Genomic DNA, 53,647 nt, shown 5'->3' on the forward strand with positions numbered 1-53,647 from the left:
GCCCCCGACGTGCGGGGGCGGGAGATGATCCTGCGCATCCACGCGCGCAAGAAGCCGCTGGACCCCACCGTGAACCTCGGGGTGATCGCGCGGCGCACAGCGGGGATGGTGGGGGCGGACCTGGAGAACCTGCTGAACGAGGCCGCGCTGGGCGCGGCCCGCTCGGGGCGCAACCGCATCGTGATGCGGGACGTGGAGGAGGCCAGAGACCGGGTGCTGATGGGACCCGAACGAAGAAGCCTGGTGGTGCGGGAGGCCGACCGCAAGGTCACCGCCTACCACGAGGTCGGCCATGCGCTGGCCGCTCAACTCCTCCCCCATGCCGACAAGGCGCACAAGCTGACCATCGTGCCGCGCGGGCGCTCGCTGGGGTCGGCGCTGTACACGCCTGAAGACCGGATGCACCACACGCGGGCCGCGCTGCTCGACCGCATCTGCGTGGCGCTGGCCGGGCACGCCGCCGAGGAGGTGGCCTACGGCGAGGTCACAACGGGCGCGGCGAACGACTTTCAGCAGGCGACGGGCCTCGCCCGGCGGATGGTCACCGAATGGGGCATGAGCGACGTGGGGCAGCTTGCGCTGGCGCAGGAGAGCGCGGGGTACCTGGGCTACGGGCCGCAGCAGGGCAGCTACAGCGACCACACCGCTGAGCGCATCGACGCCGAACTCGCCCGCATCCTCAACGGGCAGTACGAGCGGGCAGTGGCGCTGCTGGGTGAGCACGCCCACGTCCTGCACCGCCTGACCGACGCGCTGATGGTCCGCGAGTCGCTCAGCGGTGAGGACGTGCAGACCGTGCTGGCGGGCGGCACCCTGGAAGACCCCGCGCCTCCCCCGCGCGACGACGAGGGTCCCAGCGCCCAGCCGGGCCTGACGCCCACGCCCGCGTAGGGCTTGCCTGAACCCTTGCCCAGGTCGCGGCCCATCTTGCGGGCCGCCGCGCCGCCTACCGTGGAGACCATGACGCGCCCGTCCAGATGGCTCACTGTCAGCCTGCTCGCCGCTGCCCTGCTTCCTGCGGGCGCGGCGGCCCAGGACACCCTCTCGCCGTCCCCCACAGCCCCCCCGCTGCCGCCCACCACCCAGGCGGCCCCCGCTGCCGCGCCGGGCGTGCGGGTCTGGACCCAGGTCAGCTCGGGCCTGCTGGCGGGCCGGTCGGCGGGGGGAGTGCGGGTCTGGCAGGGCGTGCCCTACGCCGCCGCGCCGGTGGGCGAGCGCCGCTGGAAGGCGCCGCAGCCCGCGCCCCTGTGGGTCGGGGAGCGCGACGCCGCGCAGCCGGGCAACGTCTGCGTGCAGCCGCGCCCCGGCGGCGGCCTGCGCGGCCATGAGGACTGCCTCTTTCTGAACGTCTACGCGCCGGACGGCGCCACCCGCGCGCCCGTGATGGTCTGGATCCACGGCGGGTCTTTCCGCAGCGGGGCGGGCAGCGACTACGACGGCCGCCTGCTGGCCCGCGAGCGCGGGGTGGTCGTGGTCACGCTGAACTACCGCCTGGGGCCGCTGGGTTTCCTGGCCGCGCCGGGGTTGCTGGAAGGCCGCACGGTGGGCAACTACGGGTTGCTGGATCAGCAGGCGGCGCTGCGCTGGGTGCGGGCCAACGCCGCCGCCTTCGGGGGCGACCCCGCCAACGTCACCGTGTTCGGCGAGTCGGCGGGCGGCATGAGCGTGTGCGCGCAGCTCGCCTCGCCGGGGGCGGCGGGCCTTTTCGACAAGGCGATCCTCCAGAGCGGTCCCTGCACCCCCGAGATCAACACGGTTCCGGTGGCCGACGCGCTGAATACGGGGCGCGAGTACGCCCGCGTGCTGGGCTGCCCCGAGGGAGACGCCGCCTGCCTGCGCGCCGTGCCCGCCGAGCGCCTGCTCGCCACGCCCGTGCCTGGCCGCCGCGCCCCCGGCGCCGTGGCCCTGCCCCCGGTCTACGGCGACGCCGTGGTGCCGCGCGCCCCCGCCGAGGCCTTTCGCAGCGGCGAGGTCCACCGGGTGCCTCTGCTGATCGGCAGCAACCTGGACGAGGGCACGCTGTTCGCGGCGCCGCTGGGCGCGGGCGGACGCGACCTGCCGCTGTGGCAGTACTGGGGTCTGGTGGCGGTGCTGGAACGCTGGAACGCGCCCCGGGTGCTGGCCGCCTACCCCGCGCGCGAGTACCCCACCGTGGGCCTGGCCGCCGCCGCGCTGGTCACCGACGGGCTGTTCGCCTGCCCGGTGAACGACCTTTCGCGCGACCTCGCCCGGGTGACGCCCGTGTACGCCTACGAGTTCCGTGACCGCGAGGCGCCCCTGGAGCTGAACCCCTCGGGAACCATTCCCCGTTACGGCGCCACCCACGCCGCCGAGATCATCAGCGTGTTCGGCACCCGGCTGGAGAAGTTCGCCGACCCCGCCCGCTTCACGCCCGCCCAGGCCGAGCTGGCCCGCACCATGCGCGCCTACTGGACCAACTTCGCCCGGAGCGGGAACCCCAACGCGGCGGGCCTGCCGGGGTGGCGTCCCCTCGACCCCGCGCGCGGCAACGTGCTGGCGCTGGAACCGGGCCGGGTCGCGGAGTTCATCTCCTTCCGGCAGGAGCACCGCTGCGACCTGTGGAGCCGCTGAGTGACGCTGGCCGCCCGGCTGACGCTGCTGGCGCTGGGGGCCGCCCTGCTGGGGTTCACCTGGTGGCAACGGCGCGACCCGCTCGACCTGGGGGTGGTCGCGGCGGGTCTGCTGGGACTGGCCCTGCTGATGCCCCCGGTTCTGCGGGGAGACGCGCGCGGCGGTCTGGCCCCGCGCGTCCTCGTCGCGCTGCTGGGCGGCGCGGCCGTGTTCGGCGTGCGCGATCCGGGGTCGGCGCTGGGCTTCGCGGCGGTGCTGCTGGGCACGCAACTGCTGTTGCGGCGGCTCGTGGGGCCGCGCTGAGTCCCGGCGGGACGCTGCTCAGCCGCGCGTGGAGGCCGTTTCCTGCTGCGGTACCGCGCACTCGTCGCCCTCGCAGCCCTCAGCGGGTGTCCCGCTGCCCAGCAGGGTCAGCGGCGCCGGGTGGGTTTCCTGCCACAGCTGCGCCAGCGCCCCGCGCAGCACCTCGGGCGACTGGGCGCCGCTCACGCCGTACTTGCCGCCCAGCACGAAGAAGGGCACACCGCTGATCCCGAGCGCCTGGGCCTGCGCCTCGTCCTGCCGCACGGCCTGGGCATACTCGCCACTGGCCAGCGCCGTCCGCACCTCCCCGGCGTCCAGCCCGACCTCTGAGGCCAGCCGCACCAGCGTCTCCGGGTCGCCTAGGAACTCGCCCTCCACGAAAAAGGCGCGCAGCAGCCGTTCTTTCAGCTGGTCCTGAAGGCCCCGCCCGGCCGCGAGGTGGATCACCTGATGGGCCTGAAAGGTGTTGGTGGGCTGGAGGCGCTCGAAGTGGTAGTCCAGCCCCTCGCCCGCCGCCGTCACGGTCATCGAGTCGAGCATCTGCTGCGCCCCGGCCTCACCGCCGCCGTACTTGCGCGCCAGGATGCTGCGCATGGACCCTCCCGGCTGCGCGGGGGCCGACGGGTCCAGTTCGAAGGAATGCCAGACGACCTCGACCTGATCGCGCTGGGGAAAGCCCGCCAGCGCCGCCTCGAAACGCCGTTTGCCCACATAGCACCAGGGGCAGGCGATGTCCGACCAGATGTCCACACGCAGCTTTTCGGGAGAGGAGGGAGGAAAAAGGGTCATGCAACCATTCTGATGCACTTTAAAAAACAAAGCAAGGAACTGGCGCACGATCTGGCCTGACCGCCGCCTCCATCCGGGACCGGACGCGCGGGAAGGCAGAGGCGAGAGGGAGACGATAGAGGCGGGCACGCCGAGCCGCATGTCGCCACGCAGCGCCTGAGAAACCGCTCCTATTCCTGGCGCCCGGCCCGCGTCTACACTCCCCCCATGACCTCCAACCCTGTTCCAGCTCCCTTCGTGAAGCCCAGCGACGACGAACTGCGCCAGCGGCTCACGCCCGGGCAGTATCGGGTGACCCAGCAGGAGGGCACCGAGCGCGCCTTTACCGGCGAGTACTGGGACCACACCGAACCGGGCATCTATGTGGACGTGGTGTCGGGCGAACCCCTCTTCAGCTCGCTCGACAAGTACGACGCGGGCTGCGGCTGGCCCAGCTTCACCCGCCCGATTCCCAGCGCCGTCCTTACCGAGAACACCGACTACAAGATCGGATACGCCCGCACCGAGGTGCGCTCGGGGCTGGCCGACTCGCACCTCGGGCACGTCTTCCCGGACGGCCCGCAGGAGCACGGCGGCCTGCGCTACTGCATCAACTCGGCGGCGCTGCGCTTCGTGCCCCTGAGCGAGCTGGAGGCCCAGGGGTACGCGGAATACTCGCGCCTGTTCCAGAAATAGGCCGAACAGGAGAGCGGGCCGCGTGGATACCCTTCACGCGGCCCGCTCCCTGGAGGGGCGGCGCTCAGCTTTCGGTGATCCCGGAGCGCGGCCCTCCGTCCTCGGCCCCGGTGGTGTCCATGCCCGCCTCGCTGTTGCCAGGCGTGCCGGTGCTGCCCGCGCCGCCCGCGCTGGTCTTGCCCGTCTCCTTTTCGTGCTCCTGGCGCTGGGCGTAGGCGTCCTGCATCCGCTCGGCCTCGTTCCTGTCGTCGGTCATGGCCTGAGGGTAGGGGAGACGGAGCCAGCGCGGGTGTGCCGCCTCTCAAGCGTGCCTTGACCGAGGGAGCGCCCGCTGGACCCGGCGGCGGGAGGCCCGCGAAAATAAACTCCTCACAAAGAAATGTCGATCTGGATGAACGGCAGTTCACATGCTGGGTGCCTACGCTGGCCGGGAAGCACAAAGGCACCACCGCTGGGATTTCCAGACCATCGCCGCACCACGGGATGCACGACTGCACTGCACGACTGGGGAGGGTACACATGAGGATTCTTGGACGCCGGACCGTATTGACCGCCGCTTTGCTGCTGGGCCTGGGCATGGCCGCTGCCCAAACGCAGCCGCCCGCTGCACCGCCCGCGACCCCTGCGCCTGCACCCGCTCCCGCCCCGGCGCCCACACCCGCGCCTGCGCCCGCGCAGCCTGCGACGCCCGCTCCTGCCACGCCGGCCCCGGCGACCCCGGCTCCCGCGACGGAACAGGCTCCGAGCGCCTCCGAGGAAACGACCCTGACCATCGCCTCGGTCGCGGTGACGCTGCCCGCGCTTCCCGACGCCACGCTGGTCCGCAGCTTCAACACGGTTCTGGGCGCCGGAGCGGTCTACCGCGGCTCGGTGACCGGCGCCGCCGATCAGATCGCCCAGGCTTTCGTGGAAGCCGGATTCACGGCGGTGGACGCTCCTAGCACGGCCACCGAGGAAGCCGCCGCAGGCACGACCGACACGGCGGCCGCGACCACGACGACCGACGCGGCGGCGGCTCCGGCCGCAGGGACGGCGACGACCGACACGGCCGCCACCGGGACAGCGGCCACCGGGACGGCGACCACAGACACGGCGGCCACACCTGCCGCCGGAACGGCCACGACCGACACGGCCGCGACCACGGGCACCCCTGCGGCGGCGGGCACCGGCACGGCTGCGACCGGCGGCGGACTGGCCGACCTGCCCGAAGGCGTGGTCCGGACCTTCGAGCGCGGCGGCCAACGCTTCGAGCTGCGGGTTTACGAGCGCGGCGGCTTCACGGTGGTCGTGGTGTCGCAGATCGGCGGCACGGCGGCCCCTGCGGCTCCCGCCAACTGAGCTTCAGAACAGGGAGGGGCGGACGCCACGTGCGGTCCGCCCCTCGCCTTTGTTGTTTGTCCAACCCATCCCGCCCAATCCCACCATCTGGAGCTGCGGCATGTGCCCAGGCATGAGCTTGAGCAGGTGCCCACCTGGTGTCGCCCCCCTCCTTTACTTCTGGGAGTGTTAGCCTTTCTCTAGGAGGTAATCGTGGCGGCACAAATGCACATCGGCCTCGCCGAGCTGTTGCGGCAGCACGACATCAGCCAGAAGCAACTGGCCGAGGCTGCCGGAATGCGCCCTGCGACGGTCAACGCCATCTTTCACGGGCGCGTCGAACGGGTGGAGATCGGCACGCTCGTGGACCTCGTGACGGGCTTGCGGCGCCTAGGTGTCAAGGCCGATGTGGGCGACATTTTGCAGGTTGTGGACAGGCCGAACGAAGCGGAGCAGGCCGCCCGCGAACGCGCCCTGCGACTCCTAGAGGGCGAACCCTGGGGCCTGAAACCGAAGGGCGTGGCCGAGCCTGTTCCCGTGAGCGGTCCTCCCATCGAGGACCTGTTACCTGACCTCCTGGGACCCTCGCATTGAGCCTGCTCTATCTGGACACCCTGCGGGCCTACGACGCCGTTCACCTTGCCGCCGCTCAGGCCGTCTCCCCGCTCGGCGTGCAGTTCATGACCTTCGACCTGAAGTTGCGAGCCGTCGCCGAACAGGTCATGCCTGGGCAGGTGTGGCAGCCGTAGCTGTTCTCCCATCCCACCCCATTGTCCGTCGCTGCGGCTCGCGCTGAGGCGAGAAGGAACAGGAGAGGGAGGAACGCGCCCCCGGAATCAGGCTTCCGGCAACTCCTCCAGATCGGACAAGTCTTTGTGCCTCCCCGCTGCCCGCTTGTTCGCGCGCAGGTCGGCCAGAGAAATCAGCGGCACGTCCAGCCCTTCCAGCCGCCACGTCACCCGGTTCCGCCACGCCTGCTCGAAAGTCACGCCGCTGATCTCGTTCATCAGCTCCAGCATCATCGGCTTGACGCCCATGCGGATGATCACGTTCGGTGTGTTCAGTTCGGACGCTTCGACTGGAAGGGCAAACTCCGTCAGGGCCGCCGCGAGCCGCCCCGTGTTCTCTTCGCCCAGCCCATAGAAGATGTCGAGGTCGCCCGTGTATCGGGGGAAGCCGTGGGCGCCCACCGCGTACCCGCCCACCAGCAGGTACTCAACCCCGTGGGCGCTGAGCAATCTCAAAAATTCGCTGAAATCTGGGGGCAACTCCACCGGGATACCTCTGGGCACGCAGAAATTCCACCTCGGCCAGCCGCTCCTGCGGGGTCTTGGCCCAGTTCGCTTCCCGGTCGGCGCGTTCGGCCTCCTCGCGGGTCGTGGTTTGGATGGTGCGAACGAACTTCACAGCCTTATTCTCCCATATCCCCACCCCGCCCAATCCCACCGTCTGGAGCTGCGGCCTGTGCTGGGGCGAAAGTAATATGATGCTCATTCCTACTCGCTCTGAAGTCCTTCTTAATTTGATGCGCCTGTTTGAGTTTGGGAGATATTCTTGATTTGGAGGAGGAATGTAAAAAACTTGTTTCGTTGTCATGGCGATTGGAGATCAGAATTATGGGGAGCAGGTTGTGACGGCAGCCGAATTGAAATCGAAATATGATGACCTCATCAGAGAAGCTGTTCTGAAAGCTTACCCAGATGTTGACATAACTCGTGCTGACGAAATTGCAATGCCAGGCTCGATTAGCTCTGATATCGTTGCTAGAATTATCCATTCCGACTTTGTTATTGCTGATGTGACCTACCCAAATCCTAATGTGTTTTACGAGCTTGGATTGCGACATGCCTCCCGTGTCGGGACCATTATCATCAAAGACAGAAGCGGCCCCAGGGTTCCCTTTGACATAGCTCATCTTAGGTATATTGAATATGACAACACTCCAACAGGACTTAAGGAGCTGTCCTCAAGGCTCCGTGATTTTATAACTTATTCTACTAACAATCCTGACAAGCCAGATAATCATTTTCTTGAGTTTGCTAAATACACAAAACATAAGTTTTACGATTTTTCCGATCAAGACCAGACAGATGAACAAGGCGAATTAATGCTTGCCATCTTCAGATCGCCTGACTTAATGAACCTCGTGATGCGTGCCAGTAAAGGCGAAGAGATACCTCAAGAAGAATTCTTTAGGGCCATAGCTTCTGATCCTGAGGCCGCCGGTCCTCTAATAAAGGCTATTGCGAAGGGTGCATTCAATGCACCGCAGAATCAGGCGCAACCTAATAGACAAGCAAGACGCAAAAAGAATTAGTGTTATGTGCTCACCCACTCCTGCAAGCTCCTAACCCCCAACTCCCTCCCCTGCGCCGCTGCTATCGCCCTGGCCGAGTAGGGGCAGGCGCTGTCACCAAGTAAACCAAACCACGAACCTGACCGGATGGCCGTTCGCCTCGTGGGCTTGAGCGAAAGCTTGCCACGCCTGCAAGGTGTCGCTCTCCCCATACCCGTCGTGTGCCGAAGCAGGAAAACGGTCTAACTCGTCGTCGCTTAACCAATTCGCAGCAGGCAGGAGCTGTGAAAGTTCGTCCGTGCCCAACCAAGTTTCGTCGAATGGGCCTTCTTCTGGGTACAGCCTGAAAGACTCCTTGAGCCTCTCGTATACGTCTAGCACGCTTTCGGACAGGTCTTCTGGAAGCCCGCGAGAACCCAACTCCACTTTCGTCACTGCATCCCGAAACCGGCGAGCTGAGCCGATTTCAAAGGTGGCGACGGGCCACCACGAATCGCCTCCCTCATAGCGATATTCGCAGTAGATGTAGGCGACCAGGCTCATCTCAGGTGCTCACCCACTCCTGAAGGCTCTTCACGTTAAGTTCTTTACCCTTCGCCGCCGCTACCGCCCTGGCCGTCCACTCGGCGCCTTCGCGGGTGCTGACGATGGGCTTGCCGCGTTCCAGGGCGGTGCGGAGGAGCGGCGAGGCGGTCACGTCGATGAGGAGGTCGGGCAGTGCGTCGCCTTCCTGCTCGCGGATGACCCGCAGCCCCGCGCCCTCCAGCATGGCGGCCACCTCGTCCAGACCGTCTCCGAGCAGGAGCGCCGTGCCCGACAGCGGCAGGTTGCTCTTGGCCCCGAGCTGGGCGCGGTAGAAGGCGAGGTACGGGTCCGTGTCGATGCCCATGCTCTCGCCCGTGCTCTTCATCTCCGGGCCGAGGACGGGGGGCACGCCCGCGAACTTCAGGAAGGGCAGGTGGACTTCCTTCACCGAGTACATGCCCGGCGTGGGCGTCCCCGTGAAGCCGATCTGCTCCAGCGTCTGCCCCACGGCGATCCGCGCGGCACTCTTGGCGAGCGGGTGGTTCACGGCCTTGGAGACGAAGGGCACGGTGCGGCTGGCCCGCGGGTTGGCCTCCAGGATGTACGCGGTGCCGTCCTTCACCGCCCACTGCACGTTCATCAGTCCCCGCACGCCCAACTCCAGGGCAAGGCGTTCCGTGTCGGCCTTCACGCGCGCGGTCAGTTCGGGCGAGAGGTTCACCGGGGGCAGCACGCACGCGGAGTCGCCCGAGTGGACCCCGGCGGCCTCGACGTGCTCCATGATTCCGGCCACAACTGCCCGCTCGCCGTCGCAGAGGGTGTCCACGTCGAGTTCAAGTGCACCCTCCAGAAACTGGTCGAGCAGGATGCTGGGCTGCCCCTCGACGGCGGCGTACACCTCGTCCAGGTAGGTCGTCAGTTCCTCCATACTCCGCACCGTCCGCATCGCGCGGCCCCCCAGCACGTAGGAGGGCCGGGCCATCAGCGGGAAGCCGAGCTCGGCGGCGAGGCTCACGGCCTCTTGTGGCGTCTCGGCCACCTTGCCCCTGGGCTGCGGCAATCCCAGCCGCTCGCACAGGGCGTTGAAGGAGGCGCGGTCCTCCGCCTCGTGGATCGTCGCCGGGGGGGTGCCAATGATGGGGGCGCCCGCGTCCGCCAGCCGTCTCGCCAGCTTGAGGGGCGTCTGCCCGCCGAGCTGCACGATCACGCCGACGGGCTTCTCGTGCTCGACAATGTTCATCACGTCCTCGAAGGTCAGCGGCTCGAAGTACAGGCGGTCGGCGGTGTCGTAGTCGGTGCTGACCGTCTCCGGGTTGGAGTTGACCATGATCGTCTCGTAACCCGCCTCCTGAAGCGCCCAGACCGCGTGGACGGTCGCGTAGTCGAACTCCACCCCCTGTCCGATGCGGTTGGGGCCGCTCCCCAGGATCACCACCTTGGGCTTGTCGGTCGGCGTCACCTCGTCCTCCCACTCGTAGGTCGAGTAGTGGTAGGGCGTGTACGCCTCGAACTCGGCGGCGCAGGTGTCTACCGTCTTGTAGACCGGCGTGGCTTTGGCGGCCTTGCGAAGCCCGCGCACCTCCAGTTCGCTTAGGCCCACGAGTTCGCCCAGCCGCGCGTCGGAGAAGCCCAGCCGCTTGACCTCGCGCCAGATTTCGTACTTCCAGCCCTGGATGGGGCCGAGGTCCGCGATCTCCTTCTCGGCGTCCACGATTTCCTGAAGCTGCCCCAGGAACCAGCGGTCGATCTTCGTCGCGTCGTGGAGGGCCGCCACCCCTTCGCCCCGCCGCAGCAGTTCCAGCACGGCCTCCAGACGGCGCGGGTTGCCGTACAGCAGGCCGCGCAACTCGTCGTCGGACATGGCGGCAAACGTTCCGCGCACGTCGGCCTCGATGCTCCGCAGCGCCTTCTGCACGCTCTCCTTGAAGGTGCGGCCAATCGCCATGACCTCGCCCACCGAGCGCATCTGGGTGCCCAGCGCGTCGGGGGTGCCGGGGAACTTCTCGAAGGCGAAGCGCGGAATCTTCGTCACCACGTAGTCGATGCTCGGTTCAAACGAGGCAGGCGTGGAGCGGGTGATGTCGTTCGGCAGCTCGTCGAGGTGGTAGCCCACCGCGAGCAGGGCGGCGATCTTGGCGATGGGAAAGCCGGTCGCCTTGCTCGCCAGCGCCGAGGAGCGGCTGACGCGCGGGTTCATCTCGATCACGATGACGCGCCCGTTGCTGGGATCGACCGCGAACTGGATGTTGCTGCCGCCCGTATCCACCCCGATCTCGCGGATGATGGCAAGGGACTGGTCCCGCAGCCGCTGGTACTCCACGTCGCTGAGGGTCTGCGCCGGGGCCACCGTGATCGAGTCCCCGGTGTGCACGCCCATCGGGTCGAAGTTCTCGATGGAGGTGATAATCACCACCGTGTCGGCGTGGTCGCGCATGACCTCCAGCTCGTACTCCTTCCAGCCCAGGATGGATTCCTCGAGGAGGACCGAATGAACGGGCGAGTCGCGCAGGCCGCCCTCGGTGATCTTCAGGAAGTCCTCGTAGGTGTGCGCGATGCCGCCGCCCGTGCCGCCCAGCGTGAAGGAGGGCCGGATGACGATGGGGAGGCCGATCTCCTTCTGGTACTCCACGGCCTCTTCCATGCTGTGAACCATCTTCCCGCGTGCCGTCTCCACGCCGATCTTCTTCATCGCGGCCTGGAACGCCTCACGGTCCTCGCCCTTGTGGATGGCCTCGGCATTCGCGCCGATGAGTTCCACCCCGAACTCGGCGAGGGTGCCGTTGGCGTTGAGGTCCATCGCCAGGTTCAGGGCCGTCTGCCCACCCAGGGTGGGGAGCAGGGCGTCGGGGCGCTCCTTCTCGATGACCTTGCGCACGAACTCGGGCGTCAGCGGCTCCAGGTAGGTCGCGTCGGCGAGATCGGGGTCGGTCATGATCGTCGCCGGGTTGGAGTTCACCAGGACGAGTCGATAGCCTTCTTTTTTCAGCGCCTTCAGCGCCTGCGTGCCCGAATAGTCGAACTCGGCGGCCTGCCCGATCTGGATGGGGCCGCTGCCGAGAATCAGGATGGTCTGGAGGTCAGTGCGCTTGGGCATTCCAGAAAGGGAGTATGGCACGGGGAGGGGAGAGGGGGGGTGAGCGGTGTGTATGAGTATGCAGCCCTGCTCTAGCATCTGCGGAGATGCGTTATCAACCGATCCTCGGCACCCTCGGCTATGTCCTCTCACCCGACCGCCGGGACGTGCTGCTGCTGCACCGTAATACCCGTTCCGGGGACCACCATTTGGGGAAGTATGTCGGTCTGGGCGGCAAGCTGGAGCGTGATGAGGGGGTCACGGACGGGATGCGGCGGGAAATCATGGAGGAAGCGGGCCTCACCGTCACCCGTATGTCCTTGCGCGGCACGATCAACTGGCCTGGCTTCGGGCAGGGTGGGGAAGACTGGCTGGGGTTTATCTTCCTCGTCGAGGCGTTCGAGGGAATCCCGCCTGCCGACAATGCCGAGGGCACCCTGTCCTGGCAGCCCGTCACCAGTCTTCTGAACGGCGAGCTGCCTATCTGGGAGGGAGATAAGCTCTTCCTGCCACTGGTTTTTGACGACGATCCTCGTGCCTTTCACGGGGTCATGCCCTACCAAGACGGACGCCCCGCAGGGTGGGAATACGAGCGGCTTTGAAGGGTATTCGCGCGGCTGGAGCGGATAACCCCTCCCAGTGCAGCGGGCGCCCCTGCCTTCGCGGGATGCGGGCGGGTTCGGGTAAGCGACGTGCTGGAGGGGCTGGGGGCGAGTTAAACTCCACCCATGACCCTCCTCGACCGCATCACGGTGAATCCCTTGCAGTGCGGCGGACGCCCCTGTATCCGGGGGATGCGGATTCGGGTGAGCGACGTGCTGGATCTCCTCGGTACAGGGGTCGGGGTGGATGAAATCTTGAGCGACTACCCGGACCTGGAACGTGAAGACATTTATGCCGCGCTGGTCTGGGCTGCCCGGTACGTTGACCACCCCCGGCTGAGCGCCTGAGCGTGGTTGCTCGGCCCCTCGTCTACTGGATTGACGCGCAGTTGCCTCCCGCCCTGGCACCCTGGTTAACAGCGACATTCGGCGTGGAGGTCTATAGCGTGGCGTACCTCGGCTACCGGGAGGCGGAGGACGAGGTGATCTTTCAGGCGGCGCGGGCGTAGTGGTCGTTTCCAAAGACGCAGATTTTCTTGAACGTTTGGTCCGGCTCGGGCCTCCGCCACAACCCCTCTACGTGACTTGTGGGAACACCAGCAAAGCGCGACTGGTGGAGATTTTCGGTCGAACCTTTGCGGAGGCCCATCGCTTGCTGTCTTCCGGTGAGCCTGTGGTGGAGATCACCGGGTAGGACGGCAGCGTTCAGCGCCTCCCCAGCCCCAGCACCAGCCCCACCGCGATACTCCACATCACCCCCCCGATCAGCACATCCAGCACCCGCCACGCCCGCGCCGAGCGCATCAAAGGGGCGAGGCGGCCCGCGAGCAGGGCCAGCGCGAAAAACCACAGCCACGAGGCAGCGACCGCGCCCCCCAGAAAGGCCAGCCGCGCCCGCTCATCCAGCCCCGCGCTGGCCCCACCGATCAGCACGACGGTGTCCAGCAGCGCGTGGGGATTGAGCAGGCTGAAGGCGGCGGCAGTGGCAATCACAGTGCCCGTGGTCTGCGCGACCTGCCCCTCGGTCTGGAGGGGACCCGGCTGCCGGGCCGCCTGAAAGGAGCGCCAGCCGTACCACAGCAAAAAAGCCGCGCCCATCAGCGTGCCGAGAGTGACGAGCACCGGCGACCGCGCCAGCAGCGCTCCCACCCCCAGCACCCCCAGCGCTGTGAGTCCGGTGTCGCACAGCGAGCAGGCCAGCGCCGCGAGCAGCGCGTGCCGCCGGGTCAGCCCCTGCCGCAGCACAAAGGCGTTTTGCGGGCCGATAGCGACGATCAGGGAGAGGCCCAGTGTCAGGCCGCGCAGAAAGGGAGGCACGGGGGCAGCATGGCAGAGGGCGCGGGGAGCATAAACAAAACCCCAAAGTGGAGGCCGGGGCGGGTCTGTCCGGGCAGGCCCGTGCCGCGTACCATCGGGGCATGAAGAAGACGCTTCTCGGACTGCTGGCGCTGGGCGCCGTCTCCTCGGCGGGGGCCGACTCCTTCGGCGGGCACATCGGCACCACGGCGGGCGTGCACTACCAGACCGACCTGGCGGCGAATTCGGCGGTGCGCTACGGCCTGAACCTCAGCGCCACGCGGCTGTTCCGCGGCGAGTTCGGCATCGGCGGCGAGGTCGCGTACCTGCGCGACGCCACCGGCCAGAACCTCGGCGGCCTGACGCCCTACTACGGCTTCGGCCTGGGCGTGGGCGCGGCGGTGGGGTCGCGCATCGGTGTCTCGGCGTATCCGCACGTGCTGGGCGGCCTGAACTATGCCGTCGCGGGTGGGCCATTCAGCGTGTTCGTGGAGGGCAATGTCGGCCCCACCATCGCGGTGGCGACTTCCGGCACCGGCATCGGCTTTGGCGGCGGCGTGCGCCTGGGCCTGAACTACGAGTTGCGCTGACCCCCTGGCGACCTCGCTGCCCCCGGTCCTCCCTGGCCGGGGGTTTTGCCATCCGGGACGCTCGCCTTGACCCCTTTCCCCCGGCCTGCTAGGCTGCTGCATAGCTATACGATCTTATCGTATATCCATACAGATATGCCCACCCTGACCCCCCGACGCTGACGCCCCGACCTTTTCTCCACGGAAAGAGGCCGGGCGTGTCACGCCGGGGAGTTCCGTGTCGCCCCCACAGGAGAGCACCATGACCCAGACCGACCGCCCCAAGATTGTCCTCGCCTACTCCGGCGGGCTGGATACCTCCATCATCCTCAAGTGGCTGCAAACCGAGCGCGGGTACGACGTGGTGGCCTTTACCGCCGACCTCGGGCAGGGGGACGAGGTCGAAGAAGCGCGGGTCAAGGCGCTGAACACGGGCGCGGTGGCCGCCTACGCCCTCGACCTGCGCGAGGAGTTCGTGCGCGACTACGTATTCCCGATGTTCCGCTCCTCGGCGCTGTACGAGGGGTACTACCTGCTAGGCACGTCCATCGCGCGGCCCCTGATCGCCAAGAAGATGGTGGAAATTGCCGAGCAGGAGGGCGCGGTCGCCGTCTCGCACGGGGCGACGGGCAAGGGCAACGATCAGGTGCGCTTCGAGATGACGGCCTACGCGCTGAAGCCCGACATCGTGACGGTGGCTCCCTGGCGCGACTGGGACTTCCAGGGCCGCGCCGACCTCGAAGCCTTCGCCCGCGAGCACGGCATCCCGGTGCCCACCACCCAGAAGGACCCCTGGAGCATGGACGCCAACCTGCTGCACATCTCCTTCGAGGGCGGGATTCTGGAAGACCCCTGGAACGAGCCGCCCGCGCACATGTTCAAGCTGACCGTCAGCCCCGAGGACGCGCCCGATCAGCCCGAATACGTGGAGGTCGAGTTCGAGAACGGAGACGCGGTGGCGATTAATGGCGAACGCCTCAGCCCCGCCGCTCTGCTGGCGAAGGCGAACGAGATCGGCGGACGGAACGGGGTGGGCCGCATCGACCTCGTGGAAAACCGCTTCGTGGGCATGAAGTCGCGCGGCGTGTACGAGACACCCGGCGGCACCCTGCTCTACCACGCCCGCCGCGCGGTGGAGAGCCTGACCCTCGACCGCGAGGTGCTGCATCAGCGCGACGCATTGGCGCCCAAGTACGCCGAACTCGTCTACAACGGCTTCTGGTTCGCCCCCGAGCGCGAGGCCCTCCAGGTCTACATTGACCACGTGGCCCGCAGCGTGACGGGTACGGCCCGCCTCAAGCTCTACAAGGGCAACTGCACCGTGGTGGGCCGCAAGGCGCCTGGGAGCCTGTACGACAAGGACCTCGTGTCCTTCGAGGCGGGCGGCGACTACAACCAGCACGACGCGGGGGCCTTTATCAAGCTCAATGCCCTGCGGATGCGCGTGCAGGCGCGGGTGGGGGCGAAAGCTGGGCAAAAGGAAGTCGAGCGGGTCTGAGGTGACGGTGTTCCAGGGTGCCCAGCTACCGGGCTACGCGCTGCACCCCGCGACCCCCGCCGACGCCACCGTCTTCCACGCGGTCATGATGGCCGCCGGGATGGACCCGCGCTCCAGTTGGAGCCGCACGCGACCCCAGGACGTGGCCTGGAGCCTGGGCCAGGGCGGGGGCTTCCTCGCCTGGGATGGGGAGCGGGCAGTGGGATGCGTGGGCTGGCGTCCCGATGGGCCGGAGACGTTGACCCTCAACAAGCTGGCGACCCTCCCGGACGTGCGCGGGCGGGGTCTCGGTGCCGCGCTGGTGCGGGCGGTCGAGGAGGTCGCGGCGCGGGATGGCTACGCCCGCGTGCTGCTGGCCGTCAGCCAGTACAACCTCGAAGTGGTCCCCTTCTACGAGCGCCTGGGCTACCGGGTGGACGAGGAGGCGGTGTACGCGCACGCGAACCCGGCGAGTGCGCCGCCAGTGGTGCTGGTGAAGGAGGTCCGGTCATGAGTCTCACCTTGCTGATCGGCCTGCCCATCCTGACCATGTTCGGCCTGCTTGATTTCCTGCTGAAGTGGCCGCCCCCGTCCCTGTGGCGCGGTGTCCTCATCGTCGGGGCCGTGCTGACGGTGGGGTATCTGCTCTGGGCACTGTTCCGCGTCCTGACCCTTCCCTAACTCCTCCCGCCAGCAAGGACAGTTCATGACTCAATCTCAACAAGAATCCAAACTCTGGGGCGGCCGCTTCGCCGAAGCCACCGACGGCCTCGTCGAGCTGTTCAACGCCTCCGTGCCTTTCGACCAGCGCCTCGCCGAGCAGGACATTCGCGGCTCGCTCGCGCACGTGGCGATGCTGGGGCAGGTGGGCATCCTGACCCCGGAGGAAGTCGCGCAGATTCGGGAGGGCTTGCAGGGCATCCTGGCCGATGTCCGCGCCGGGGCCTTCGAATGGCGGCTCGACCGCGAGGACGTTCACATGAACGTGGAAGCCGCCCTGCGCGACCGCATCGGCCCGGTGGCGGGGAAGCTGCACACGGCGAGGAGCCGCAACGATCAGGTGGCGGTCGACTTCCGCCTCTTCACCAAGGAGGCCGCGCTCGACCTCGCCGACAAGGCGCGGGCGTTGCGGGCGGTGATGGTGGCGGAGGCTGAAAAGCACCTGACCTCCGACAGGGGAGAGGCCGTGATCCTGCCTGGCTACACGCACCTTCAGGTGGCGCAGCCCATCCTTCTAAGCCACTGGTTCATGGCCTATGCCGCCATGCTGGAGCGCGACGAGGGCCGCTTCCGCGACGCCGCCGAGCGGATGGACGAGTCGCCGCTGGGGTCCTCCGCCCTGGCTGGAACGCCCTGGCCCATCGACCGCCATGCCACCGCCGGGGCGCTGGGCTTCGCGCGGCCCACCGCCAACTCACTCGACGGGGTGGGCAGCCGCGACTTTGCGCTGGAGTTCCTGTCGGCGGCGGCGATTCTGGGGGCGCACCTCTCGCGTCTCAGCGAAGAGCTGATCCTCTATTCCACCTTCGAGTTCGGCTTCCTGACGCTGCCGGATTCGCACACCACGGGCAGCTCCATCATGCCTCAGAAGAAAAACCCCGACGTGGCCGAACTCGCGCGGGGCAAGGCGGGGCGGCTCTTCGGCAACCTGATGGGCCTGCTGACCGTCGTGAAGGGCACGCCGCTCGCCTACAACAAAGACCTCCAGGAGGACAAGGAGGGCGTGTTCGACTCCTACGACACCCTCTCTAGCGTCCTGCGGCTCTTTGCCGACATGCTGCCCAGGTCCGTCTGGCACGCCGACGTGACGAAGGCGGCGGCGGCACGCGGCTTTTCCACCGCCACCGACCTCGCGGATTTCCTGGCCCGCGAGGGGGTGCCTTTCCGTGAGGCGCACGAGGTCGTGGGCGGGCTGGTCGGGCTGGCCTCGCGCTCGGGCCGTCAGCTGTGGGAACTGGGCGACGGGGAACTGCGGGCGGCCCATCCCCTTCTGAGCGCGGAGGTGGCCCGCTCGCTGACGGTGGAGGAGAGCGTGAAATCCCGCCAGAGCTTCGGTGGCACCGCGCCGGACCGGGTGCGCGAGGCGGTCGCGGCGGCAAAGGCGGCCCTCTCGTGAAGGTCACGGTGACTCTGGACGGCACCCTGCTGAAGAAGCGGGAGGCAGAGTGGCGGCAGTTCCTCGCGCAGCCGGAGGACAACCCCCTCGTCCCCAACGCCGCAGGCCGCCTGACCGGGGAGGGCTGGACGATCCAGAACGAGTTGTGTGTCTACAGCCAGCTTCAGCCCCAGGACGCCGAGGGGCTGCCCTACTCCGGCATCATCGTCACCAAACGCCCCTGCAAGACGGTCTTCGACCTTACCCCGGAGGAAGCCGCTGCCACCCACGCCCTGCTTGCCCGGGTCAAGGCGCACCTCGACGCCACCGTCCAGCCGGACGGCTACACGGTGGGCTGGAACGTTCTCCCCGCCGGGGGGCAGCACATCCCGCACGTTCACCTGCACGTCATTCCCCGCTGGACCACGGACGCCAGCGCGGGGGCGGGCCTTCGGTATTTCCTGAAGGAAGCTGCCCGCGCCGTCGAGACCGCCGAATCCGTCTGACGCCCCTTTCTAGCCCCCAGAGGAGGCCCTTCCCATGACCTACATCCCCGCGCCCCTCGACACGGTGCACGTCAAGCTGCGGCAGGCCACGCCCGCCGACTTTCCCACCATCACCGACCTGCTCACCCGCTGCGACCTGCACACCTCCAGCGTGACGCCAGACGGCAGCACCTACTGGATCGCCGACCTCAACGGCGTGCCGGGCGGATGCATCGGCCTGGAGCACGGCGAGGACGCGAGCCTGATCCGGTCCACCGCCGTCCTGCCGGAGGCCCGCTCGCAGGGGCTGGGACGGGCGCTCGTGGCCTCGGCGCTGACGTATGCCAGCCTTCGCGGGGACCGGACCGTGTACCTGTTCTCGCAGGAGGCGGGGGACTACTGGCGGCGCTTCGGGTTCGTGCCGGTAGGCGCCGACGAGATTGCTACCGCACTGCCGGACACGCCGCAGGTGCAAAGTGGCCTCCTGAAAGGTTGGATCGAGCGCGAGCAGGCCTGGAAGCGCGTGCTGGGTGGGGGAGGGGGGGCGTGAGGGTCGTGGGTCTTTGCCTGGGCTTCTGCCGCGCAGCCGTGCGCTATGCTGCCGCCACGCACAAATCAGCCGCGCCGGATGCCCGTGGTGGTGCCGGGGCGGACACCTTTCCCGGAGGACCCACCCATGACCGAGCAGAGCGTTCAGATTCGTCTCGCCACGCCCCAGGACAAGGACACCGTCTGCCGCATCTTTCAGGAGGCCGGGCTGGAAACCGAGGCCGCGCTGGCGGAAGGCACCACCTACTGGATCATGCAGCGCGGCGGCCAACCGGTCGGGGCCATCGGCCTGGAGCACGGGAACGGGGCCTCGCTGCTGCGCGGGGCGGCGGTGCTGCCCTCGGCGCAGGGGCAGGGGCTGGGGCGGCGGCTGGTCATGAGCGCCGTGGAGTACGCCCGGGCACGGGGCGATCAGGCGATCTACCTTTTCAGCAAGAAGGGCGACTGGCAGTCCTTCGGCTTCACGCAGGTGCCGCTCGCCGTAGTCATGAGCGACGTGCCCGACACCCCGCAAATTCGCGCCTACCGTGCCCGCAGCGAGCGCCCCGGCGGCACGACCTGGATGCGCCCGCTGGACGTGAAGGCCAGCCAAGCCTAAGCCTGCCGTTCCGGGCCGGGGGCCAGGGGAGGGTCACGTGACTTTCCTGGCCCTCGACTCCATCGCCGTTCCCGACATCCACCCGCAAGCGCCGCTGGTCACCCGCAAGGCGCGGCTCTCGGACATCGAGGCGATTCACGAGCTGATCGGCTACTGGGCGGCGCGTGGGCAGATGCTCGTGCGCTCCCGGTCGCTGCTCGCCGAGACCATCCGCGACTTCCACCTCGTGCTGGCCGAAGCCCACGAGGGGAAGCCCGGCGGGCTGGCGGGCGTATGCGGCCTACACCTCCTCGCGCCGGACCTCGCGGAGGTGCGGGGCCTCGCCATCCATCCTCACATGCAGGGGCGGGGGCTGGGCAAGCAGCTTGTCGAAGCTTGCGAGCGCGAGGCCCGCGACATCGCCCTCCCCGCCCTCTTCGCGTGGACGTACCAGCAGGCCTTTTTCGAGAAGTGCGGCTTCGTGCGCATCGACAAGACCCACCTGCACCCCAAGGTGTGGAGCGAGTGCCAGCGGTGCGCCTTTTTTGAGAACTGCAACGAGATCGCGATGCTCAGGGAACTGACGTGAGGCTTCCCGGTCCGGTCGGCACGGTTGGTCCCGGACACCCCTGATAAGCTCTGTGGCTGAAAGCGGGCGGCGTCCGGCCTCCTGCTTCCGCCATAAAACGCGTCCCGTGAGGCGCGAATGGAGGTTCCTATGATCCGCAAAGAACGCGCGATTCTGGCGCTGGAAGACGGCACCGTGTACCGGGGCTACGCCTTCGGGCACCGGGGCGAGACGGTGGGCGAGGTGGTGTTCAACACCTCCATGACCGGGTACCAGGAGATCATGACCGATCCCTCGTACAACGGGCAGATCGTGACTATCACCTACCCGCACGTGGGCAACTACGGCGTGGCGATCTACGACATGGAAAGCAACAAGCCGTATGTGCGCGGCTTTATCTCGCGGGAGTTTTCCGGCGAGTATTCCAACCACCGGGCGCAGCAGTCGCTGGAAGCCTTTATGCAGCAGTACGGCGTCGTGTCCATCCAGGGCATCGACACGCGGGCGCTCGTGCGTCGGCTGCGGTCGGGCGGCGTGGTCAAGGGCGTGATCGCCCACCGCTCCTACACCCACCCGGAAGACCCCTACGGAGAGTTCACGCCCGCCGAGGAAGCCGTCTACGTGGGGCGGGCGCGGGAGCATCAGGACATCGACGGGCACGACATGACGAAGGAAGTCACGACCGCCCTGCCCTACGCCTTTCCCACCCTGCGGCACGGCAAGCGCGTGGTGCTGATGGATTTCGGAATCAAGCACACCATCATCGAGCGGCTGGCCGAGGTCGGGATCGAACCCATCGTGGTGCCCGCGCATACCACCCCGGCGCAGATCATGGCCTTGCAGCCCCACGGCCTCTTTCTGTCCAACGGTCCCGGCGACCCCGCGCCGCTGGAGTACGCGCACAAGACGGCCTGGGAGCTGATGGGCCTGCTGCCGACCTTCGGCATCTGCCTGGGCCACCAGATTCTGGGTCTCGCGGCGGGCGGCAAGACCTTCAAGATGAAGTTCGGGCACCGGGGCGGTAACCAGCCTGTCAAGAACCTGCTCACCGGGAATGTGGAGATCACCTCGCAGAACCACGGGTACGCGGTGGATATCGAGTCCATTCCCGACGGGGCCTTCGTCGCCACGCACGTCAACCTCAACGACGGCACGCTGGAGGGCATGGCGCACAGCCGCTACCCGGTCTTCTCGGTGCAGTACCACCCCGAAGCCTCGCCGGGGCCACACGACAGCCGTTACCTGTTTGACCGCTTTATTGAGGAGATTGACGCGTTTGACGGATCGGACGGCTCGCCCGTCGTGAAAGCGGTGGCGGGGCGGCTGGGGGTGTAGGAGTGGCCAACGGCCAGCCGGGGACGGGTTCAGCGCCCGTCCCTTTCCGTTTGCGGGGGCGCGTACCGACCCGGCGGGCGGAGTAGGAGAGACTGGGAGGGATGCTCCGCCCGCCCGCTGGCCCGCCCGTTCAAGTCGTGTGGTTCAAGAAGGACCTGCGGGTGCAGGACCACGCGCCGCTCGCGGAGGCGGCCACGCGGGGGCCGGTGCTGCCCCTCTACATCTACGAGCCGGAACAACTGCACCACGAGGAGTTCGCCGGGCATCACCTGACCTACCTGAATGACTGCCTGGCAGACCTGGACGGACGGCTGCGGGCGCTAGGGACGGGGCTGGTGGTGCGGCGGGGCGAGGCGGTCGCCGTGCTGGAGGAACTCTCCGAACTCGTCCCCATCGGCAGCCTGTGGGCGCACGAGGAAACGGGCAACATGGTCAGCTACCAGCGCGACCGCCGGGTGCGGGCCTGGGCGCGGGAACGGGGGGTGCCGTTCGTGGAGCTGCCGCAGACGGGCGTGGTGCGGAGGCTGCGTGACCGCGACGGCTGGGCGGACACCTGGGAGGAGCGGATGTCGGCCCCGGTCGTGCCTGTACCCACGGCGCTGCGGGGCACCGACCTCCCGCCCGGCGGCCTCTGCACCCACGCGGAGCTGGGCGTCCCCGCGAACGACAAGACCATCCCCCCCGGCGGCGAACACGTCGCCCGCGCCACGCTGGAGAGCTTCCTGACCGTGCGGGGCGTGAACTACATACGCGAGATGAGCAGCCCGCTGACCGCCGAGGAGAGTTGCTCGCGCCTCTCGGCCCCCCTCGCCTTCGGCACCGTGTCGCTGCGCGAGGTATTGCAGGCGACCCGGCAGCGGTTGGCGGCGGTCAAGGGCGACCCCGACGCCGATGAACGCTGGGTGCGCTCCCTGCGCTCCTTTGAAAGCCGCCTGCACTGGCACTGCCACTTCATCCAGCGGCTGGAATCCGAGCCGGAGATGGAGTTCCGCAACCTCAACCGCGCCTTTGACGGCCTGCGCCCGGACGTGGGCGACCCCGGCTGGAACGCGGACTTGTACGACCGCTGGGCGCACGGGCAGACGGGCTACCCCCTCGTGGACGCCTGCATGCGGATGCTGCGCGAGACGGGCTGGCTGAACTTCCGAATGCGGGCGATGCTCGTCTCCTTCGCCTCGCAGCATCTGTGGCTGCACTGGCGGCCGACGGGCCTCTTCCTGGCGCGGCAGTGGCTGGACAACGAACCCGGCATCCACTGGTCCCAGATGCAGATGCAGAGCGGCACGGTAGGCATCAACCGCGTCCGCATCTATTCCCCCACCCGGCAGGCCCGCGAGCAGGACCCGGACGGCACCTTCATCCGCCGCTGGGTGCCCGAACTCGCGGACGTGCCCGGCGACTTCCTGCACGCGCCCTGGGAGTGGAGCGGGGCGACCCGGCTGAATTACCCGCCGCCCGTCGTGGATGAAGGAAAGGCGGGGGCCGCCGCGCGGGCCAGAATCTATGCTGCGCGGGAAAGTGCCGTCTTTGAGGCCGAGGCCCGGCGCGTCTATCACCGGCACGGCAGCCGCAAGAAAGCGGTGTTGCGGGCCGAGCGCGTGGCGCGGGGTCTGCCTGCCAAACCCGTCCGGCCGCCCAAGTCCACCCCCCGGAGGAAGTCCCCCATGACCGACCAGCCCGACCTCTTCGGCACGACTCCCGAAGCCCCAAAGCCCCTGATTCCGGCGGGCCTGCCCGACTCGTGGCGCGAGGCCCTCCACGACGAGTTTGCCGCGCCGTACTTCCACGCGCTCAAGGACTTTCTAGTAGAGGAGCGCCGTCAGCACAACGTCTTCCCGCCCGCCCCCGACGTGTTCAACGCCCTGCGCTATACGCCGCTGGAGGACGTGAAGGTCTTCATCCTGGGGCAGGACCCCTACCACGGCCCCGGTCAGGCGCATGGGCTGGCCTTTTCCGTGCGGCCCGGCGTGCGCCCGCCCCCCAGCCTGGCGAACATCTACAAGGAGTTGCAGGCCGACGTGGGCTTCCAGCCGCCCCGCCACGGCTACCTGCGCCACTGGGCCGAACAGGGCGTGCTGATGCTCAATGCCGTGCTCACCGTGCGGCAGGGCGAACCCAACAGCCACGCGGGGAAGGGGTGGGAGAGTTTCACCGACGCGGTGATTCGCCACGTCAACGCGAAGGAGTCGCGGGTGGTCTTCGTGCTGTGGGGTGCTTATGCCCGCAAGAAGGCGAAGCTGGTCACCAACCCCCAGCACGTCATCATTGAATCCGCCCACCCCAGCCCCCTCAGCGTGACGAAGTTCATGGGAACGCGGCCCTTCTCGCGGGTGAATGCGGCGCTGGAGGAGTCCGGGCAGACGCCGATTGACTGGCAACTGCCGATGCAAGCCGAACAATGACCTTCACCCATTGCCTTCAGCCTGTCTCAAGCCGGATTGCAGCCTGCCGGACAGCCGCGCCCGCCCTCGCTTGCCCATCCTGACGCCCATGACGAGCCGCACCACCATCCTGCAAGACGAGTACCTCCGCCGGGAGGGGGAAAAGCCGACCGAGTTCCGCTACTTCTGGCCGGACGGGGAGGAGTACCGCGACCCCGAGGGGCTGGCCCGCATCGCGGCGCTGGCTGTGCCGCCTGCTTACACCGACGTGTACGTCTCGCCCGACCCCGACGCCGAGTTGCAGGCGTTCGGGCGTGACGCGGCGGGGCGGCTCCAGTACCGCTACCACCCCGACTTCATGCAGGCGGGGGCGCTGAAGAAGTGGCAACGGCTGGCGCGGTTCGCCGAGGCGCTGCCCACCCTCCGCACCGTCACCGCCGCCGACCTGCGCCTCTCCGGGCTGCCCCGGCGCAAGGTGCTCGCCGTGATGACGCGGGTGCTGCACGTCGCGCACTTCCGGGTGGGCAGCGACACCTACGCCCGCGCCCACAAGACGCACGGCCTCTCCACCCTGCGCCAGCGGCACGTGACGGTGGAAGGCGGGGCCGTGCACTTCCGCTTCAAGGGCAAGCACTCCATCCTTCAGGAAAAGACCGTGCGTGACCGCACCCTGGCGACGAACATGGAGCGTTTGCTCGCCCTGCCCGGCCCCTGGCTGTTTCAGAGCGTGGAGGATGACGTGCGGTCCCGCGTCCGCGCCCACGACCTGAACGCCTACCTGCGGGACGTGATCGGCCCCTTCACCGCCAAGGACTTCCGCACCTGGGGCGGGACGCTGGTGGCCGCCGAGTTCCTGGCGGAAGCCGGAGCGCCCGAGTCTGAGCGGCAGGCCCGCAAGACGCTGGTGGAGTGCGTGAAGTACGTCGCTGCTGACCTGGGCAACACGCCCGCCGTCACGCGCGGCAGCTACATCTGCCCTGTCATCTTCGACCGCTATCAGGAGGGCAAGGTGCTGGACGACTACGAGCCGCGTGCGGGCCGCACGGAGGCCGATCTGGAAGGCCTGACCCGCGCCGAGGCCGCGCTCAAGCGGATGCTGGAAAGTGAAAAGACGTTGCGGGTTCGCCGTCCCCGCCGCAAGCTGGAGGAAGCCGCGTGAGCCGCCTTTCCTGGCCGCGCCACGTCGCCCGCTGGCTACTGGGGCTGGCGCTGATTGGGGCCGGGACCGGGCACCTCACCACCCTGCGCGGGGAGTTCCAGGCCCAGGTGCCGGAGTGGGTCCCGCTGGACAAGGACTTCGTGGTGCTGGCTTCCGGCGTGGTGGAGATCGGGCTGGGGGCCGCGCTGCTTGCCCTGCCCCGTCAGCGGAGGACGGTGGGGTGGGTGGTCGCGGCCTTCTTCGTCGCCATCTTTCCCGGCAACGTGTCGCAGTACCTCACCCGCACGGACGCCTTCGGGCTGAATACCGACCAGGCGCGGCTGACCCGCCTCTTCTTCCAGCCGCTGCTGGTGCTGTGGGCGCTGTGGTCTACCGGGGCGTGGCCGAAGCCGCGTGGGGAGCGGAGGTAAGAATCAGGCGTTCTCCGCACCTTCCGGCGGCGTGACCCACTGCACCAGTTGCAGGATCACGCCGTTGGGGTCCGAAACCTGAAAATACCGCTCGCCCCACGGCTCGGTTTCAATGGGAGTGACCACCGGGACGCCCTCCGCCTGAAGCCGCTCGTACTCGCCGTCTATATCGTCCACCACGAACACCACCAGCAGCCCCTGCCCGGCACTCCCGGCGATCTGGGGCGGCTTGAAGGTGGACAGGCCCGTCTGGAGGAAAATCAGGTTGAAGCCCGCGTCCTCGCGCGTCAGGGACGCGACGCCTTCGTATTCCATCTCCTGCGTGAAACCGAAGTGCCGCTTCAGGAACTCGGCGGAGGCACGAACGTCCGGCACGTTGAGGGAGATGGCTGATCGGGTGATGTGCATGGGGGACCTCCTGGGGAGAGCTTAAGCCGGAACCCCTGCGCCTACACCCGCACCAGCTCTCGCCCCACCTGCCCGACGTTTTGCTTGCTGCACAGCGCCAGCGCCAGCCGCACCTCGTCGTGCAGCAGGTCCAGCGTTCGCCGCACGCCCGCCTCCCCACCCGCCGCGAGGCCCCACAAGGCGGGGCGACCCAGAAAGACCGCCCTGGCCCCCAGCGCGAGCGCCTTCACCACGTCGGTGCCACGCGTCACGCCGCCGTCGAGATAGACCTCAACCTCTCCACCCACTTCATCCGCAATCTCGGGGAGGGCCTCGATGGAGCTGATGGCGGTGTCCAGTTGCCGCCCGCCGTGATTGCTCACCCAGACGTGACAGCCGTGCTCGGCGGCGAGGCGGGCGTCCTCGGCGGTCAGGAGGCCCTTGAGCACAATGGGCAGCGAGGTCTGATCCCGCAGCCACGCAAGGTCCCCCCAGGTGAAGGTCTTGTCGATCAGGCCCTGGAAGTAGTTCACGAGCTGCGAGCCGCTCTCCGATTCTAGCTGCGCCAGCCGCTCCCGGCTTCCCGCGTTGGGCACCCGCAGGTGGGGCGGCAGGGCGAAGCGGTGCCGCTCGTTCGCCTCGCGGCGTCCCAGGAAGGGGGCGTCCACCGTCAGCACGAGCGCCCGTGCCCCCGCCTCCTCCGCCCGGCGCACGATCTCGGCACTCAGGGCGCGGTCGGTGTAGAGGTAAAGCTGGAACCAGAACCGCCCGCCCGCCACTGCCGCCACCTCCTCAATCGGGGTGTTGCTCAGCGTGGAGAGCGTCATCACACTGTCCGCCGAGGCTGCCGCCCGCGCGGTGGCGACCTCGGCCTCCGGGTGCGCGAGGCCGTGGAAAGCGCTGGGGGCGATGCCAACCGGCGAGCGCAGGGGCAGCCCCAGCACCTCGGTCCGCGTGTCCACGTTCGACACGTCCACCAACATGCGGGGCCGCAACCGCAGCCGGGCAAAGGCGGCGCGGTTCTCCCGCAGGGTCAGCTCGTCGTTCGCGCCGCTCGCGTAGTACTCCAGCGCGTTGCGGTCCAGCCGCGAGCGCCCCAGCGCCTCCAGGTCCGCGAGGTTGACAGTGCCGTCCAGTTCGGGCGTCTCCGCGTCCGGCAGGTTGGGGGTGGTCATGGGTCAGGGTACCGGAAGGGCAAGGAAGCCGACAGCCTCCGGCGGCGCGGGGCGTCACACTGCCGTCATGCCGCGCCCACAGCCCATTCCCCCCGGTCCCGGTCAGGAGAGCGTCTGGGACTATCCGCGCCCGCCCCGGCTGGAGCGCACCGCCCGGACCATTGAACTCTGGCTGGGCGGCGAGAAGATCGCCGAGACGACCGGGGCTTACCGGGTTCTGGAAACCAGCCATCCGCCCACCTACTACCTGCCCCGTGAAGCCTTCCGGCCCGGCGTGCTGTCCCCAGCCCCTGGCGGCAGCGTCTGCGAGTGGAAGGGCGAGGCCTCGTACTGGACCCTCTCAGCCGGTGACAAGGTGGCCGAGAGTGCGGGCTGGAGCTACGAGCGCCCCACGCCCGCCTTCGCGCCCATCGCCGGCTACGTCGCCGTCTACGCGGGCCGCATGGATGAATGCCGGGTGGACGGGGTGCGCGTGACCCCGCAGCCGGGCGGCTTCTACGGCGGCTGGATCACGCCCGACGTGGTGGGGCCGTTCAAGGGCGAGCCGGGCACCTGGGGTTGGTAGGGGAGGGGAGCCTGGTAGAGTCCGGCCCGTGCTGCACCCCGACACCCTTCCCCTCGTCCAGGCGTTCGCGCAGGCGGGCGTCACCTGCTGGCTGATCGGCGGGCAGGCGGTGGAGGTGCTGTGCGGCGGCAACGTCCGGCCCCACGACGACATTGACTTTCTGGTGCGGGAGGGGGACGGAGCGCGGGCCGTCGCCGTGCTGGAGGGTCTCGGCTTCACCCACGCGCACGGCTCGCTTGCCGCCGGGGACGTGTTCTACCGCCGGGGAGATGTACTGGTGGACCTCGTGCCCATCCGGGACGACGTGGACCCGCCGCGCACGGTGGGCGAACTCGCCTCCATCGTCTGGCCCGCCGGAATCTTCACGACCTACATGGTGGAGTGGGCGGGGGTCCGTGTGCCCACCCTTACCCCCGCCGGGCACCGCGCGATGAAAGGCGTCGTGGCGACCTTCTATGGAGTGGAATTAAGAGAGAAGGACCGGGCCGACCTCGCCGCGCTTGCTACCCTCAGCCAATGACGGCTTCCGACGCGGCGGTTCGCACCCGGCTCACGGCGCTGGCAACAGCCCTGCGGCACTTCCATTCGGCCCTGCTCGACTTCGCCAAGGGCGAGTACGAGTTCCTGCACGGCCCGGTAAAGGGTCCCTTCGAGCTGTACTCCCTGGTCATCAACCACCCTTCCTTCCAGTGGCTGCGGCCCCTCTCCGGCCTGATGGCGACGCTGGACGAGGTGCTGGACGCCAAGGACACCACCCTCACCCCCCAGAACGTGGCCGACGTGCGGCAGGCGCTGGGCCTGCTCTTCGCGGAGACCGACACCCGCTTTGCCGACTTCCGCGCCGGGTACGCCCGCGCCCGGGGAGACGCCCGCGTGCGCGAGACCGAAGCCCGCTGGCGCGAGACGCTGAACAGCTTGGAGGCCTGACCCTTGAAGCTTGTCGTAGGGCTGGGCAATCCGGGGGGTCAGTACGAGAAGACCCGCCACAACGTCGGCTGGCTCGTCGTAGACGAGGTCGGGCGGCGCTGGGGAGCCGCGTGGCGCAAGGAAAAGGACGCGCAGGTGGCGGAGGTCCGGGTGGGTGCCGTTCCCGGCGCGAAGGTGCTGCTGGTCAAGCCGCAGACCTTCATGAACGCGTCGGGCAAGGCGGTGGCTCCCCTCGTCGGCTTCTACAAGCTGGAGCCGGAGGCGGTGCTGGCCGTGCAGGACGATCTGGATAGTCCCTTTGGCCTGCTGAAGCTGCGCCCCGGCGGGCGACACGGCGGCCAGAACGGGGTGCGCGACCTGATCCGGGTGCTGGGGACCGAGACGTTCCCGCGCCTCAAGATCGGCATTTCCCGTCCCCCGGTGGGATGGGATCCGGCAGACTGGGTACTCAGCAAGTGGCGGGAGGAGGAGGCCGCGACCCTCGCCGAACTTGTCCGGCTGGGGGCCGACGCGGTGGAGGTCTGGGCCGGGTCCGGGCTGGCCGAGGCGCAGGGCCGCTTCAACAGCACCGACTTGCGCCCCAAACCCGATCCTTCGTCCGAACGTCCCGCCGAGCCGACCGCCTCCGGCGCTGTCCCTGACCCCGGCGTATCCTGACCCGCGTGACCACAACGGAACTAAGGCTGGATGTCCTGCGCCACCTCTCCGACCTGAACGGCGTGCCCGGTCAGGAAGACGCCGTGCGCGACTTCGTGCTCTCCGACCTGGAAGGGCTGGTGGACGAGGTGCGGGTGGACGCGCTGGGCAACGTGATTGCCCTGAAGCGTGGGCGCGAGGACGCCGAGGGGAAGCGCGAGCGCGTGATGCTCAGCGCCCACATGGACGAGATCGGCTTTCTGGTGCGGTACATCGACGAGAAAGGCTTCCTGCGGGTGCAGGCGCTGGGCGGCTTCGACACCCGCAACCTGTTTGCCCGCAACGTCACGGTGCATACGCGCGGCGGGGCGCTGCCCGGCCTGCTGACCCCCGGCGGTCGCCCGGTCCACATCGCCACCCCGGAAGACCGCAAAAAGGTGCCCGAGGTCAAGGAATTCTTCGTGGACCTCGGCCTGGGTGCGGACGACGTGAAGGGCCGCGTGCGGATCGGGGACATGGTCACCCTGGACCAGACCGCCCGGCAGGTCGGGGCCATGACGGTGGGCAAGGCGATGGACGACCGCGCCAGCGTGTTCCTGCAACTGGAGGTGCTGCGGGCCTTCCGGGAGGAGCGCCCCCGGCATGACGTGGTCGCCGTCTTCAGCGTGCAGGAGGAGGTCGGCCTGCGCGGGGCCATCGTCGCGGCGTACGGGGTCGAGCCGACCCTGGGCATCGGCCTCGACGTGACGCTCGCGGTGGACACCCCCGGTGTCGGCCCTGACGAGGCGGTCACCCGGCTGGGCGAGGGCATCGGCATCAAGGTCTTCGACTCCACCATGATCTCGACCCGCTGGCTGGTGGACGAGTTCGTAGACCTCGCGGAGAGGGAAGGCATTCCGTACCAGATGGAGGTGCTCGCGCTGGGCGGCACCGACGGCGCGGCCATCCAGCGCACGCGGGCGGGGGTGCCCACCCTGACCCTCAGCCTGCCGACACGGTACATCCACACCATTGTGGAGGCCGTTCACGAGACGGACCTGCGGGCCGGGGTGGACCTCCTCGTCGCCTACCTGCGCTGAGCGTAGGGGCCTATGGAACTTCTCTCCGGCTTGCTGTCCTCGCTGGGCCTGTCGGGGGCGGCGGGCCTGAACGCCTCCATCCCGCTGCTGCTCGTGGGGCTGCTCGCGCGGTTCGGGGTGCTGGACCTCGCCGCGCCCTTCGACCTGCTGGCGAACCCCTGGGTGCTGCTGGGCATCGGGGTGCTGGGCGTGCTGGACTTTATCGGGGACAAGATCCCCGGCGTGGACCACGCGCTGCACCTTGTCGGCGGGGTGGTGAATGCGGCGGCGGGGGCCATCCTCTTTGCCGCACAGACGGGCGTGGCGGAGGTGCCCCCGGCGCTGAGCCTCGCGCTGGGCTTTGTCGTGGCGGGCGGGGTTCACGCGACCCGCGCCGCCGTGCGTCCGGTCGCCACCGCCACGACGGGCGGCCTCGCCAACCCGGCCCTCAGCGCCGCCGAGGACGGGGCCAGCCTGAGCCTGAGCGTGCTGGCGATCTTCGCCCCGGTGCTCGCGGTGCTGGGGCTGGCGGGGGTACTCGTCTTTGCCGCCCGGCTGTGGACACGGGTGCGGGGACGCCGCGCCGCCTAACCGCGCCTCGCAGAGCCGGGGTGAAGGGGGGAGGGGTCGTTTGGCCTCTCCCCCTCTCCGTGCCTCCTTGCCGACCCTCCTGCACGTTGTCCACTGCTTGGGTGACGGTTGGCCGGTGTGACCCACTCCGGAACCTCAAACGCTCACTCCAATTGCAGAACGTCACGATAAGTCTGGACATCCAGTATAGTTTTCGTTGACATCCTGCGGTCCCGAGTCTACGCTGGCGACCAGTGGGCGACTTTTCGTGCGCCCTGTTCACCATCAAGGAGACAGCATGAAACTGATCACGGCGGTCGTGCGGCCCGAGCGGGTGGGGCAGGTCAAGGAGGCGCTGTTTCAGGCGGGGATCAGCGGGCTGACGCTGGCGCGGGTCTCCGGGCACGGCGGCGAGCAGGAGATCGTCGAGCACTACCGGGGCACGCGGGTGATGATCGAATTCCGCGACAAGGTCGAGTTCCGCATGGCGGTGAGCGAACCCTTTGTCGAGGCGGCCATCCGCGCGATCTGCCAGGCGGCGCGCACGGGCGAGGTGGGAGACGGCAAGATCTTCGTGCAGCCGCTGGAACGGGTGGTCCGCATCCGCACCGGCGAGGAGGACGCGGCCGCCCTGACCCCCGTCACCGAGCGCCAGCTCACGCCCGTGCAGACGGCCCGGAGCGGCGCATGAGCCGCGCATTGTCCGGCGCCACGCTGGCGCTGCTGTGGCTGGGCGGCGGCGCCCTCGCGCAGGCCCCCACCCCAGCGCTCGACTCCGGCGACACCGCCTGGATGCTCGTCTCGGCGGCCCTGGTGCTGCTGATGACGCCGGGCCTGGCTTTCTTCTACGGGGGCCTGAGCCGCTCGGCCAGCGTGCTGAACACCATGATGATGAGCGTCACGTCCATCGGGCTGGTCGGCGTGCTGTGGACGCTGGTGGGCTACACCCTGGCTTTCGGGGAGGGGGGCAATGCGCTGATCGGCGGCCTGGGCCACCTGGGGCTGGAAGGCCTCGGCGGCGAGCTGACCGGCAGCGTCCCCTCCTCCGTCTTTGCGGCCTTCCAGGCGATGTTCGCGATCATCGCGCTGGCGCTGATCAGCGGGGCGGTCGTCGAGCGGATGCGCTTTGGCGCCTTCCTGCTGTTCGGCGGGCTGTGGAGCCTGCTGATCTACGCGCCGCTGGCCCACTGGGTCTGGAGCGCCGACGGCTGGCTCTTTCAGCTCGGCGCGCTGGATTTCGCGGGCGGCACGGTCATCCACATCGCGGCGGGGGTCAGCGCACTGGTGGCCGCCTGGGTGCTGGGGCCTCGGCTGGGCTACCCGCGCGCCGCGCACGTGCCGCACAACGTTCCCTTCGTGCTGCTGGGCGCCGGGCTGCTGTGGTTCGGCTGGATGGGCTTCAACGCGGGCAGCGCCCTGGCCGCCAATCAGACGGCTGCGCTGGCGCTGCTCACCACGCTGGTCGCGCCCGCCGCCGCCCTGCTGACCTGGCTGGGCTGGGAGGCCGCGCGCACCGGCAAACCCACCGCCGTGGGCGCCGCGACCGGGCTGGTCGTCGGGTTGGTCGCGATTACCCCTGCCTGCGCTTTCGTGACCCCCTGGGCGGCGCTGGTGATCGGCGTGCTGGGCGCGACCGCCAGCTTCTGGACCGTGCAGGCCAAGCGCCGCCTGGGGGCCGACGACGCCCTGGACGTGTTCGCCTGCCACGGGGTCGCCGGGATCGTGGGGGCGCTCCTGACCGGGGCGCTGGCCTGGACCACCGCCAGCGGCGAGGCGCCCGGCCCGCAGCTGCTGATCCAGCTGATCGGCGTGCTCGCCAGCGTGGCCTTTACCGGCCTGGGCAGCTTCGTGTTGCTGCGGCTGGTGGGCGTGCTGACGCAGCTGCGCGTCTCGCCCCGGCAGGAGGTCGGCGGGATGGACCTCAGCGCCCACAGCGAGCAGGGCTACAGCGACCAGGAGGGCGGGCTGGGCGCCCCGGTGTTTGTGGGCGGCGACTGAGCAGGGGACACGCCCCACGCCCGGCCGCGGCCTGTTCCCAAACCTGGGAGCGGGCCGCGCTCCTGCGGCCGGCCGGGACGCTTGCCCTCCGGGACCAGAATGAAGCCTGTGTTAGGATGCTTCCCGAGTCTGACGCACACCATCAACGGGTCGGGCCACCACAGCAGCTCCAGCACCCCCAACATGGTTCCCCGCCCAGTCGGACGGGGACTTTCGGGCGGGGTGCCGCGAGTCACGCAGGGAAAGGAGGAGGGATTTGGACGTCTCAAGTCGAGTCTTGAGTGAACTCGCCAGCCGGGAAGCCGCCCTGGACGCGCAGATCGAAGCGGCCCGCGAGGAAGCCAGGCGGGAGGTGGAAGCTGCCGAGGCCCAGGCGGCCCGCATCCTTCAGGACGCGCAGGCGCAGGTGCAGGCCATGCAGGCCCAGCACGACCAGTCGCTCGCGGCCGAGACGGCGCGCATCCGCGAGGACGCCCGCCGGCAGGCCGAGGAGGGCGCCCAGCTCACCCGCGAGCGCGCGGGCGGGCGGGTGCAGCAGGCCGCCGAGTACATCCTGAGGGCGGTGCTCCCGTGATCAACCCCATGCAGCAGGTCGTGATCGCTGTTCGCAAACGCGACAGCGAGGCCGTGATCACCGCGCTGCAAGACGCCGGGGTGCTGCACCTGCGGCCCATCACGGGCGGGCCTTTGGGCACCGGCTCGCTGGCCGGGCAAGACGCCCAGTCCCGCCGCGAGGACGAGCGGTTGCTCGCGCGGGCCGAGAGCACCATCGCCGAACTCGGGGCCTACCGCCCCGCCCCCGCCCCCCTGCCTGCCCAGGGTGAGTGGGAGAGCGTGGTGGAGGGCGCAGCCACGCCAGTGTCCGCCCTGGCCCGCCAGCGCCAGGAACTTCAGGCCGATCTCGACGCCGAGGGCGCCTACGGGGACGCGGTGCGGGCGCTGGCCCGGCTGGCCGGAGGGCTGGACCGCAGCCGCCGCCTGAGTGTGGTGCCCTTTGTGCTTCAGCCCAGCGACAACCTCGCGGAGCTGGGGGCGGCGCTCGACGCGGCCCTGCCGCAGCGCTACGCCCTGGCCACCGAGGCGGTCGGGCAAAACCGGGTCGGCCTGGTGGCGGCGCTGCGCTCCGAGCGCGACGCCGTCCGCTCGGCCCTGTCGCGGGTGCGCCTGGGCGAGCTGCGGCTGCCGGGGCGCTTCGACGGCATGGCGCTGTCGGAGGCCGCCGCCGCGATGGAGCAGATCCGCCAGCACGGCGCCGACCGGCAACGGGCGCTCGGCGAGCAGCGTGAGGCGCTGGCCCGCACCCACGGCCCGGCCCTCTATGCCGTGCGCGACGCGCTCAAAGACCGCGTGGCGATTCACGACGTGCGGGCGGTCTCGGCGCGCGGCAAGTACAGCCTCGCCATGCAGGGCTACCTGCCCGCCGACCGGGTGCCTGCCCTCTCGGCGGCGCTGGGGGGATTCGGGGACGCGGTGAGCTACGAGCTGCACCCGGTCGACGAGCACCACGGCGAAACAGTCCCGGTACAGCTCAAGAACAACAGCTACGTCCGGCCGTTTCAGGTCGTGATGGGCCTGATGAGCCTGCCCAAGTACGGCACCTTCGATCCCACCTGGGTGATCGCCGTCTTCTTCCCGCTGTTTTTCGGCATCATCATCGCGGACATCGGCTACGGCCTGCTCTTCGCCCTGTTCGGCCTGTGGCTGCGCGGCAAGGCGCAGCGGAACGAGGGCTGGGACCTCAGCTTCTTCGGGGCCTACGTGCCGCCCGCCACCCTGCGCGACCTGAGCTTCGTCACGCTGGTGATGTCGGCCTGGAGCATCGTGTGGGGCTTCCTGACCGGGGAGTTTTTCGGCACGCTGCTGGAGCACCTGCACGTCTTTTACATCAACCCCGAACTGCTGAATAACCTCTGGGGCTGGACGGGCATCCGTTACCCAGAGGAAGAGGCGCACTCGGGCCTGATCCCGATTCTCTTTCCCCGTCTGGAGACCGGCTATTTCTCCAACGTGGCGCTCGTCTTCGCGCTGCTGTTCGGCATCCTGCAAGTGCTGTGGGGCTGGGGCATCCGCATTCGGCAGGGTCTCAAGCACCGCGATTCCGTGCATGTCTGGGAGGGCCTGGCGCTCTTCGGCGGCGTGGGCGCCTTGATCCTGATGGCCTTTGCCACCCGCGCGGGCAAGGACTTCAGCGAGTTCACCAACTTCGCCAACCCGCTGATCTTGCTGATGTACGTGGGCTTCGCGCTGTTCCTGATCGGCTGGCTGCGGGTCATCAAGCACTACCCGCTGCTGCCCATCGAGCTTTTGTCGCAGGGCGGCGCGGTCGTGAGCTACGCCCGTATCTTTGCGGTCGGGCTGGTCAGCGCGATTCTCGCCAAGCTCTGCACCGATCTGGGCTGGAGCCTGTACGAGAACATCGGCTTCCTGGGCATCATCATCGGCATTCTGCTGGGCGCCGTGCTGCACTTTTTCGTGCTGGCGCTGACCCTCATCGGCCACATCATCCAGCCGCTGCGTCTGCACATGGTCGAGTTTCTCAACCCGACCGGCTTCAACGCCGAGACCAGCCCGGCCTACAATCCCCTTCGCCGCCTCAGCCCCGCCGCCAGCGGGCAGGCTAAATAACCTTCAGGAGTGTTTCCTATGACCAAGTACAACAAGATCGTCCTCGCGTCCCTCGTCCTCGCCCTCGCCAGCAGCGGTCTGGCGCAGGAGGCCGGTGCGGCAGGCGACGAGACCTACCGGGGCCTGCGGGCACTGGGTGCAGGCCTCGCGCTCGGCCTGGGCGCGGTCGGCACCGGCATCGCGCAGGCCCGGATCGGCTCCAGCCTCGTCGGCGCCGTCGCCGAGGACCCCAGCAAGGCGGGCAGCCTGCTGCTGTACTTCCTGATTCCCGAAACCCTGGTGATCTTCGGCTTCCTCGCGCTGTTCATCCTGAACTGATATGGCGCTCGACAAGCTTCTCGAACACGAAGCGCAGGCGGACATCGAGCGCATCCGCGCCGAGGCCCGTGACCGCGCGCAGGCGATTCTCGCGGGCGCGCAGGAACGTGCCCGGTCCCTGATCGAGAGCCGCACCCGCGCCCTGGAGACCCAGCGTCAGGCGGGGCTGGTGCGCGCCCGCAGCGCCGCCGACCTCGAACTCAGCGCCTCGCGCCTGGGCGCCAACGAGCAGGGCCTGACCGAGGTCTACGCCCTGGTCGAGCAGCAGCTGCGCGACATCACCCGCCTGCCCGAGTACCGCCAGATCCTGGGGCGCCTGATCGCGCAGGCCCGCGAGGCGATTCCGAATGCCGAGGCGGTCGAGGTCAACCCGGCCGACGCCGCCCTGGCCCGCGAACTTGTCCTCGACGTGCCGGTGCGTGAGAACCCGGGCATCGTCGGCGGCGTGCGCGTGGTCACCGGCGGCGGCAAGAGCGGCATCACCAACACCCTGCCCGGCCGCCTGGAGCGGGTCAAGGGCGAACTCGCGCCGCAGGTCAGCCGCCTGCTCGCCGGGGAATAGGAAAGAGGCGGCCCATCCATGCCCGACGACTACGCTTACATCAACACGCGCGTCCGCGTGATGCGGACCAAACTGCTGGGCGGGCGCGCCCTTGACTCAGCGCTCGCGGCGGGCAGCTATCAGGAGTTCCTGCGCGTCCTGGCGGAGACGGACCTCGCCTCCGAGATGCGCGAGACGACCGCCGAGGGCGCGGGGCTGCCCGAACTCGACCGCGCGCTGTCGCAAAACCTGTTCGCCACCACCCAGAAGGTGTTGGGCTTTGCCGACGGTGAGGCCAAACGGGAGATCCAGGCCCTGCTGATGCGCTGGGACCTGGTGAACCTCAAGACCGTCGCGCGCGGCCTCGCCGGGGGCCGGGGCAGCGAGACCATCTTGCAAAGCCTGATTCCCGGCGGGACCCTCAAACCTGCCGCGCTTCAGACGGCCGCCCAGAGCAGCGACCTTGCCAGCGCCGCGGCCGCCATCGCGGTCAGCGGGCATCCGCTCGCCCGGGCCTTCCGGGACGGGGCGGCGGCTTACAACGCCAGCAACCGGCTGCTTGATCTGGAAGTCGCGCTGGATCAGGGGTACTACCGCCATGCCCTGAGCGTGGCGCGCAACACCAGCCTGCGCCGCTTCCTGGGCCGCGAGATCGACGTGACCAACGCCCTGATCGCCCGCAGCGCCCGCGAAAGCGGCCAGCCGCTCGACCCCGGCCTCTTTGTGGCGGGCGGGCACCTCGACGCGGGCGGGTACAGCCGTCTGGCCGGGGGCGACGCGGGGGGCGTGGCGGAAGTCGCGGCGGTGCTCGACGCACCCAGCCTGGAAGACGCCGAGGCGGCGGCCAGGGCGGCCCTCGACACGGCGGCCCGCAATGTCGCCGCCGGGGACCCCGAGGGCGTGGGCGTCATCCTCGACTTCCTGCGGCGCAAGGAGATCGAGATTGCCAAGCTGAGACTGATCGGACGCGGCAAGTTCTACGACCTGCCCACCGAGCAGATTCGCCGCGAGGTGCAGGCATGACCCAGACCAACACGGCGCAGGCCGACACCAGCCAGCGCGTCGCCGTGCTGTGCGACGCCGAGACCGCCACCGGCTACCGCCTTGCGGGCGCCGAGGTGATCGAGGCGACGCCCGAGAACGCGGTGCGCTTGCTCGAAGGGCTGATTCAGGAAGACCGTCACGGCCTCGTGGCGGTGGACACCGGCCTGATTCCCGATCCGGCGGCGGCCACCGCGCGGGTGATGCGCGGCCGCGACCTGCCGATCCTGCTGCCGATTCCCAGCCTGCGGGACGCCTTCGCCGCCGACACGGTGGACGCCAAGGCCTACATGGGCAAGCTGGTACGCGACACCATCGGCTTCGACATCAAGCTGTAAAAAGCGCTCAGCCCTCAGCGGCAGGTCGGCCTTCTCCACCCGGTGTCCTCATGCAGGCGCCGGGGCCAAAGGCTCAAGCTGAGAGCTGACCCGCTGAGAGCCGACTTCACCGCTCTCCCAAGGAGAAAGAATGACGCAGAACAAGCAGGGCGTCGTGCAGAACATCGCCGGACCCGCTGTGATCGCGGGAGGCATGTACGGCACGAAGATGTACGACATCGTGCGCGTGGGCCAGGAGCGCCTCGTGGGCGAGATCATCCGTCTCGACGGCGACACGGCCTTCGTACAGGTGTACGAGGACACCTCCGGCCTGACCGTGGGCGAGCCGGTCGTGACCACCAACCTTCCGCTCTCGGTCGAACTCGGGCCGGGGATGCTCAACGGCATCTACGACGGCATTCAGCGTCCCCTCGACAAGATCCGCGAGGCGTCGGGCGACTTCATCGCGCGCGGGATCGAGGTTTCCAGCCTCGACCGCACCAAGCGCTGGGCCTTTACCCCCTCGGTGCAGGCGGGCGACATGGTCGGCGGCAGCGCGATCCTGGGCACGGTGCCGGAGTTTTCCTTCACCCACAAGATCCTGACGCCCCCCGACAAGAGCGGCCGCCTGGCCTGGATCGCGCCTGCGGGCGAGTACACCATCGACGACACCGTCGCCCGGCTGGAAGACGGCACCGAGCTGCGCATGGCCCACTACTGGCCGGTGCGCGCGCCGCGCCCGGTTTCCCAGAAGCTCGACCCCAGCCTGCCGTTCCTGACCGGGATGCGGATTCTCGACGTGCTGTTTCCCCTGGTGATGGGCGGCGCGGCGGCGATCCCGGGGCCGTTCGGTTCGGGCAAGACCGTGACCCAGCAGTCGGTCGCCAAGTACGGCAACGCCGACATCGTGGTGTACGTGGGCTGCGGCGAGCGCGGCAACGAGATGACGGACGTGCTCGTCGAGTTCCCGGAACTGGAAGACCCCAAGACCGGCGGGCCGCTGATGCACCGCACCATCCTGATCGCCAACACCTCCAACATGCCCGTGGCGGCGCGTGAGGCTTCGGTGTACACCGGCATCACGCTGGCCGAGTATTTCCGCGACCAGGGCTACTCGGTTTCCTTGATGGCCGACTCGACCAGCCGCTGGGCCGAGGCGCTGCGCGAGATTTCCTCCCGCCTGGAGGAAATGCCCGCCGAGGAAGGCTACCCGCCCTACCTGGGCGCGCGTCTGGCGGCCTTCTACGAGCGTGCCGGGGCCGTCAAGACCCTGGCGGGCGAGGACGGCGCGGTTTCGGTGATCGGGGCCGTGTCTCCGGCGGGCGGCGACATGTCCGAACCCGTCACCCAGGCGACCCTGCGCATCACCGGCGCCTTCTGGCGACTGGACGCGGGCCTGGCCCGGCGCCGCCACTTCCCGGCGATCAACTGGAACGGCTCCTACAGCCTGTTCACGCCGATCCTGGATTCCTGGTACCGCGAGAACGTGGGCCGCGACTTCCCCGAATTGCGCCAGCGCATCGGCAACCTGCTTCAGCAGGAGGCGGCGCTTCAGGAGGTCGTGCAGCTTGTCGGCCCCGACGCACTGCAAGACCAGGAGCGGTTGATCATCGAGGCGGGCCGGATGCTGCGGCAGGACTTCCTGCAGCAAAACGGCTTCGACCCGGTGGACGCCTCGGCCTCCATGCCCAAGAACTACGGCCTGATGAAGATGATGCTGAAGTTCTACGACGAGGCCGAAGCCGCGCTGCGTCAGGGCGCGACCATCGACGAGATCATCCAGAACCCCGTGATCGAGAAGCTGTCGCGCGCCCGTTACGTGGCCGAGGGCGAGTTTATGGCCTACGGCGAGGGCGTGATGGACGAACTCGACACGACCTTCAAGGGAGTCAAAGCGTGACCCTGCTCAAGAAGGAATACAACGACGTCGCCTATATCTCCGGACCGCTGCTGTTCGTGAATGCGGCCAGCGACCTGGCGTACAACGCCATCGTGGAGATCAAGGACGGCACCGGCCGCATCCGTGGCGGTCAGGTCATCTCGGTCTCCGACGAGAACGCCGTGATTCAGGTGTTCGAGGAGACGCGCGGCCTCGACCTCGCCACCGCCTCGGTCAGCCTGGTCGAGGACGTGGCCCGGCTGGGCGTCTCCAAGGAGATGGTCGGCCGCCGCTTCGACGGCCTGGGCCGCCCCATCGACGGGCTGCCCGCCGTGGTCGCCGAGCGCCGCCTCTCCATCAACGGCCAGGCGATGAACCCCGCCGCCCGCGCCAAGCCCGAGGAGTTCATCCAGACCGGGATCAGCACCATCGACGTGAACACGTCGCTGATTCGCGGGCAGAAGCTCCCCATCTTCAGTGGATCGGGGCTGCCGCACAACGAACTCGCCGCGCAGATCGCCCGTCAAGCGAAGGTGCCCGGCCACGAGGGCGACTTCGCGGTGGTCTTCGCCGCGATGGGCCTGACCCAGCGCGAGGTCTCCTTTTTCACCCAGGAGTTCGAGCGCACGGGCGCGCTGGCTAGAAGTGTGCTGTTCCTCAACCGCGCCGACGACCCCGCCGTCGAGCGGCTGCTCACCCCGCGCATGGCGCTGACGACCGCCGAGTACCTGGCGTTCGAGCACGGCTACCACGTGCTGGTGATCCTGACCGACCTGACGAACTACTGCGAGGCGCTGCGTGAGATCGGCGGCGCCCGTGAGGAGATTCCAGGTCGGCGCGGGTACCCCGGTTATATGTACACCGACCTGGCGAACCTCTACGAGCGCGCCGGCGTGGTGGACGGCCGCCCCGGCTCGGTCACCCAGCTCCCGATCCTCTCGATGCCCGACGACGACATCACCCACCCCATCCCCGACCTGACCGGCTACATCACCGAGGGCCAGATCGTGGTGGACCGTGGCCTGAACGCCAAGGGCGTGTTTCCGCCGATCAACCCGCTGCCCTCTCTGTCGCGCCTTCAGGGCAACGGCATCGGCAAGGGCAAGACCCGCGCGGACCACAAGAACGTCTCCGACCAGCTGTTCGCCGCCTACGCCAACGGCCTCGACCTGCGCAAGCTCGTCGCGATCACCGGCGAGGACGCGCTGACCGAGAACGACAAGCTGTTCCTCCGCTTCGCAGACGACTTCGAGAACTACTTCATCGGCCAGGGCGACCAGGACCGCAGCATCGAGGACTCGCTCACGGTCGCCTGGGGCATTCTCTCCAAGCTGCCCCAGAGCCAGCTCACCCGCCTTTCGCGCGACTCCATCGACAAGTTCTACGGAACCAAGATCGACGAGATGTGGCGGGGCAACCGGATCTAAGGCTGTAGCATGTGGCTTGTAGCTTGTCGGGGGGAGCCGGACCTCTCGCCACAGGCTGCGGGCCACGCACCACAAGCCCCACCGACGAAGGAGGTGGACTATGGCAGGACAGATCAGCCCGACCCGCAGCGCCCTGCTCGCCAGCAAGGCCAGCCTCAAGACCGCGTCGAGCGGCGCGGACCTGCTCAAGCGCAAGCGCGACGCGTTGATCGGCGAGTTCTTCGCCCTGGTCAAAGACGCCCTCGCGGCGCGCGAGCAGCTGGGCGGCATCAGCAAGGGCGCCTACACCAGCCTGTTCGGCGCCAAGGCCTGGGACAGCCCCGAGGCGGTCGAGAGCCTTAGCCTGGCCGGCACGGGCGACTACGCGATCGACATGCAGATCGAGAGCATCTACGGCGTCAAGGTGCCCAAGATCAACCTTCCCGAGCGCGCGCGCGCAGCCAACTTCAGCCCGATCAACGTCGGGGCGCGCACCATCCAGGCCGCCACCGAGTTCGGCGGCGTGATGGACGCCATCGTGCGGGTCGCCGCGACCGAGACGAAGCTGCGCCGGATCGGCGAGGAGATCAAGAAGACCTCGCGCCGGGTGAACGCGCTGGAGCAGGTGTTGATTCCCAGCATTCAGGACGACATCCGCTTCATTCGCGGGGTGCTTGACCAGCGCGAGCGCGAGAGCAGCTTCGTGCTGAAGAAGATCAAGGCCAAGCTCGAAGCCGAGGCCGCCCAGGACGAGCCGAACGTGCAGGCCGGAACCCACGGCAGCGCCGCTGACTGAGCCTTTCCAGCAAGGGCAAAAGCCGTCTCCTCCGGGAGGCGGTTTTTTATTCCAGCCGCTGGGCGGCAGCGCTGAGGTTGGCCCGCGCCTGCGCCTCCAGTCCCGCGAACTCCGGGGTCCAGTAGAGGCGTTCGCGGCTCAGAAAGGTCCGCAGCACCTGTGCCCGTCCGGCGCGGTAGGCCGCCTCCGGCACGAAGGCGTATTCCCGGCGGATCGCCGCGTCGTAGGCCGCGAACACCTGTGGGTCGCTGCCCAGGATGCCCAGGTCGGCGTCGGCCAGCAGCGCCTCCACGCGCGTCGAAGGCGGGTAGGTATGTTGGGTGACGAGGATCAGCGCCCGGACCCCCCGGAGCAGGCCCGGGTCGGCGTCCTCTGCCCTCAGCCACTTCCCGAACACGTCCGCACTCCGCGCCTCGTTGTTCCCGGCCTGGGGGTCGGAGATCAGGTCGTGGCCCCAGGCAGCCAGCCTCAGCGCCGGGGTAAGCACACCGCGCGAGGCGGGAGCACCGAGCATCTGCTGCACGTGCGCCGCGTCGTGGTAGGCCCGGTCCGGCGCAGCATAAAAGGGGCGCGCGAACGCCTCGGCCCGCGCGACCAGAGGCTGTCCAACGGGGCCGGTCACGCCCGCTTCAGCCTTCCAGCTCGGGTTTGGCGTCCCGCTCCATCAGGCTGGAGATGCCCTCGGCCGGGGTCCACTCGCCACTCGCCACCTGGGCCACCGCCCGCACGATGGGCAGGTCGTGGCCGTGGGCAGTGGCCCAGGCTTCCAGCAGGCCCGCCGTCCGCAGACCCTCGACGACCTTGCCGCCCTGCCCGGGGTCCTGCCCACGGGCAATGGCTTCCCCGGCGGCGCGGTTGCGGCTGTGGCGGCTGGTGGCGGTGGCGATCAGGTCGCCCAGCCCGCTCAGCCCGTAGACGGTGTCCTCGTGGGCGCCCTGCGAGACGAGGTAGCGGCGCATCTCCAGCAGGCCGCGCGTGAGCAGGGCGGCCTTGGCGTTGTCGCCCAGGCCCAGGCCGTCACCCATTCCCGCCGCCAGCGCGATCACGTTTTTCAGCACGCCGCCCAGTTCCACGCCGACCTCGTCGCGGCTGGTATAGACGCGCAGGGCGGGGGAGAGCAGCGCCGACTGCACCGCCTCCGCCAGCCCGGGGTCGGTGCTCGCCACCACCGACGCGGCGGGCAGGCCGCGCCCGATCTCCTCGGCGTGGTTGGGGCCGCTGAGGACCGCCACCCGCCCGAAGCCCAGTCCCCGCGCCAGATCGCTGAGGCGCCCACCGTCCGGGGCCAGCCCCTTGGCGCACAGCACCACGCCCAGGCCGCGCGGCAGCCCCGCGAGCAGTTCCGGCACCCCGACGCTGGGCACCACAACCAGGGCGAAGTCGGCGCCCTCGACTGCCCCCCCCAGTTCGGAGGTGACGACCACCCCCGGCGGCAGCGGGACGCCCGGCAGGTACTCACGGTTCTCGCGCACCTCCGAGAGCCGCGCGGCAAAGTCGGGACGGCGTGCCCAGAGGGTCGCGGGGCGCCCCGCCCGGGTGACCGCCACCGCCAGGGCGCTGCCCCAGCCGCCCGCCCCCAGCACCGGAACGCCCTGCCCCGGAACGCTCAGGCCCATGCGAACACCCACACGCGCGGCGTTTCGGGCGTGGGCGGCGCGTAGTCGGGGTATTCCACGATCTCCCAGCGCGCGAAGCCCGCCGCCTGCAACAGCGGCTCAAGGTCGGCGGGGTCGTAGCCGCGCTCACGGTGGGTCTCGACGAATTCCTGGGTGCCGCCCGCGCCGTCGTGGAGGCGGCAAAAGGCCTGCACCACGCCGAGGTTCTCCTCGGGGTCGTGGTGGTGCGACCAGTGGTAATGGACCTCGCGGCCATCCGGGGTGGTCGCCAGCCCCTCGACCGCGCCGCCCTCCCACAGCTCGCGCACGGCCAGCCGGGTGTTCAGGTCGCAGGCGAGCAGCCCGCCGGGGCGCAGGTGCGCGCGGGCGCGGGCCAGTGCGGCGCCCAGGTCGGCGGGCGTCAGCAGGTTGTTGAAGCTGTCGAACACGCAGGTCACTAGGTCAAAGGTCTCTCCCAGGTCGAAGGTCCGCAGGTCGCCCACGTCCAACCGGAGGTCTTCCGGCAACCGGGTGCGCGCCACAGCCAGCATCTCGGGACTGCCGTCCAGACCGCGCACCCGCCAGCCTGCCTGGTGCAGCTCGCGGGTAAAACCCCCGGTACCGCAGGCGAGGTCGAGCGCCGAGCCGGTCTCCAGCCCCCCGTCGCGGGCGTACGTCAGCACGAAATCCGCCCAGTGGTCGTACTCCACATCCGCCATGATCGCGTCGTAGACGGCGGCGAGCGCCGTGAAGGGCAGATGGTGCATGGGCGCCACTATACCCCTGCCCCCTTCCCGGCTGTGCCCCCTGCACCCCCTCCTTCCCGTGAAGCGGGCGTCAGGTCCCAGCAGCTTTTCCGACTCTAGGTGAGAGGGCGGTGAGACCCCTGGGAAGGCTTGCCCTGTAGCTCGCGCCCCGGCCTGGCCGCTACGGTGGGAACCGTTACAGGACGCCCATTTCCAGGAGGTTTGCCCATGAAGAACATGCTTGTCGTCGCCGCCCTCGGTACCCTCGCCCTCTCCTCGTGCAGCGTGTTCGGCACCCGCAGCGCCGCCGTGTCCGGCCAGCTTCAAGGCTTCAGCGCCAACCAGAACCTCGGCCTCGCCATCGTGGGCTTCAACAACGGCGTGTACACCGCGACCGGCGCCCAGCCGCAGGTGATCGACAAGTTCCTGACCGGCGGCTACACCCTGACCCTGCCGCGCAACGTGCCCCAGGGCACCTACCGGGTGGTCGTGTTCCGCGACAGCAACAGCGACGGCCGCTTCAACACCGGCGACGTGGTCCTCAGCCGCGACAACGGCAAGCTGCTGGTGTACGCCCGCCAGGACAACGCGGTCTTTGCCGGAACCAAGTTCGGCTGGAACATCTACAACAGCGCCAACCGCGACATCCAGACCACCCTCCTCAACAACTACGATCTCGAAGCCGTCTCGCAGTAAGGCGAGGGGCGAGACCAGCGAAAAGGGGCCTACGGGCCTCTTTTTTGCTGACTGTGCCAGAACAGCGGTTGAGGGTCTTCTCCCGGCTGCTAGCCGTTCACCGCGCGCTCGATCTCTTCTCGCAACTGCTCCAGCCTCGCCTCGGGCAACACAGGCGCTTGTGCTTCCGCTGTCACCTCTGCCAAGGGCACCCAGCTCACGCAGCCCAGCATCTCTGGGGTTTCCTCCAACACGGCGGGCCGGGCCAGCGGGCGCACCCGCAGCAGCAGGGCGTGGACCCAGGGGCGCCCCCGGTAGTGAAAGCGGCGCTCGATGGCACCTGCCGTCAGCGCCTGATGCGGCTCCAGCGCGAGTGCCCGCTCCAGCGACTCGACCTTATGGACCGCCACGACCTCGGCCAGCGCCGGAAGCACGATCCGGCCCGGCTGGGGATCGTCTCGCAGCAGCGCTGCGAACTCGGGCCGCAACTCCGCCGGATTCTGATGCAGGAAGGTGGGGTAGAGGTAAAAGGCGCGGTGCTCGACCTCGAAGCCCGCGTGCGTCTCCATGATGCCGCCCTTGCGGATCAGGAGAGCGGATGTGCCGGAAGTCAGGGCCTGACACTGGGTGTCCCATTCTTTGAGGGCGGTGGAGGGGGTCATGGGGAGAGGGTAGCGCGGGGAAAGGAGTTGATCGAAGGTAGCGACAGAACTGCTACGCTGAAAGCGTGGCCTTCGACTGGGACGATGCGAATAGTGAACACGTCGCCCGGCATGGGGTTGAGCCGGAAGAGGCAGAAGCGGCGGCCACCGACCCCGACCGTGTCGCCGCCCCGGCTTACCGCGCCAAGAACGGCGAGCGCCGTCAGGCGGTGACGGGCAAGACCGAAGCTGGCCGCATCCTGACGGTCGTTCTGACGCGGCGTGGCGGCCTCTTCCGCGTCGTGACCGCCCGCGAAGCCAACGTCAGTGAGCGCCGCGCTTACCGGAGGTAACCTCGTGACCGACCTCAAGATCATCACGGATATGAAGCAGATTCCCGCCTTTGCTACCGAGGACGAGGAAGGCGAGTTCTGGGCCACGCATGCTCTGGCCGAACATCTGCTCACGCCGGAGCATGCGGACAGTGACCTACTGCCCCCTGTACGCCCCCGCAAGTCCAACCCCACCAGCATTCGCCTGGGCGCCGATCTGGAACGGCGGCTGCGGCATCTGGCCGAACTGAAGGGCACGTCCTACCAGACCTTGCTCAAGGAATTCGTTCTGGAGAGGGTGTACGAGGAGGAGAAGCGGCTGAAGGTGATCTGATCAGGAGTGTGGCAACCTGAGGACCAGTAACCGTGTAATGAGTGGCAAGGGTGGCGTGTGTGAAACGCTGGCCGATGTTGTGCCGCAACGCTTTAAGAATGATATGCGAGTACTTTTATAAGCCCGCGTGCGTCTCCAGGATGCCGCCCTTGCGGATCAGGAGGGCGGAGGTGCCGGAGGTCAGGGCCTGACACTGGGTGTCCCATTCTTTGAGGGCGGTGGAGGGGGTCATGGGGAGAGGGTAGCGCGGTGGAGGGAAATGAAAAACCGCCCCGTAGGGCGGCTTACCAAGCTTACTGAAACGGAGCTTACTTGGTGAGCTTGCTGTTGGTGACCTTGTAAGCCGCCCCCGTGCCACCCTGAGCCGTGGCCATAGACACGTCAAACGAGTAAGAACCAGCTCCAGAAACCGTTTCAGTGCCCGCACCAATCACCACTCCAGCCTTGAGGCAAGGAGCAATGGTGTCAGTATCAAACGTAGCGCCAGTAGGAGCAGTGACAGTAATGCTGTTGGCAGTGGCGAGCTTAGTAGCAGCTGTAATAACTCCAGCGCCGTCAGTTTCACGCAGGGCGTTAGCAGTCTGAATCGCTTTGCCGCAGGAGAGAGCAGACTGATCCTGAGCGCGAGCACGCGCCCCCAGCAGGTTAGGAATCAGCACCGCCGCCAGAATGCCGATAATCGCAATCACAATCAGAAGCTCGATCAGGGTGAAGCCTTGCGTGTTGTTCTTCATGGTGCTCTCCTTGGTGGGCCGTCGGGATAAGGGATCGGGAGAATGACCCTCGGGCCGCTGTATGGCTTGGGCAGGTGCGGGTGTCTCCCGTCCTTGCTGAGATCCACGGTATTTATCCGGCTCTAACAGAGGTCTTACGATTCGGGCGCCCGCCGGGGGGGTTAGGGGGGGCGGCTTCACAGCGGGCGGCGGTGGTATGATGCGCGGCAGTTCAGCCTGACCCTGCTTCCCGGCATGGCCCAGGCGAACGGGGTGCACCCGGCCCCGACCTCACTTCATCCCCCAGCACGCACGGCGCGCCCCGGTCCCGACTTTGGGACGGTCAGGCGGCGCGTCCTCCCCGCCGCGTGCGCGGAAAGGCCCTGCATGGAACTGACCCCCCGCGTTCCCCCGCACAGCAACGACGCCGAGATCAGCGTGCTGGGCAGCATTCTGCTCGACAACGACACGCTGAGCGCCCTGGGCGACACGGTGGCCCCCGAGATGTTCTACCGGGAGGGCCACCGCAAGATTTTCACGGCGATGCGCACGTTGCAGGAGCGCGGCGAACCGGTGGACCTCGTGACCCTCAGCGAGGACCTGCGCGTGCGGGGCCTGCTCGACGACGTGGGGGGGCTGACCTACCTGATCGGTCTGGCCGACCAGGTGCCCACCGCCGCTTACGCCGAGCACTACGCGCGCATCGTGCAGGAAAAGCACACGCTGAGGCAGCTCATCAGCGCCTCGGGCAAGGCGATGCAGCTCGCCTACGAGGCGCAGCTTCCCCTCGAAGACCTGCTCGACCGCGCTGAAAAGATGATCTTCGAGGTGGCCGAGCAGAAGAAGAAGGGGGAAGCCTTCCAGGCGATGGGCGAGGTCGTCCACGACACCTTCGAGTACATCACCCTGCTGCACGCCAACAAGGGCATTCCCGACGGCGTGAGCAGCGGCTTTCGCGACCTCGACGAGCAGATCTCGGGCTTGCAGAAGGGGAGCCTGAACGTGCTGGCGGCGCGGCCTTCGATGGGCAAGTGCGTCTCTGCCGACACCCTGATCGACGTGCCCGGCACGGGCGAGCGGATGACGGTGGAGGCGTTCGTCCGGCAGCGGCGGCCCACGGTCCTGAGCGTGTCACCAGAAGGAGCGGTGCGCGAGACGCGGGTGGGCGCCTGGATCGACAGCGGTGTCAAACCCGTGCGCCGGGTGACCACCCGCACGGGCCGCGTGGTGGAAACGACCCCGCACCATCCCTTCCTGGGGGTGGACGGCTGGACGCCGCTCTACGACCTGTCGGTGGGCGACCGGATCGCCGTTCCCCGCGCGGTCCCGGTCTTCGGCACGCGGGAGGCCCTCAGCCCCGCGCGGGTGCGCCTGCTGGCCTATCTGCTGGCCGAAGGGGGCCTCACCCAGAGCAGCCCCCGCTGGACGAACGCGGACCCCTTGCTGGTGGAGGACTTCCGCGCCTGCCTCGCCGCCGAGTTCCCCGAACTGGAGATGGTGCGGGACGAGCGCACGGGCATCGACTACCGCCTGAGCCGCCGCTGGGCACCAGGCGAGCGCAAAAATCGTCCCAACCCCCTCACCGAGTGGCTGCGGGAACTGGGGGTCTGGGGCCAGCACGCCGACGCCAAGCACTTCCCGGCGGTGGTCTGGACGCTCCCCCGCGAGGCGTTGGCCGCCTTCTTGCGCGTGCTGCTGAGCTGCGACGGCACCCTCTATGCGCTGGCAGGCAAGGCCCGCATTGAGTTCACGGTGGCGAGTGAGCGGCTGGCCCGCGACGTGCATCACGCGCTGGTGCGATTTGGCATCGTCAGTAAGCTCTGGCGCAAGACTGAACGGTCCTGGCGGGTCGAGATCACCGACCCGCGCAGCGTGGCCGACTACCAGATGCGGGTCGGCTGGACCGGGGAGAAGGCGGGCCGGGCCATTCCGGTCAGCGCCGGGACGCGCAGCAACGTGGGGCATCCGCCCGCCGGGGCGTGGGCGCATGTGCGCCGGGCGGCGGGAGCGCGGGGCCTGAGCCTGACGGCCCTCGCCCGCGTGGCTGGGGAGAAGACGGACTCGGGCTACAACGCCCACACCGGACGCGGCTTGCCCCAGACGCGAGCGGCCCGCTACGCCGCTGTGCTGGACGACCCGCACCTCACCCTGCTGGGCAGCGACGAGCTGTACTGGGACGACATCGTGTCCATCGAGGACGTGGGCGAGCGGCAGGTGTACGACCTGACGGTGCCGGGCGACGCCAACTTCATCGCGGCCGATATCTGCCTGCACAACACGGCCTTCGCCCTCTCGATCGCCCAGAACGTCGCCCTGCGCGGCGAGAAGACGGTCGCCGTCTTCAGCCTGGAGATGCCCAGTGTGCAGCTCGCCCTGCGGATGCTGTGCAGCGAGGCGCGGGTGGACATGAACCGCATCCGCTCGGGGCAGCTCAACGAGCGCGACTTCGAGCGGCTCGCGCACGCGGCGGGGAGGCTGGCCGAGGCCCCGATGGTGATCGACGACGAACCCGACCTCACCCTCAATGCCCTGCGCAGCAAACTGCGGCGCATCGCCGCGCAACACGGGCAGCTCGGGCTGGTCGTGATCGACTACCTGCAACTGATGTCGGGTGGCAAGAGCAGCGGCGGCAGCGACAACCGCCAGCAGGAAATCAGCACGATCTCGCGCGGCCTCAAGGGGCTGGCGCGTGAATTGGAAGTGCCCATCATCGTGCTCAGTCAGCTCAGCCGCGCGGTGGAGCAGCGGCCCAACCACCGGCCCATGCTCTCGGACTTGCGGGAATCGGGCGCCATCGAACAGGACGCCGACATCGTGATGTTTATCTACCGCGACGAGTACTACAACAAGGAAACCGATCAGCAGGGCATCGCCGAGATCATCATCGGCAAGCAGCGCAACGGCCCGGTGGGCACCGTCAAGCTCCAGTTTCACTCCGCGCACGTCCGGTTCAACGACCTCGCGCCGGAGGGCGTCTGATGACCGAGGACCTCAAGGCGGCGGCCGGGGGCGCGGGCGGGCAACGGCGGCGCAGGCGGCGCCGCACGCCCCGCACCCCGGCCCAGGGCGGCGGACCGGGGCAGGTGTCGGGGGCGACCGCCGTGCCGGTGCCTGCCGCCCCGCAAAAGCGCGGGCAAAAGCGGCCGCTGGCGGCCCCGCGCATCGGCGTGGGCTGCGTGGTGCTGCGCGGCGACGAGATTCTGCTGGTGCGCGAGCGGGGGCGCTGGTCGCTGCCCAAGGGCGGGCTGGAATCCGGCGAACTCGTGCAGGAAGGCGCCCGGCGCGAGACCTACGAGGAAAGTGGGCTGGTGGTCGAGCTGCGCGACCTCGCCTTTATCGTCGAGTTTCAGGCGCAGACCTGGGGCCACCACCTCCAGTTTTTCTACACCGCCCGTGAGGTCGGCGGCACCCTGCAACCGCGCGACCCCGACCGCGACGTGCAGGAGGCGAAGTTCGTGCCCATCCGGCAGTTGCGCGAGTTCATTCGTTTCCGCCCCCGGCTGGTCGCGCTGGAAACCTGGCTGCGCGAGCGTCGGCCCCGGCATTTCGTCTTCAACCTCGACAAGGAACCCGCCATGCTCCGCAAGCGGCGGCGGGTGGGCGTGGGCGCCGTCGAGCCGGACTTCTCCGACGAGCCGACCGACGAAGCCGACCTGTAGCCCCCGCCCTGTCCACGGAGAGACCCTTCCCGGAGGGTGCCGAACGGACCGCAGGGCTTTCTCTCCCGGCGTTTTTTCTGCTACCATCAGAATATGAAGCGTTCGTTACGTGACAAGTCCGGTCGGGAGGAAGGGCCTGCCTACCCGGTCAGCGGACGCGGGTACGCCCACGTCTGCCCGTCTTGCGGCGAGGCCCTGGCCCTGTTCGACCTGCGCGACGGGGACCAGGCCTACTGGTGCCTGCCCTGCGGCAAGGGCCACCGCGCGGGCGATCCGCCGCCCGGCGCGCTGCGGCCCTTGCCCCACGCGGGCTGACCCGCTCCCCGCCTGCCCCGTCCTGGCGGGTGGGGGCGGTATGCTGGGGGCGATGACTTCCGACTTTGCCGCCGCTCCCGAGTCCCCGGCGCCGCCGCTGCTGGCCGGGCAGGTGATCGCGGTGACGGGCGCGGACCAGGGGTACGGCCGGGCGATCAGCGCCGGGCTGGCGCGGGCGGGCGCGAGCGTGGTCCTGATCGGCGGCAACAGCGAGACGCTGGCCTCCGCCGCGAGCAGCCTGGAACTCGCGGGCGGCACCGCGATTCCGCTCAAGGCCGACGTGGGTGTGCCGCTGGACTGGCTCAGCGCGCAAAACCGCATTCTGGAGATTTTCGGGGCGCTGCACGGCATCGTGCATCTGGCCGACAAACGGGCGCACACCAACTTCACGCTGCTCAGCGAGAACGAGTGGATGGACCTGTTCAACTGCAACGTGAAAAGCAGCGTCGCCATCGCCCAGATCGTGCGCCGCCGCCTCTCGGGAACCTGGCTGACCATCATCGGCCCGCACCTCGACGAGCCGGGGTTGCAGGTCCATCCCCAGCGCGGCGCGATCCGGGGCCTCGTCGAGCACGCGCACGACGAGGAACTGCGGGTGAACCTGGTGTTGCCGGGCCGGGCCAGCAGCGGCGACGAGGCCCTCGACCGCCCGCTGGCCGAGGCGGTGCTGATGCTCGCCGCGCCCACGCTCTCGCACCTGCGCGGCACGGTGCTGGAAGTCCCGCTGCCCCCGGTGCCCCGGGTGCGCGTCTCGGAAGTCAACCTCCGGTGAGGTGCCCTTACTGCTCGGCGCCCGACTCCAAGGTCGTCAACTCGCGCCCGGGGGCCGACGGGGCCAGCATCCGCCGCCGCCGCGAGTGCCTGCGCTGTGCCCGGCGCTTCACGACCTACGAGCGCGCCCAGCTCGAACCCCTGATGGTGGTCAAACGCGGCGGGCAGCGCGAGGCCTTCAATCCCGATAAGCTGCTGCGCGGCCTGACCCTCGCCACCGAGAAACGCCCGGTGGACCCCGAACGCTTGCGCGCCTTTGCCTACGGGTTCGAGGACGAGGTGGGGGTCCCGGAGCTGCCCAGCGGCGAGATCGGCAAGCGGGCGATGAGCTTTCTGCGCCCGCTCGACGACGTGGCCTATATCCGCTTCGCCAGCGTCTACCGGGATTTCGATTCGCTGGAGCGCTTCATCGAGGAAATTCGGGGGCTGAAAGACGCCGGGGACGGTTAGAACGCGCGCCGCGCCCGTCACCCCGGCCGCCCGCTGAAACGTGCGCGGACCGCCTGAGCAGTCCCCCCCCGGCCCCTGGGAGTCAGCCCGCCTTCGCCCACGGGTCTCGGCGGACCCGCACGGCGGCGTTGGCCGTCTGGGTAAGGAAGTCCGGGCAGAGGAAGCGCGCATCCGGTTCAGGCGGCCTCTTCCTTCCCGCGACCAGGCGGCGAGCCTCACTCAGCCCTGCGCTCGCTCAGCCCTGCACCCGCCCGCGCAGCGCCCCCTGCGCTTGCAGGTACTCCGCGATCTGCACCGCGTTGAGCGCCGCGCCCTTCAGCAGCTGGTCGCCCGCCACGAAGAGGTCCAGGCCACCCTCGAACACCAGTGAGGAGCGGATGCGCCCGACCTCCACGTCGTACTTGCCGGTCGCGGTGAGGGGCATGGGGTAGAGCTTGCCCGCCGGATCGTCACGCACCTCGACCCCCGCCGCCTGCCGCAGCAGCTCGCGCGCCTCGTCCGGCGTGGCCGGGCGTTCCAGCTCCAGCGTGATCGCCTCGGCGTGGGTCCGCAGGGTGGGAATCCGGACGGCGGTGCAGCTGATCTGGAGGGCGTCGTCTCCCAGGATCTTGCGCGTCTCCCAGACGACCTTCATCTCCTCGCGGGTGTAGCCGTTCTCCCCGAAGGTGTCGATGTGCGGAATGACGTTGAAGGGAATGGGGTGGGCAAAGACCTCAGCCTGCGCGGGCTGGTCGTGCAGCACCCGGTGGGTCTGGGCCAGCAGTTCCTCGATGCCCTTTTGCCCGGCGCCGCTGGTCGCCTGATACGTCGAGACGATCATGCGCCGCACCCCGAACGCCCGGTGCAGCGGCGCGACCGCGACCGCCGCGATGGCCGTGGTGCAGTTGGGGTTGGCGATGATGCCCCGGTGCCGCAGGGCCGCTGCCCCGTTGACCTCCGGCACGACCAACGGCACGTCCGGGTCGAGGCGAAAGGCGCTGGAGTTGTCGATCACGACCGAGCCGCCCGCCACCCACGCCGGGGCCAGCGCCTTGCTGATGCTGCCGCCCGCCGAGGCCAGGATCACGTCGGCGTCGATGCTTCCCTCCGGGGTGGCCTGCACGGTCAGCTCCCGCCCGCCAAAGGGCAGCGTCGTGCCTGCCGAGCGCGGGCTGGCGTACAGCAGCAGGTCGTCCGTCTTCAGCGTGCTCCCCTCCAGCACCCGCAAGAGTTCGTGTCCGACCGCTCCGGTGGCTCCCACAATCGCTACGCGCATAGACTCCTCCTTTCAAAAAAAGCGTCCGCCACGCGGGACTCTCGCGGGCGGCCGGAAAACCCCTGGGCCGCCCTCAGGGGGCTGTGGTCGTCCGGCGGCACATGGGGGCAAGGTACGGTGCCGGGGGCCGGGGGGTCAAGCGGCCCTTTCCTGGTTGAGGAAGTGCTCAAGGTGGGCCGGGGTGGAGCCGCCCGGCCCGGCTCTGGTACGGTCAGGTATGCGCGCTCACTTTCTTTCGGCCCTGACCCTGAGCCTGCTTGCCGTCGCCGCTGCCCAGACCGGGGAGGCCCAGACTGGGGGGGCACAGACCGGAAGTGCCCAGCCGGGTCAGGCGCCGCCTCAGACCGCCGCCCCGACCTCCGCCCAGCAGGAGGCGGCCCTCCAGCTGCTCACCCGCGTGTTCGGCGCCGAAACGGTGGACGCCGCCCTCTTCGCGCCGGAGTTCCTGGCGCAGGTGCCTGCCGCCGCCCTCACCCGGACCTTCGCGGAGGTCCGCGCCGGGTTTGGCCGCTTTGTGCGGGTGGACGTGTCGGGCGCGGTGCCGCAGGTCGTCTATGAACGCGGTGCGCTGAACGTCACGCAGTTCGCGCTGAACGCGCAGGGCCTGATCACGGCCTTGGCCATCGCCCCAGCTCCGCCGCAGGGCACGGCCCAGACTGCCGCCCTGCTCTCCCGCGTCTTCGGGCCGCAGACCGTGGAGGCGTCGCTCTTTGCCCCGGCCTTTCTCGCCCAGGTTCCGGCGACGGCCCTGGGTGACCTGCTGGCGGGCCTGCGCGCGCAGTTCGGGGCCTTTGTGCGGGTGGACACGTCGGGCGCGCTGCCGCAGGTCGTCTACGAACGCGGCGTGCT

General features: G+C 68.9%; 66 protein-coding genes (1 of these 66 cut by a window edge). 51 read left to right on the forward strand and 15 right to left on the reverse strand.

The window, feature by feature from the left end; all coding sequences use genetic code 11:
• The 3 genes from HNQ09_RS11210 to HNQ09_RS11220 all read left to right on the forward strand — a co-directional run.
• A partial coding sequence (locus HNQ09_RS11210) for an ATP-dependent metallopeptidase FtsH/Yme1/Tma family protein (protein ID WP_184029203.1) occupies positions 1-891 on the forward strand: 891 nt, incomplete at its 5' end.
• 69 nt (positions 892-960) lie between these two features.
• Positions 961-2,592: a carboxylesterase/lipase family protein gene (locus HNQ09_RS11215; RefSeq protein WP_184029206.1), complete on the forward strand. Its 1,632-nt coding sequence runs from the start codon at positions 961-963 to the stop codon at positions 2,590-2,592.
• A complete protein-coding gene (locus HNQ09_RS11220; protein ID WP_184029209.1) occupies positions 2,593-2,895 on the forward strand; it encodes a hypothetical protein in 303 nt (100 codons plus the stop codon). It begins immediately after the preceding gene.
• A gap of 18 nt (positions 2,896-2,913) precedes the next feature.
• Here the strand turns inward: HNQ09_RS11220 and HNQ09_RS11225 are convergent, their stop codons facing one another.
• Positions 2,914-3,684 (reverse strand): DsbA family oxidoreductase, encoded by a 771-nt coding sequence (locus tag HNQ09_RS11225; RefSeq protein ID WP_184029212.1) that lies wholly within the window; start codon positions 3,682-3,684, stop codon positions 2,914-2,916.
• Positions 3,685-3,891: 207 nt separating this feature from the next.
• Between HNQ09_RS11225 and msrB the strand changes: the two genes are divergently transcribed.
• Complete coding sequence (gene msrB, locus HNQ09_RS11230) at positions 3,892-4,359, forward strand: peptide-methionine (R)-S-oxide reductase MsrB (RefSeq protein ID WP_184029215.1); 468 nt, start codon at positions 3,892-3,894, stop codon at positions 4,357-4,359.
• Positions 4,360-4,423: 64 nt separating this feature from the next.
• On the opposite strand, the gene HNQ09_RS11235 is transcribed toward msrB, so the two are convergent.
• Positions 4,424-4,615, reverse strand: a complete 192-nt coding sequence (locus tag HNQ09_RS11235) for a hypothetical protein (protein WP_184029219.1) — start codon at positions 4,613-4,615, stop codon at positions 4,424-4,426.
• Positions 4,616-4,878: 263 nt separating this feature from the next.
• Between HNQ09_RS11235 and HNQ09_RS11240 the strand changes: the two genes are divergently transcribed.
• From HNQ09_RS11240 to HNQ09_RS11250, 3 genes are all read left to right on the forward strand, one after another.
• Complete coding sequence (locus HNQ09_RS11240) at positions 4,879-5,697, forward strand: hypothetical protein (protein ID WP_184029222.1); 819 nt, start codon at positions 4,879-4,881, stop codon at positions 5,695-5,697.
• 192 nt (positions 5,698-5,889) lie between these two features.
• The gene (locus HNQ09_RS11245) at positions 5,890-6,270 is read left to right on the forward strand and encodes a helix-turn-helix domain-containing protein (RefSeq protein ID WP_184029224.1); all 381 of its coding nucleotides are present in this window, start codon (positions 5,890-5,892) and stop codon (positions 6,268-6,270) included.
• Positions 6,267-6,425, forward strand: coding sequence for a PIN domain-containing protein (locus tag HNQ09_RS11250; protein WP_246363315.1), 159 nt, complete (start codon positions 6,267-6,269; stop codon positions 6,423-6,425). Before HNQ09_RS11245 ends, HNQ09_RS11250 begins: the two co-directional genes overlap by 4 nt.
• A gap of 87 nt (positions 6,426-6,512) precedes the next feature.
• Here HNQ09_RS11250 and HNQ09_RS11255 read toward each other — a convergent pair whose 3' ends face one another.
• Positions 6,513-6,968 (reverse strand): nucleotidyltransferase, encoded by a 456-nt coding sequence (locus HNQ09_RS11255; RefSeq protein WP_184029227.1) that lies wholly within the window; start codon positions 6,966-6,968, stop codon positions 6,513-6,515.
• Between the two features lie 338 nt (positions 6,969-7,306).
• Between HNQ09_RS11255 and HNQ09_RS11260 the strand changes: the two genes are divergently transcribed.
• The gene (locus HNQ09_RS11260; protein ID WP_184029230.1) at positions 7,307-7,993 is read left to right on the forward strand and encodes a hypothetical protein; all 687 of its coding nucleotides are present in this window, start codon (positions 7,307-7,309) and stop codon (positions 7,991-7,993) included.
• Positions 7,994-8,086: 93 nt separating this feature from the next.
• Here the strand turns inward: HNQ09_RS11260 and HNQ09_RS11265 are convergent, their stop codons facing one another.
• Both HNQ09_RS11265 and carB read right to left on the reverse strand, forming a co-directional pair.
• Complete coding sequence (locus HNQ09_RS11265) at positions 8,087-8,515, reverse strand: hypothetical protein (RefSeq protein ID WP_184029233.1); 429 nt, start codon at positions 8,513-8,515, stop codon at positions 8,087-8,089.
• Between the two features lies 1 nt (position 8,516).
• Entirely contained in the window at positions 8,517-11,591 is a 3,075-nt protein-coding gene (gene carB / locus HNQ09_RS11270) for a carbamoyl-phosphate synthase large subunit (RefSeq protein WP_184029248.1), read from the reverse strand.
• Positions 11,592-11,677: 86 nt separating this feature from the next.
• Between carB and HNQ09_RS11275 the strand changes: the two genes are divergently transcribed.
• The 4 genes from HNQ09_RS11275 to HNQ09_RS19275 all read left to right on the forward strand — a co-directional run bounded on the left by HNQ09_RS11275 (position 11,678) and on the right by HNQ09_RS19275 (position 12,866).
• Positions 11,678-12,172 carry an NUDIX hydrolase gene (locus tag HNQ09_RS11275; protein ID WP_184029251.1) on the forward strand — a complete coding sequence of 165 codons (495 nt, stop codon included), beginning with the start codon at positions 11,678-11,680 and terminating at the stop codon, positions 12,170-12,172.
• A gap of 126 nt (positions 12,173-12,298) precedes the next feature.
• Positions 12,299-12,520, forward strand: a complete 222-nt coding sequence (locus HNQ09_RS11280; RefSeq protein ID WP_184029252.1) for a DUF433 domain-containing protein — start codon at positions 12,299-12,301, stop codon at positions 12,518-12,520.
• Positions 12,521-12,522: 2 nt separating this feature from the next.
• On the forward strand, positions 12,523-12,681 hold the full coding sequence (locus tag HNQ09_RS18945; RefSeq protein WP_343057755.1) for a hypothetical protein: 159 nt from the start codon (positions 12,523-12,525) through the stop codon (positions 12,679-12,681).
• Entirely contained in the window at positions 12,681-12,866 is a 186-nt protein-coding gene (locus HNQ09_RS19275; protein ID WP_343057757.1) for a DUF5615 family PIN-like protein, read from the forward strand. The genes HNQ09_RS18945 and HNQ09_RS19275 overlap by 1 nt, the downstream gene beginning before the upstream one ends.
• 11 nt (positions 12,867-12,877) lie before the next feature.
• Here HNQ09_RS19275 and HNQ09_RS11290 read toward each other — a convergent pair whose 3' ends face one another.
• Positions 12,878-13,489 (reverse strand): LysE family transporter, encoded by a 612-nt coding sequence (locus HNQ09_RS11290; protein ID WP_184029254.1) that lies wholly within the window; start codon positions 13,487-13,489, stop codon positions 12,878-12,880.
• Between the two features lie 101 nt (positions 13,490-13,590).
• Between HNQ09_RS11290 and HNQ09_RS11295 the strand changes: the two genes are divergently transcribed.
• The 13 genes from HNQ09_RS11295 to HNQ09_RS11355 all read left to right on the forward strand — a co-directional run bounded on the left by HNQ09_RS11295 (position 13,591) and on the right by HNQ09_RS11355 (position 25,073).
• Positions 13,591-14,058 carry a hypothetical protein gene (locus tag HNQ09_RS11295; RefSeq protein ID WP_184029256.1) on the forward strand — a complete coding sequence of 156 codons (468 nt, stop codon included), beginning with the start codon at positions 13,591-13,593 and terminating at the stop codon, positions 14,056-14,058.
• A 241-nt stretch (positions 14,059-14,299) separates the two neighbouring features.
• Positions 14,300-15,535, forward strand: coding sequence for an argininosuccinate synthase (locus tag HNQ09_RS11300; protein ID WP_184029259.1), 1,236 nt, complete (start codon positions 14,300-14,302; stop codon positions 15,533-15,535).
• Positions 15,536-15,620: 85 nt separating this feature from the next.
• Entirely contained in the window at positions 15,621-16,028 is a 408-nt protein-coding gene (locus HNQ09_RS11305; RefSeq protein ID WP_246363322.1) for a GNAT family N-acetyltransferase, read from the forward strand.
• Complete coding sequence (locus HNQ09_RS11310; protein ID WP_184029263.1) at positions 16,025-16,195, forward strand: hypothetical protein; 171 nt, start codon at positions 16,025-16,027, stop codon at positions 16,193-16,195. Before HNQ09_RS11305 ends, HNQ09_RS11310 begins: the two co-directional genes overlap by 4 nt.
• Before the next feature lie 25 nt (positions 16,196-16,220).
• Positions 16,221-17,630, forward strand: a complete 1,410-nt coding sequence (gene argH / locus HNQ09_RS11315; RefSeq protein ID WP_184029265.1) for an argininosuccinate lyase — start codon at positions 16,221-16,223, stop codon at positions 17,628-17,630.
• Positions 17,627-18,115, forward strand: coding sequence for an HIT domain-containing protein (locus tag HNQ09_RS11320; RefSeq protein ID WP_184029268.1), 489 nt, complete (start codon positions 17,627-17,629; stop codon positions 18,113-18,115). The genes argH and HNQ09_RS11320 overlap by 4 nt, the downstream gene beginning before the upstream one ends.
• A 34-nt stretch (positions 18,116-18,149) precedes the next feature.
• Complete coding sequence (locus HNQ09_RS11325; RefSeq protein WP_184029271.1) at positions 18,150-18,644, forward strand: GNAT family N-acetyltransferase; 495 nt, start codon at positions 18,150-18,152, stop codon at positions 18,642-18,644.
• Between the two features lie 126 nt (positions 18,645-18,770).
• Positions 18,771-19,241 carry a GNAT family N-acetyltransferase gene (locus HNQ09_RS11330; RefSeq protein ID WP_184029274.1) on the forward strand — a complete coding sequence of 157 codons (471 nt, stop codon included), beginning with the start codon at positions 18,771-18,773 and terminating at the stop codon, positions 19,239-19,241.
• Between the two features lie 37 nt (positions 19,242-19,278).
• Positions 19,279-19,809, forward strand: a complete 531-nt coding sequence (locus tag HNQ09_RS11335) for an N-acetyltransferase (protein ID WP_184029278.1) — start codon at positions 19,279-19,281, stop codon at positions 19,807-19,809.
• 129 nt (positions 19,810-19,938) lie between these two features.
• The gene (carA, locus tag HNQ09_RS11340; protein ID WP_184029281.1) at positions 19,939-21,123 is read left to right on the forward strand and encodes a glutamine-hydrolyzing carbamoyl-phosphate synthase small subunit; all 1,185 of its coding nucleotides are present in this window, start codon (positions 19,939-19,941) and stop codon (positions 21,121-21,123) included.
• A gap of 101 nt (positions 21,124-21,224) precedes the next feature.
• Positions 21,225-23,525, forward strand: a complete 2,301-nt coding sequence (locus HNQ09_RS11345; RefSeq protein WP_184029284.1) for a uracil-DNA glycosylase — start codon at positions 21,225-21,227, stop codon at positions 23,523-23,525.
• Between the two features lie 88 nt (positions 23,526-23,613).
• Complete coding sequence (locus tag HNQ09_RS11350; protein WP_184029287.1) at positions 23,614-24,663, forward strand: DNA topoisomerase IB; 1,050 nt, start codon at positions 23,614-23,616, stop codon at positions 24,661-24,663.
• Positions 24,660-25,073: a DoxX family protein gene (locus tag HNQ09_RS11355; RefSeq protein ID WP_184029290.1), complete on the forward strand. Its 414-nt coding sequence runs from the start codon at positions 24,660-24,662 to the stop codon at positions 25,071-25,073. The genes HNQ09_RS11350 and HNQ09_RS11355 overlap by 4 nt, the downstream gene beginning before the upstream one ends.
• A 3-nt stretch (positions 25,074-25,076) precedes the next feature.
• Here the strand turns inward: HNQ09_RS11355 and HNQ09_RS11360 are convergent, their stop codons facing one another.
• On the reverse strand, positions 25,077-25,481 hold the full coding sequence (locus tag HNQ09_RS11360) for a VOC family protein (protein ID WP_184029293.1): 405 nt from the start codon (positions 25,479-25,481) through the stop codon (positions 25,077-25,079).
• A gap of 41 nt (positions 25,482-25,522) precedes the next feature.
• A complete protein-coding gene (locus tag HNQ09_RS11365) occupies positions 25,523-26,635 on the reverse strand; it encodes an alpha-hydroxy acid oxidase (protein WP_184029297.1) in 1,113 nt (370 codons plus the stop codon).
• 67 nt (positions 26,636-26,702) lie between these two features.
• Between HNQ09_RS11365 and HNQ09_RS11370 the strand changes: the two genes are divergently transcribed.
• The 17 genes from HNQ09_RS11370 to HNQ09_RS11450 all read left to right on the forward strand — a co-directional run bounded on the left by HNQ09_RS11370 (position 26,703) and on the right by HNQ09_RS11450 (position 41,312).
• A complete protein-coding gene (locus HNQ09_RS11370; RefSeq protein WP_184029300.1) occupies positions 26,703-27,200 on the forward strand; it encodes a DUF427 domain-containing protein in 498 nt (165 codons plus the stop codon).
• Positions 27,201-27,228: 28 nt separating this feature from the next.
• Positions 27,229-27,720, forward strand: coding sequence for a nucleotidyltransferase domain-containing protein (locus HNQ09_RS11375; protein WP_184029303.1), 492 nt, complete (start codon positions 27,229-27,231; stop codon positions 27,718-27,720).
• Positions 27,717-28,127 (forward strand): hypothetical protein, encoded by a 411-nt coding sequence (locus HNQ09_RS11380; RefSeq protein ID WP_184029306.1) that lies wholly within the window; start codon positions 27,717-27,719, stop codon positions 28,125-28,127. Before HNQ09_RS11375 ends, HNQ09_RS11380 begins: the two co-directional genes overlap by 4 nt.
• A 3-nt stretch (positions 28,128-28,130) precedes the next feature.
• The gene (gene pth, locus HNQ09_RS11385) at positions 28,131-28,784 is read left to right on the forward strand and encodes an aminoacyl-tRNA hydrolase (RefSeq protein ID WP_184029309.1); all 654 of its coding nucleotides are present in this window, start codon (positions 28,131-28,133) and stop codon (positions 28,782-28,784) included.
• A gap of 5 nt (positions 28,785-28,789) precedes the next feature.
• Positions 28,790-29,842, forward strand: coding sequence for a M42 family metallopeptidase (locus HNQ09_RS11390; protein ID WP_343057760.1), 1,053 nt, complete (start codon positions 28,790-28,792; stop codon positions 29,840-29,842).
• A gap of 12 nt (positions 29,843-29,854) precedes the next feature.
• On the forward strand, positions 29,855-30,412 hold the full coding sequence (locus HNQ09_RS11395; RefSeq protein ID WP_184029311.1) for a DUF4126 domain-containing protein: 558 nt from the start codon (positions 29,855-29,857) through the stop codon (positions 30,410-30,412).
• 277 nt (positions 30,413-30,689) lie between these two features.
• Positions 30,690-31,082 carry a P-II family nitrogen regulator gene (locus HNQ09_RS11400; RefSeq protein ID WP_184029313.1) on the forward strand — a complete coding sequence of 131 codons (393 nt, stop codon included), beginning with the start codon at positions 30,690-30,692 and terminating at the stop codon, positions 31,080-31,082.
• Positions 31,079-32,389, forward strand: a complete 1,311-nt coding sequence (locus tag HNQ09_RS11405) for an ammonium transporter (RefSeq protein WP_184029316.1) — start codon at positions 31,079-31,081, stop codon at positions 32,387-32,389. The genes HNQ09_RS11400 and HNQ09_RS11405 overlap by 4 nt, the downstream gene beginning before the upstream one ends.
• Before the next feature lie 256 nt (positions 32,390-32,645).
• Positions 32,646-32,963, forward strand: coding sequence for a V-type ATPase subunit subunit G family protein (locus HNQ09_RS11410; protein ID WP_184029319.1), 318 nt, complete (start codon positions 32,646-32,648; stop codon positions 32,961-32,963).
• Entirely contained in the window at positions 32,960-35,014 is a 2,055-nt protein-coding gene (locus HNQ09_RS11415) for a V-type ATPase 116kDa subunit family protein (RefSeq protein WP_184029322.1), read from the forward strand. Before HNQ09_RS11410 ends, HNQ09_RS11415 begins: the two co-directional genes overlap by 4 nt.
• Positions 35,015-35,032: 18 nt before the next feature.
• Positions 35,033-35,332: a V-type ATP synthase subunit K gene (locus HNQ09_RS11420; RefSeq protein ID WP_184029324.1), complete on the forward strand. Its 300-nt coding sequence runs from the start codon at positions 35,033-35,035 to the stop codon at positions 35,330-35,332.
• 1 nt (position 35,333) lies between these two features.
• Positions 35,334-35,894, forward strand: a complete 561-nt coding sequence (locus tag HNQ09_RS11425; protein WP_184029327.1) for a V-type ATP synthase subunit E — start codon at positions 35,334-35,336, stop codon at positions 35,892-35,894.
• Positions 35,895-35,912: 18 nt separating this feature from the next.
• Complete coding sequence (locus HNQ09_RS11430; RefSeq protein ID WP_184029330.1) at positions 35,913-36,896, forward strand: V0D/AC39 family V-type ATPase subunit; 984 nt, start codon at positions 35,913-35,915, stop codon at positions 36,894-36,896.
• A complete protein-coding gene (locus HNQ09_RS11435) occupies positions 36,893-37,252 on the forward strand; it encodes a V-type ATP synthase subunit F (RefSeq protein ID WP_184029333.1) in 360 nt (119 codons plus the stop codon). The genes HNQ09_RS11430 and HNQ09_RS11435 overlap by 4 nt, the downstream gene beginning before the upstream one ends.
• A gap of 130 nt (positions 37,253-37,382) precedes the next feature.
• Positions 37,383-39,131, forward strand: a complete 1,749-nt coding sequence (locus HNQ09_RS11440; protein WP_184029336.1) for a V-type ATP synthase subunit A — start codon at positions 37,383-37,385, stop codon at positions 39,129-39,131.
• Positions 39,128-40,537: a V-type ATP synthase subunit B gene (locus tag HNQ09_RS11445; RefSeq protein ID WP_184029339.1), complete on the forward strand. Its 1,410-nt coding sequence runs from the start codon at positions 39,128-39,130 to the stop codon at positions 40,535-40,537. The genes HNQ09_RS11440 and HNQ09_RS11445 overlap by 4 nt, the downstream gene beginning before the upstream one ends.
• Positions 40,538-40,637: 100 nt before the next feature.
• The gene (locus HNQ09_RS11450; RefSeq protein ID WP_184029342.1) at positions 40,638-41,312 is read left to right on the forward strand and encodes a V-type ATP synthase subunit D; all 675 of its coding nucleotides are present in this window, start codon (positions 40,638-40,640) and stop codon (positions 41,310-41,312) included.
• Between the two features lie 46 nt (positions 41,313-41,358).
• Here the strand turns inward: HNQ09_RS11450 and HNQ09_RS11455 are convergent, their stop codons facing one another.
• The 3 genes from HNQ09_RS11455 to HNQ09_RS11465 are packed head-to-tail and all read right to left on the reverse strand — an operon-like array spanning position 41,359 to position 43,674.
• A complete protein-coding gene (locus HNQ09_RS11455; RefSeq protein WP_184029344.1) occupies positions 41,359-41,934 on the reverse strand; it encodes a phosphohydrolase in 576 nt (191 codons plus the stop codon).
• Between the two features lie 7 nt (positions 41,935-41,941).
• A complete protein-coding gene (locus HNQ09_RS11460; protein ID WP_184029346.1) occupies positions 41,942-42,928 on the reverse strand; it encodes an NAD(P)H-dependent glycerol-3-phosphate dehydrogenase in 987 nt (328 codons plus the stop codon).
• Positions 42,919-43,674 (reverse strand): class I SAM-dependent DNA methyltransferase, encoded by a 756-nt coding sequence (locus tag HNQ09_RS11465; RefSeq protein ID WP_184029348.1) that lies wholly within the window; start codon positions 43,672-43,674, stop codon positions 42,919-42,921. Before HNQ09_RS11465 ends, HNQ09_RS11460 begins: the two co-directional genes overlap by 10 nt.
• A 207-nt stretch (positions 43,675-43,881) precedes the next feature.
• Between HNQ09_RS11465 and HNQ09_RS11470 the strand changes: the two genes are divergently transcribed.
• Positions 43,882-44,349, forward strand: coding sequence for an acyl-CoA synthetase family protein (locus tag HNQ09_RS11470; protein WP_184029350.1), 468 nt, complete (start codon positions 43,882-43,884; stop codon positions 44,347-44,349).
• 89 nt (positions 44,350-44,438) lie between these two features.
• Here the strand turns inward: HNQ09_RS11470 and HNQ09_RS11475 are convergent, their stop codons facing one another.
• The gene (locus tag HNQ09_RS11475; protein ID WP_184029352.1) at positions 44,439-44,990 is read right to left on the reverse strand and encodes a DUF1802 family protein; all 552 of its coding nucleotides are present in this window, start codon (positions 44,988-44,990) and stop codon (positions 44,439-44,441) included.
• A gap of 65 nt (positions 44,991-45,055) precedes the next feature.
• Here HNQ09_RS11475 and HNQ09_RS11480 point away from each other — a divergent pair, with 65 nt between their 5' ends.
• Positions 45,056-45,322 carry a BrnT family toxin gene (locus tag HNQ09_RS11480; RefSeq protein ID WP_184029354.1) on the forward strand — a complete coding sequence of 89 codons (267 nt, stop codon included), beginning with the start codon at positions 45,056-45,058 and terminating at the stop codon, positions 45,320-45,322.
• Between the two features lie 4 nt (positions 45,323-45,326).
• Positions 45,327-45,635 (forward strand): CopG family antitoxin, encoded by a 309-nt coding sequence (locus HNQ09_RS11485; RefSeq protein ID WP_184029355.1) that lies wholly within the window; start codon positions 45,327-45,329, stop codon positions 45,633-45,635.
• Between the two features lie 115 nt (positions 45,636-45,750).
• Here the strand turns inward: HNQ09_RS11485 and HNQ09_RS11490 are convergent, their stop codons facing one another.
• On the reverse strand, positions 45,751-45,867 hold the full coding sequence (locus HNQ09_RS11490; RefSeq protein ID WP_343057762.1) for a DUF1802 family protein: 117 nt from the start codon (positions 45,865-45,867) through the stop codon (positions 45,751-45,753).
• 76 nt (positions 45,868-45,943) lie between these two features.
• The gene (locus tag HNQ09_RS18950) at positions 45,944-46,369 is read right to left on the reverse strand and encodes a type II secretion system protein (RefSeq protein WP_246363316.1); all 426 of its coding nucleotides are present in this window, start codon (positions 46,367-46,369) and stop codon (positions 45,944-45,946) included.
• A 366-nt stretch (positions 46,370-46,735) separates the two neighbouring features.
• On the opposite strand from HNQ09_RS18950, the gene dnaB reads away from it, so the two are divergent.
• The 5 genes from dnaB to nrdR all read left to right on the forward strand — a co-directional run bounded on the left by dnaB (position 46,736) and on the right by nrdR (position 51,543).
• Entirely contained in the window at positions 46,736-49,327 is a 2,592-nt protein-coding gene (gene dnaB, locus HNQ09_RS11500) for a replicative DNA helicase (protein WP_184029358.1), read from the forward strand.
• Positions 49,327-50,007 carry an NUDIX hydrolase gene (locus tag HNQ09_RS11505; RefSeq protein ID WP_184029361.1) on the forward strand — a complete coding sequence of 227 codons (681 nt, stop codon included), beginning with the start codon at positions 49,327-49,329 and terminating at the stop codon, positions 50,005-50,007. Before dnaB ends, HNQ09_RS11505 begins: the two co-directional genes overlap by 1 nt.
• A gap of 93 nt (positions 50,008-50,100) precedes the next feature.
• On the forward strand, positions 50,101-50,322 hold the full coding sequence (locus tag HNQ09_RS11510; protein ID WP_184029363.1) for a hypothetical protein: 222 nt from the start codon (positions 50,101-50,103) through the stop codon (positions 50,320-50,322).
• Between the two features lie 52 nt (positions 50,323-50,374).
• A complete protein-coding gene (locus tag HNQ09_RS11515) occupies positions 50,375-51,094 on the forward strand; it encodes an SDR family NAD(P)-dependent oxidoreductase (RefSeq protein WP_184029366.1) in 720 nt (239 codons plus the stop codon).
• Positions 51,091-51,543, forward strand: a complete 453-nt coding sequence (gene nrdR, locus HNQ09_RS11520; protein ID WP_184029368.1) for a transcriptional regulator NrdR — start codon at positions 51,091-51,093, stop codon at positions 51,541-51,543. Before HNQ09_RS11515 ends, nrdR begins: the two co-directional genes overlap by 4 nt.
• A 235-nt stretch (positions 51,544-51,778) precedes the next feature.
• Here the strand turns inward: nrdR and HNQ09_RS11525 are convergent, their stop codons facing one another.
• On the reverse strand, positions 51,779-52,798 hold the full coding sequence (locus HNQ09_RS11525; RefSeq protein WP_184029378.1) for an aspartate-semialdehyde dehydrogenase: 1,020 nt from the start codon (positions 52,796-52,798) through the stop codon (positions 51,779-51,781).
• Positions 52,799-53,015: 217 nt separating this feature from the next.
• On the opposite strand from HNQ09_RS11525, the gene HNQ09_RS11530 reads away from it, so the two are divergent.
• A protein-coding gene (locus tag HNQ09_RS11530; RefSeq protein ID WP_184029380.1) for a serine hydrolase crosses the window boundary here: on the forward strand, positions 53,016-53,647 show its beginning. Its footprint extends 949 nt past the window's final position; 632 of the gene's 1,581 nt are visible here — the first part of the coding sequence; its start codon is at positions 53,016-53,018; its stop codon lies off the right edge, out of view.

The organism is Deinococcus budaensis (assembly GCF_014201885.1).
GTDB lineage: Bacteria > Deinococcota > Deinococci > Deinococcales > Deinococcaceae > Deinococcus > Deinococcus budaensis.

Coding starts and splice junctions, on each gene's coding strand:
- HNQ09_RS11215 (WP_184029206.1), top strand. CDS start 961: ATGACGCGCCCGTCCAGATGGCTCACTGTCAGCCTGCTCGCCGCTGCC.
- HNQ09_RS11225 (WP_184029212.1), bottom strand. CDS start 3,684: ATGACCCTTTTTCCTCCCTCCTCTCCCGAAAAGCTGCGTGTGGACATC.
- msrB (WP_184029215.1), top strand. CDS start 3,892: ATGACCTCCAACCCTGTTCCAGCTCCCTTCGTGAAGCCCAGCGACGAC.
- HNQ09_RS11235 (WP_184029219.1), bottom strand. CDS start 4,615: ATGACCGACGACAGGAACGAGGCCGAGCGGATGCAGGACGCCTACGCC.
- HNQ09_RS11240 (WP_184029222.1), top strand. CDS start 4,879: ATGAGGATTCTTGGACGCCGGACCGTATTGACCGCCGCTTTGCTGCTG.
- HNQ09_RS11265 (WP_184029233.1), bottom strand. CDS start 8,515: ATGAGCCTGGTCGCCTACATCTACTGCGAATATCGCTATGAGGGAGGC.
- carB (WP_184029248.1), bottom strand. CDS start 11,591: ATGCCCAAGCGCACTGACCTCCAGACCATCCTGATTCTCGGCAGCGGC.
- HNQ09_RS11275 (WP_184029251.1), top strand. CDS start 11,678: ATGCGTTATCAACCGATCCTCGGCACCCTCGGCTATGTCCTCTCACCC.
- HNQ09_RS11280 (WP_184029252.1), top strand. CDS start 12,299: ATGACCCTCCTCGACCGCATCACGGTGAATCCCTTGCAGTGCGGCGGA.
- HNQ09_RS11295 (WP_184029256.1), top strand. CDS start 13,591: ATGAAGAAGACGCTTCTCGGACTGCTGGCGCTGGGCGCCGTCTCCTCG.
- HNQ09_RS11300 (WP_184029259.1), top strand. CDS start 14,300: ATGACCCAGACCGACCGCCCCAAGATTGTCCTCGCCTACTCCGGCGGG.
- HNQ09_RS11305 (WP_246363322.1), top strand. CDS start 15,621: ATGATGGCCGCCGGGATGGACCCGCGCTCCAGTTGGAGCCGCACGCGA.
- HNQ09_RS11310 (WP_184029263.1), top strand. CDS start 16,025: ATGAGTCTCACCTTGCTGATCGGCCTGCCCATCCTGACCATGTTCGGC.
- argH (WP_184029265.1), top strand. CDS start 16,221: ATGACTCAATCTCAACAAGAATCCAAACTCTGGGGCGGCCGCTTCGCC.
- HNQ09_RS11325 (WP_184029271.1), top strand. CDS start 18,150: ATGACCTACATCCCCGCGCCCCTCGACACGGTGCACGTCAAGCTGCGG.
- HNQ09_RS11330 (WP_184029274.1), top strand. CDS start 18,771: ATGACCGAGCAGAGCGTTCAGATTCGTCTCGCCACGCCCCAGGACAAG.
- carA (WP_184029281.1), top strand. CDS start 19,939: ATGATCCGCAAAGAACGCGCGATTCTGGCGCTGGAAGACGGCACCGTG.
- HNQ09_RS11345 (WP_184029284.1), top strand. CDS start 21,225: ATGCTCCGCCCGCCCGCTGGCCCGCCCGTTCAAGTCGTGTGGTTCAAG.
- HNQ09_RS11350 (WP_184029287.1), top strand. CDS start 23,614: ATGACGAGCCGCACCACCATCCTGCAAGACGAGTACCTCCGCCGGGAG.
- HNQ09_RS11360 (WP_184029293.1), bottom strand. CDS start 25,481: ATGCACATCACCCGATCAGCCATCTCCCTCAACGTGCCGGACGTTCGT.
- HNQ09_RS11365 (WP_184029297.1), bottom strand. CDS start 26,635: ATGACCACCCCCAACCTGCCGGACGCGGAGACGCCCGAACTGGACGGC.
- HNQ09_RS11370 (WP_184029300.1), top strand. CDS start 26,703: ATGCCGCGCCCACAGCCCATTCCCCCCGGTCCCGGTCAGGAGAGCGTC.
- HNQ09_RS11380 (WP_184029306.1), top strand. CDS start 27,717: ATGACGGCTTCCGACGCGGCGGTTCGCACCCGGCTCACGGCGCTGGCA.
- HNQ09_RS11395 (WP_184029311.1), top strand. CDS start 29,855: ATGGAACTTCTCTCCGGCTTGCTGTCCTCGCTGGGCCTGTCGGGGGCG.
- HNQ09_RS11400 (WP_184029313.1), top strand. CDS start 30,690: ATGAAACTGATCACGGCGGTCGTGCGGCCCGAGCGGGTGGGGCAGGTC.
- HNQ09_RS11405 (WP_184029316.1), top strand. CDS start 31,079: ATGAGCCGCGCATTGTCCGGCGCCACGCTGGCGCTGCTGTGGCTGGGC.
- HNQ09_RS11420 (WP_184029324.1), top strand. CDS start 35,033: ATGACCAAGTACAACAAGATCGTCCTCGCGTCCCTCGTCCTCGCCCTC.
- HNQ09_RS11425 (WP_184029327.1), top strand. CDS start 35,334: ATGGCGCTCGACAAGCTTCTCGAACACGAAGCGCAGGCGGACATCGAG.
- HNQ09_RS11430 (WP_184029330.1), top strand. CDS start 35,913: ATGCCCGACGACTACGCTTACATCAACACGCGCGTCCGCGTGATGCGG.
- HNQ09_RS11435 (WP_184029333.1), top strand. CDS start 36,893: ATGACCCAGACCAACACGGCGCAGGCCGACACCAGCCAGCGCGTCGCC.
- HNQ09_RS11440 (WP_184029336.1), top strand. CDS start 37,383: ATGACGCAGAACAAGCAGGGCGTCGTGCAGAACATCGCCGGACCCGCT.
- HNQ09_RS11450 (WP_184029342.1), top strand. CDS start 40,638: ATGGCAGGACAGATCAGCCCGACCCGCAGCGCCCTGCTCGCCAGCAAG.
- HNQ09_RS11460 (WP_184029346.1), bottom strand. CDS start 42,928: ATGGGCCTGAGCGTTCCGGGGCAGGGCGTTCCGGTGCTGGGGGCGGGC.
- HNQ09_RS11465 (WP_184029348.1), bottom strand. CDS start 43,674: ATGCACCATCTGCCCTTCACGGCGCTCGCCGCCGTCTACGACGCGATC.
- HNQ09_RS11470 (WP_184029350.1), top strand. CDS start 43,882: ATGAAGAACATGCTTGTCGTCGCCGCCCTCGGTACCCTCGCCCTCTCC.
- HNQ09_RS11475 (WP_184029352.1), bottom strand. CDS start 44,990: ATGACCCCCTCCACCGCCCTCAAAGAATGGGACACCCAGTGTCAGGCC.
- HNQ09_RS11490 (WP_343057762.1), bottom strand. CDS start 45,867: ATGACCCCCTCCACCGCCCTCAAAGAATGGGACACCCAGTGTCAGGCC.
- HNQ09_RS18950 (WP_246363316.1), bottom strand. CDS start 46,369: ATGAAGAACAACACGCAAGGCTTCACCCTGATCGAGCTTCTGATTGTG.
- dnaB (WP_184029358.1), top strand. CDS start 46,736: ATGGAACTGACCCCCCGCGTTCCCCCGCACAGCAACGACGCCGAGATC.
- HNQ09_RS11505 (WP_184029361.1), top strand. CDS start 49,327: ATGACCGAGGACCTCAAGGCGGCGGCCGGGGGCGCGGGCGGGCAACGG.
- HNQ09_RS11510 (WP_184029363.1), top strand. CDS start 50,101: ATGAAGCGTTCGTTACGTGACAAGTCCGGTCGGGAGGAAGGGCCTGCC.
- HNQ09_RS11515 (WP_184029366.1), top strand. CDS start 50,375: ATGACTTCCGACTTTGCCGCCGCTCCCGAGTCCCCGGCGCCGCCGCTG.
- HNQ09_RS11525 (WP_184029378.1), bottom strand. CDS start 52,798: ATGCGCGTAGCGATTGTGGGAGCCACCGGAGCGGTCGGACACGAACTC.